We start from the raw sequence: 57,671 nt of genomic DNA, 5'->3' as shown, positions 1-57,671 counted from the left end.
GTCGATCCGTCCTGTCGTTGGATCCTGTGGTCGAAGGCGTAGATCCAGCAGCCGTCAGGCAGCGCCGCCAGGCCGTTGTCCTGGGTGAACGTCTCGCCGTAGATTCCGTATCCGTCAGCGGCTTCGGAAACGATGCCGGGGTAGAGTTTCCCGGCGGCCGGAAGTTGGGTCTCCGTCCGCGTTCCGGAGGAATCGACGGTGACCGGCCGGGCGTGGTTCACCGAGTCATCACGTTCCGGAACAAGAAGTACGCCGATGGTGCCGTCGGGCTGTAGCGCCATCCCGTTCGGCGCTCCTTCACCGAGTTCGACGACGACCGATTGATCGGTGATTCCCGCTGCGGAGATCTTTCCTCCGTTCAGGTTGTTGTCCCCGTCAATCCAGAAGAACCTGTCGGTTGCGGGGGTCATACACACTGAGGAAGATGCCCGCGATGTCCACGTCATTCACAGCACTGACCGTGTCGAGTTCCGGGTTGAAAACGACGAACCGCTTGTCGGAGAATCCCTTGCGGAACTGCGCGACGGAACCGTCCGACAACTGGATGGTGTCGAGCGGTACATAGGAGGGGAAACCTGTCTCGGCGGTGGAGTACGCCTCGACCGCCAGCGGCGTTCCGGTGATGCCGACAGCGGTACCGGGATAGGTGAATTGCAGAGGGTCTAGATCGGTGGCCGCGCCGAGGAACGCCGATTCCCGGGCTTGAGTGCTCGCTGTCGCGCTGACCGTAGACCCAGGTGGTCTCGGCGTCCGTGCCGTTGAAACGGGCCGCTCCGAAGTCGAGGTCCGCGAGGACAAGACGTTCGGGTCCGAACCAGGTTTCGCCGTCGCGGGTCGAATGGACCGTCGCGGAGACGGTGGCTCCGCCATCCGGGTATATCGTGACCGTCGGTTCGGTGAATGTGACATCCACGGCACAGGTACCGCGGGTCGGGTCATCCGGGACCTCGCAGTCACCGAGCATCGTGACTGAGCCACCGTAGTTGGCGGTACCCGGGGCTTCGTCCCACCCCGTGTCGGGGAAGATGAACTGACCGGAGGCTGCGTCGTAGCGGGCTCCGTCCGCGGCTTCGAAGGCTGTGCCCTTTTCCCGGAAGGTCGCACTGAAGCCCCAGTGGAGAGCGGCTGCGTCGGCCGGATAGACCTGCGGAGTGCCTTCAGTGGCGGATATCCCTTTCGAGTAGGTTGCATCAGCCAGTGCGTTACCAACCGGGCTGATGGGGGAGAGGATCAGGGACAACCCTGCGAGGACGGATATGCCGGCTCTGGAGAGTGTGCGGTGTGACTGTGTCATTCCGAGTTCCTAACTGGCCATGGGCACGGTCACGACAGGTCCCGGAATCCCGTGTGTCATCCCGTGCCCGCGATGTCGGGTCGGGGTTTGCTTACGACGTCCGGCCCGCTTTCCGAGAGTGTCTGAAGGTTGAAGCCGGCTACAGGTCTGTATCGGGACACTGCGGCTCAGCATTTCCGCCATCCGGGCCGCCACCAGCACTCTCGTGGGACGACTCCAGGCTATTCAGGGAGTTCCAATCACTTCGATGCTTATCTAATCTACTGCCTCTGGCGGTGTCTCAGACGGCACGGCACCGGGCATCCGACAGCTAAACTGGTTTTCCCGCTCAATCAACTCAGAACGGTCTGACCAGCATCCACCCCGCGACATCTTCCGGACGGTGGCAATACCGCTCCCATCTGCGATGCTCCTTTTTCCGACCGCCCGATACCGGAGGGATGACGGCCACATCAACCACCGGTACGGCTCTGCTGTACGGCTGGGCGACGGTGAAACGTGAGAAATCACACCGTCATTTCGTCCGGGAGTTTTAGCCGCAGCCAATACACACGCCGACGACCCCGGTCCTGGTGATCGTGCCCGCGGAGTCCGCAGGTGATCTACCCCAGGCCGGGGTCGTCGGGTGGTCAGGTTACGCCGTGGCTACCTGGTGATGGGTCAGAACTTCGGGAAACCGGGCATCTGGACCTTGAGGAAATGGATGATCGCGGCGATGACGCCGAACAGGACACCCACCGACAGCAGGCTCATGATGCCACCGGCAGCTGAGCCGCCGACGGCACTACCGGTGAGCTTGTCGACCAGTGAGGAGGACCCGGAGTTGGAGCCGGACGGCTGCGGGGTCTTGTCCTCGGCTGCCTTCACCGCGAAGGTGACGGTGGCGTCATCCTTGGTTCCGTCCGCGTAGGTCACGGTGATCATGGCCTGGACAGTCGCATCCTCGGCGTCGTCAGCCGCTTCGTAGGTGACCGCACCGGTGGTGGGATCGATGGAGAAGCTGGCATCCGGGGTTCCGGAGAACGCGAAGGTCGTGCCGTCCGGAGCGGAACCGGTTTCGACGGTGTCGGTGTCGGACATGTCGAAGGTCGGGGTGACCGCGGCGGATTCTCCGGCCTCGACTTCGCCGTTGACGTACACCGGGGTGTACATCGCATTGTCTTCGATTTTCTGTTCAGCGGCGGAGACGATGAAGACGACGATCAGGGAGTCGGTTGAACCATCCGCGTAGGTGGCGGTGACCGCGAACGCGACGTTCTCGCTCTCCATGTCGGAGGCCGGTGAGTAGGTGATGACGCCCGTGTCGGAATCGATCACGGCGCCCTCGGGGTTGCCCGCCGAGGCGAGTTCGAAGGTGGTCCCGGCCGGGATCTCGCCTTCCTCGATGTCATCGGTGCCGGCCATGTCGGCGAAGGGCGTGGAGGTGACGCTCTCTCCGGCGGTGACATCCGTGTTCGGGTAGAACAGGTTGTACATGGAGCTGTCGTCCGGATCCGGGGTGGCTGCCTCGTTGACCTTGATCAGGCCGACCGCGGGCCGCGGGGCGGGGGTTCCGTCACCGTAGGTGGCCTGGACGTAGAAGAAGTAGCTCTGTCCGGCCTGGTCCTCGGTGGGGGTGAATGTGACGACACCGGTGTTCTCGTCCAGGGTCATGCCCGCCGGGCGTGCCTCGTCATCCTTGTCGACGAATTTGAAGGTCGTGCCGGCGGGCATGTCGACGACGGTGTAGGTGGGGGTGGGTATCGCAGCTTCGGGAGTAACCACCGCTTCCTGTCCGGCGTCCACGGTGACAATCGTGCCGTAGTAGACGTAGACCTCGCTCTGGGCGGGCTCGTCCTTCTTCACGTTGATGACCGGACCGGTCGGCTGCGTCTTGCCACTCGGGAAGGTGACCTCGACCCGCGGGTAGATGGTCTGCTCTTCGGCGTCGGCGGGAGCCGCGTAGGTGATGGTTCCCGTTGCGCTGTCGATGCTCACGCCGTCGATGTCCCCGATGAGCTTGAAACTGAAGTTCTCGGGGATGTCCTTCTTCTCGCTGCCGGATTCGATTCCACCGAGCTTCGGTGTGGTCGTTGCGGTCTCGCCGGGAGCGACGGTGACGGCATCCGGGTACCAGACCTGCTCGGTGTAGGTCGGCGTGGCCGCTTCAGCCTTGAGTGAGACGCCGGTGAGCTGCGTGCTCGCGTCCTCGAATGTGACCCGGACCTTGACGTTGTCGACCCCGTCGGTCGCCTCGGTCGGAGCGTAGCTCACGACACCGGTGTTCTCGTCGATCGTCGCGCCTTCCGGAACGTCGCCCTCGAAGACGAACGTGCCCGTCGGAACGTCCTCGTCGCTGTCGTCGGTGACGAAGGTCGGTGTGACGGTTCCGGTTTCACCGGCGGTGACGGTCAGGGGCTCTTTGCCGTAGAAGACCTTGCCCGTGTCGGCGGTGGGCTCGGCGGCGGCGGTGACCTTGAACGTGACGGTGTATTCGTCGGTTGTCTGGTCCGCGTAGGTGACCAGGACGGTCACCGGGACATCAGTGTCTGCCTGGGCGTCGACGGCGGTGAGTGTCACGGTACCGTCATCGGCGACGGTCGCCCCCTCAACGGCTTCGGGCAGGGAGAAGGTGGTGTCCGCCGGAGCGGCCATTGTCTCGGTCTCATCGGTGGCGACCATGTCGAAGGTCGGTGCCGGAGCGACAGCGGGGGTGCCGACGGTGGCCTCGACGACAGCGTCGTCGGCCATGGGCTCGTAGCTGGTCTCATCGTCGTACTCACCGACGGTGACGGGCTCGACGCTCGAATCGCCCGTCGTTCCCGACATCGTCTTGGTGATCGTCGCGAGTTTCGTGTGATTGTCGCCCCATCCGTCGCCGTCCTCGGGGACCGTGACAAGCAGCTTTTCTCCGGTGACGATCAGATTGCTGTAGTCGCTGTTGCCGTACTCCAGGACGTCTGTCGCCTCGTCGAGGACAACACTCGCCTGGACCGATCCATCTTCAGCACTCAAGGCGGTGAGGGTCTTGTTCTCGGAGCTGAAGACGTAGAGTGAGTCTCCGGCCGCGGCCACGCCACCGATGACCTGGAACTCACCTGCGGCGGTGTTGCTGTAGATCGGGGTCAGTTTGCCGTCTGAGTACCGGTAGAAACCTACGACCGTGTGCTTGTCGCCGCCTTCCCTCCGGTAGTTGTGGAACGCCACAATGTCACCCTCGGTGTACAGTCCGTTGATCGACTGGTAATCGGCGAAGAGATCACCGGCACCGGTCAGCAGGGATGCCTTGGTATCCGCCTTCGGGGTGATATGGATCGGCGTCGCGCCGTGTCCTTCCGTCACCTCGAAGTCGTTTACGGCGATCCAAGTCCCGTCCGGCAGCGCGGCCAGTGAGTTCCGGGAGCCGAAGGACAGACCGTACGCCTGGTCGCTGTAGTATTCGCCGGTGTCGTCGATCTCGGGATGAAGCTTTTTGGCGGAGGGAAGCTGGGTTACGGTTTTACCGCCGGCGGCGTCAACCTCAACGAGGCGTGCGTAGGTCGGTGTAGAACCGCTGGTGGGGACAATCAGCAGACCGATTGTCCCGTCAACGCCGAGAGCCAGGCCATTCACATGTCCGGCGTCCCCTAGTTCCTCGAGAGTGGACTCACCCGAGAGTTGCCCGTCATCCCCGAGAACCGCCTTCTTGAGGTTGTTGTCGCCGTCCACCCAGTAGAGCGTCTTCGTCGCTGTATCAGCAGCGAGCAGGAATTTGCCTTCGACATCGAGTCCGGTCGTCCCGGAGATGGTCTCGAAACCGGGATTGAACACGGCCATCTCCGCGTCGCCGTAGCCCTTTTCAACTTGGAGCACGGATCCGTCGTCGAACTGGATCGTCCGCAGCGCATCTCCCATACTGAAGTTGGATGCCGCAGCCGAGTAGTTGTCGACCTTGAGCTCGATACTCTGCTTCCCCTCGGTTTTACCGGGGTAGGTGAACTCGACGTTCTCGAGCGCTCCGGTGCCGAGGAAGGCGTTGTCGGCCGCCGCGTCGGTGGCGGTGGCTGCGACATCGACCCAGGTGGTGTCGGTGTCGCTGTTGTTGAACCTGGCGCCGGAGAAGTCGAGGGTTGCCAGTTCGACGGTCTCGGGACCGAACCACTCGGCACCGTCCCTGGTGGAGTGGACGGTGGCGGAGACAGAACTCGTGCCGTCGGGATCAACGGTGACGACCGGGTCGGTGAGGGTCACGTCGATCTTGCAGGTACCCCGGGACGGATCTGCGTCGTCCTCGCACTCACCGAGGATCGTGACGGATCCGGCGTAGCTGACGGTCTTCGCCGCGTCGTCCATGGAGACATAGGGGAAGACGAACTGTTTCGCTTCGGCGTCGTAGCGGGCACCGTCGGCGGCCTCGAAGGAGGTCGCCTTTCCACGGAACATCTCGTTGATACCCCAGTGGAGTGCATCCGTGTCAGCGGCGTAGACCTGCTTGGTCCCGTCGGTGGCTTCCACACCCTTGGTGTAGGTGGCGTCGGCGAGTGCGACGCCGACGGAACTGATGGGGGAGAGGGTGAGCGAGAGGCAGGCGATCGCTGCGACTCCGGCTCGGGACATACGGCGACTTGATTCAGCCATTCAGATTTTCCTTAATGTTTTGCTTCACGTGATCGCGAAAGGGGAGATCGGTCTTTTCGCGGGAGCGGCCCACCGGGAAGTGGACGCTCCTCTTCGAATCACCTGTACCTGCAGACGAAGATCGAATGTTCACCTGCAGATTTCCTGCGCCCGAACGGTTCCGGACGGCTTCCACACTCATCAAAATGAGTTAGGCTCAACTTACAAGCACATAACCTAACACAGATTCTGGTAAGCGTGGCTAACCTTAGACAGGGGTCGAAACCCATGCGCCTCACAGCACACATTAAGTATTCTGGCGCGCAGATTATGTGCAGACTACCGGCCCCAGGGGCCGTGAATCCCCTTCCATCCCGGTGTCCACCGGCCACCTGCCTGCCGCGGACGCGATTCCGACCGCCCGCGGTACGGGAGGCTCCGGTGGTCGCTACAGTTGAACCAGGAACATCTGCAGGTGGTGCTTCCGGTCCCGCCCGGGAACCGCCGACGATCACGCATCAGACAGATGCCGAAAGAAGGGAACACAATGGCAAACAATCCGTCCATTCATGCCGGGGGCGGCCGTGGTCGCGGCGACGACGATCCCGTCGACCACGGGGCTGGACAGTCGCAGATAGACACCCACGGCACCGACGACCTGCTCGATGAGATCGACGGTCTCCTGGAATCCAACGCCGAGGAGTTCGTCCGCTCGTACGTTCAGAAGGGCGGACAGTAGTCACCATGATCGAATCGGCAGCGGGAGCCCTGACCCGGCGGATCATGGGTGTCGAGACCGAGTACGGGATCTCCTGTACCCTGCCCGAGGGCGGTCGGATGATCCCGGATGAACTCGCGCGCCAGATGTTTCGGCCAGTTGTCGAGGAACATGCCAGCTCGAACATCTTCACCTCCTCGGCTGCGCGGCTCTATCTCGATGTCGGCTCGCATCCCGAGTGGGCGACCGCCGAATGCCGCTCGATCACGCAGTTGCTCAACCATGAGCGCGCGGGTGACCGGGCCATCGATGAACTAGCCGTACGGGTGGAGCGCGAGCTCGGCCCGGGTGCACGTGTCTACGTATTCAAGAACAACGTAGATTCCATCGGAAACTCGTACGGGTGCCACGAGAACTATCTCGTGCGGCGTGAACTGTCGCTGAAGAAGCTCGGTCTCGCGTTGGTCCCGTTCCTCATCACGCGCCAGCTGATCGCCGGAGCCGGGAAAATCTACCGCCCCTTCCCCGGTAGCCCCAGCGAGAGGTACGGGACCGGGTTCTGTGTCTCACAGCGCGCGGACCACGTCTGGGAGGGTGTGTCGTCCGCGACCACCCGGTCCCGGCCAATGATCAACACCCGTGATGAACCGCACGCCGATTCGGAGAGGTTCCGGCGCCTGCACGTGATCGTCGGGGACTCTTCGATGGCGGAACCGACATTCGCGCTGAAGATCGGCTCGGTGCTCCTCGTACTGGAGATGATCGAGGCCGGGTTCCCGCTGCCCGAGGTTGAACTGGCCAACGACATCTCGGCCATCCGCGACATCGCCCGGGACACCCGGGGGAGAACCGAGATTCCGCTCACCGACGGGGGAACCATCACGGCGCTCGAACTCCAGGAACGCTACTGTTCAGCCGCCGAAAAGTGGTTGGAGATCAGGGACCCGGCGGAGGGCGGCACACCGCCGGAGGAGCTCACCCGTATCGTGGACCTCTGGCGGAGGATGCTCACGGCGCTGGACTCGGGAGACTTCCGGGCGGTGGACACCGAGATCGACTGGGTGATCAAGCACAAGCTGATCTCCCGCTACCGGGAACGCCTGGGGATCGAACTCGGAGACCCGAAACTCGCCCAGATCGATCTCACCTACCACGACATCCGCCCCGGCCGAGGCCTGTACTCCACGCTGGTAGACCGGGGACTGATCGCCAGGTGGACCACCGATGACGCGATAGCGGCAGCCGTCGGTACCCCTCCGCAGGACACTCGAGCAGCACTGCGGGGGAGGTTCCTCGACCACGCGCGGACGGTCGGGGCACCGGTGACCGTCGACTGGATGAGATTGCGGGTCAACCGACCCGAGCCGCAGGTGGTGCAGCTCGGCGATCCGTTCGCCGCGACCGATCCCAGGGTCGACGAGCTCATCGCCTACATGGACGCCCATGCCACGGACTACCGGCCGACACCATGACCAAGAAGGACGAGGCTCTGGAACGGCTGATCAACCTCACCTTTGCGTTCCTCGACGCCGAACAGAACGGCGGACGTCGGCTGCTCACCGCATCCTGGGTACGGGACAATGTGGCGGGCTACGCCGGACGCAGCGAGGACGCCTCCCGCCGCATGTTCAACCGTGACCTCGGGGTCCTTCGGGCGGCCGGTGTGCCGGTCGAGATCGTCGCCAACCCCGACGATCCCGGGCAGACCGGCTACCGGCTCCAGTCCGAGGAATACTCCCTGCCGGAGGTGAGCTTCACTCCCGCGGAGGCCACCGTACTGGCGCTCGCCGGAGACATGGGACTGGGGCGACGGCTCGCGGCGTTCGCCCAGTCGGGATGGACGAAACTCGCGGCAGCCGGTGCATCCAGGGAACTGGGTGCCGTTCCGGTGGTCAGCATGCTCAACGACACCGCACATCTCGGGCCGCAGACCCTGGACACCATTCTCGGTGCCTGCCGAAACCGACGCAGGATCCGCTTCACGTACTCACGTGGCCCCGTCGGCGGGGCGGTCACCCGCACGATGGATCCGTGGGGTCTGGTGAGCCACCGGGACCGGCTGTACATCGTCGGTCACGACGCGGACAGGGAGGCGGTCCGTAGTTTCCGGATCACCAGAATCACCGACATCAGGGAGTCCGGTCCGGCGACCCACCCGAATCCGGGTGGGGTGGATCTGCAGGATCTCGTGGCCCGCTCCCTGAGACGGGGCCGTGACGTCATCGACGCCCGGTTCCGGACAACCTCCGGGAGCGCGGGAGAGCTGACGAGAACGGCGGAACTCCTCGACGACGGAGTTCACGTACTGAGGAACGTCGAACGGGACTGGTTCATCCGTACCGCGGCCGCCCACGCACCCCAGGTCGTCGTGATCGGGCCGGAGGATGTCCGCCTGGCGGTCATCGAAACACTGTCCCGGGTCGCCGGGATGCACAGCGCAGAGAACGGAGAGTCCGTGTGACCAGTGCCAACAAGGGGCCCGGTGGAGCTGACCGTCTCGGGGACCTCGTGCGTATGTTGAACCTGCTGCCCTACTTCGAGGCCCATCCGGGACGATCGATCATGGAGGCAGCCGGTGACCTCGGCTACGCCCCGCAACAGATAATGGACGACCTCAACCGGTTGTGGTGCTGTGGCCTGCCGGGAATGGGGCCGGGGGATCTGGTCGACCTGGACCATTCCTATCCTTCGGTACGGGTCACCAACAGTCAGGGAATGGACCGCCCACTCCGCCTCACCCAGACTGAAGCCGGTGCCCTCCTCCTCGCGCTGGAGTCCCTCGAGAACGTCGGTGGACTCACGGACCGTGACGCGGTCGTCAGCGCCGCCGGGAAGCTCCGCCGAATCCTGCCTGCCAGCACGGCGACCGTCGTCGACTCGGTGGTGTCGGACAGCTTCCGGTCAGCCGCACCGCCGGTCCTCGAGACCATCCGGGCGGCACTCGACAACCGGACCATCCTCGCCTTCGGGTACTACAGCGCGGCCAGCGACGCCACGACACATCGTCTGGCCGTTCCCGCGCGGGTATTCACGAAGGAGGGAAACACCTACGTCTCCGCCTGGGACACGGCCGCCGGGACACACCGCACCTTCCGGGTGGACAGGATGGACGATGTGGTCGACACAGGGGAGACCGGAGATCCGCACCTCGGGGAGCTGGCCTTCAATTCCGAGGATCCCTTCTCCTTCACCTCCGTCTCCTGTCACGCCGAGGTACGCATCCTCGAGGACGCCGTCTGGCTCGCGGACTATGTTCCCCTCGAGTTGACGGGTACGAACCCCGTCGACGGTTTTTATGCGGCTCGAATGCCGGTCTCATCCCACGACTGGTTCATTCGGTTCATCCTGGGACAGGGGGGCCGTGTGCTCGTGGACGGTCCCGCGGAACTGGTCGCCGAAGTGTCGGAACGCGCCCGGGCCGGTCTCGCGGCGTATCATCGCTAGAAAAGGAGCGCCTCCCGCTCCGGTGCGCCATTATCTGAAAAGCTCGTATGAAAGGCTGTCTCCATGACCCCAGGACCCCTTGAACTAGCCATCATCGCCGTCGTCGTGCTGGTGCTGTTCGGCTGGAAGAAACTCCCGGACGCCGCCCGCTCCGTCGGCCGATCGATGCGTATCTTCAAATCCGAGGTCAAGGAGATGAAGAACGACGATCAGGCGACGGACAACATGCCCTCCGACCAGGGCACCGGGAACGTCGTCCCCGAGCCACGCGAGCTCACCCAGAACCCGCAGTCTCCGCAGTACCCCCAGCAGGGTTACGGCGTCCCGAATCCGCAGGCCAACCTCCAGCAGCCCCCGCGTCCCGCTCCCGGGTACCAGCAGCCGCAGGGCTACCAGACACCACAGGGCTACCAGCAGCCCATGCCCCCCGGGTACCAGCAGCCGAACCCGAATGATCCCCGGCAGCAGTAGCGACCCCGAGTGAACACGCGGGCGTACCCATGCCCGCCTGACTGACCCGGCGCACCGGAATCCCGGTGCGCCGAACACGGAGCGGAACACCAACTTCCATGAGCACACCCACCCCGAAGAAGCGGCTCATTCCCCGACGCGGGCACAACTCGAAGCGTTCGAGTGACGGGACGATGACCCTGGTCGAACACATCAAGGAACTCCGCCGCCGGCTGATCATCTCCCTGATCGCGCTCGCCGTGGGAACCGTGCTGGGCGTGATCTGGTTCGAGCACTCCATCTTCGGCCTGCCCACCCTGGGGTATCTGCTCCGCGAGCCCTACTGCAACCTACCGGACGAGGTTCGTGCCGACTTCTCCGCTGACGGCAGCTGTCGACTGCTCGCAACCGGTCCCTTCGAGATGTTCGGCCTCCGGTTCAAGGTCGGTGGCCTCGCCGGCCTCGTGTTCGCCTCGCCGGTGTGGCTGAGCCAGCTGTGGCTGTTCATCACGCCCGGTCTGCACAAGAACGAGCGTCGTTCAACCGCGATCTTCGTGACGGTTGCGGTCCTCCTCTTCGTGCTCGGGGCAGCCCTCGCATACTGGGTCATCACCTTCGCACTGGAGTTCCTGCTGACCATAGCCAGCGAATCCTCGACGACCGCGCTGAACGGCAAGCTCTACTTCAGTTTCCTCATCGGCCTGCTCCTGATCTTCGGGGTCAGTTTCGAGGTTCCGTTGATCATCGGGATGCTCAACATCATCGGCGTCGTCAGCTACGAGCAGCTGAAGGACAAGCGACGCATCATCATCTTCTTCATTTTCTGCTTCGCAGCCGTCATCACCCCCGGTCAGGATCCGATGAGCATGGTCTCGCTGGCGATCGCCCTGACCCTGCTCGTGGAGATGTCGATCCAGTTCTGCCGCTTCAACGACCGTCGCCGCGACCGGCAACGCCCAGAGTGGGCGGACCTGGACGACGACGAGGCCTCCCCTCTGTACGCCCCAGGTGCCGACCCGCGGAGCAGCGGCCCCGTCCACGGCTCGGGTCCGGTGGCATCCTCCGGGCCCCTCCGTCCCGCCGCCGAACCACCCGCTCCGCGGCAGGGTTTCGACAGCCGCGACGGTAGCGGATTCGACGACGTTCTCTGACCCCTGATCGGGTGCGAGGGCCACGCCCACCACCGCGTGGCCGCCTCGACGGACCCGGGTAGCGTGGTAGCCATGACGGACACCGCCACACATCTCGACGAGTTCACCGCACGACTCGATTTCCCCCTCGACGACTTCCAGATCCGGGGTTGCCGCGCCGTTGAAGCTGATCGGGGTGTGCTCGTCTGCGCCCCCACCGGTGCAGGCAAGACGATCGTGGGGGAGTTCGCGGTGTCCCTCGCGTTGTCCCGGGGCACCAAGTGCTTCTACACCACCCCGATCAAGGCGCTGTCCAACCAGAAGTTCCACGACCTCGTCGAAGTCCACGGCGAGGAGTCCGTCGGACTGCTCACCGGGGATGTCTCGGTGAACGCCACCGCCGAGATCGTCGTCATGACGACGGAGGTGCTCCGCAACATGATCTACGCGGGTTCCCCGGCGCTGGACCGGCTGAGCCACGTCGTGATGGATGAGGTGCACTATCTCGCCGATCGTTCCCGTGGCCCCGTGTGGGAGGAGGTGATCCTGAACCTCGATGAGTCCGTACGGATCATCGGCCTGTCCGCGACGGTGTCGAATTCCGAGGAGTTCGGTGCCTGGTTGCGGACGGTACGGGGGGACGTCGAGGTCATAGTCTCAGAGCACCGGCCCGTGCCGCTGGACCAGTGGATGCTGCTCGGCAGGAGCCTCTACCCGCTCTTCGAACCCGGTACCGGTGGCGAGGTCAATCGCGAGCTGGAGAAGCACGTCCAACGCCTGAACTCGGCCGAGATGGAACGCGGTTCGCAGGCGTATTCGGGGGGAGGCGGTTTCCGCTCCAGAAGCGGAGGACGCGGCGAGGATCGACGGGACCGGAGGCACGGTGGCCACCGTTCCGGTAAGCCACGGGACGGTGGGGCCGGTTCCCCCCGTCCGATGGGACGCCCGGAGGTCCTGCAGGTCCTGCAGGGCAGGAACATGCTGCCGGCTATCACGTTCATCTTCTCCCGGGCCGGGTGCGACGGTGCTCTGCACCAGTGTCTCGGTTCCCGGCTGACCCTCACGACCGAGAATGAGGCGAAAGAGATCGGTCGTATCGTCGATGCCGGGGTCTCCGACATCCCGGAGGTCGACCTGGAGTTGCTCCGGTTCCGCCAGTGGCGGGCCGCGCTGACCCGTGGCTTTGCGGCACACCACGCGGGAATGCTGCCGGCGTTCCGGCACATCGTGGAGGAACTGTTCACCCGGGGGCTGGTCCGGGCGGTCTTCGCCACCGAGACTCTTGCCCTCGGCATCAACATGCCGGCACGTTCAGTGGTCCTGGAGAAACTGGTCAAGTACAACGGTGAGGCTCACGTCGATCTCACCCCGGGCGAGTACACGCAGCTCACGGGCCGCGCGGGGCGGCGTGGCATCGACACGATGGGCAACGCGGTCGTGCAGTACGCGCCCGCCGTCGACCCCCGGGCGGTGGCAGGTCTGGCCTCGACCCGTACATATCCACTGATCTCCACGTTCCAACCCGGCTACAACATGAGCGTGAACCTCATCCGCACCATCGGCTACGGCCCGGCCCACCGCCTCCTGGAGAAGTCCTTCGCCCAGTTCCAGGCGGACGGCTCCGTCGTCGACGAGGTCCGGGAGATCGAACGCGCCGAACGGAAGGTGGCGGACCTCCGCGACCAACTCCAGCGGGCGGTGACCGCGGCGAATCCTCCGTCGACGGACGGGGATCCGGTCGGCGAGTTCCTCGACTACATCCGGATCAGGACCGAGCTGTCGAAGAAGGAGAAGAAGGCGCGCCGCCGCCACCTCGAGGACCTGCACACCGAGACCGTCGTCGCACTGCGGAAGCTCCAGATCGGGGATGTGATCGCGCTGCCCACCAAGAAGCGCCCGATGCTCGCGGTCGTCGTCACACCGGCGCCGGACTCGAGGAATCCGCGCCCCTGGATCATCACAGAGACCGGGTGGTCGGGCCGGGTGAATGCGGAGTCCTTCGCCGTCGCACCGCAGATCGTCGGACACATGTCGCTGGGCAAGGACGTGCAGCGCAAGCCCCGGAGGAATGCGCGGGTCGTTGTACAGCAGTTCCGGCGGGGCGACTATCCCCGGCCGAAACGTCTGAAGCACGAGACCAGGATCCGGGACACCGACGAGGTCAGGGAACTGCGGACCGCGCTGCGGGCCCATCCGGCACACGACTGGGCGGACCGGGAGCTGCTCGCCAGGACAGCGGAGAAACTGGTCCGCAGGCAACGCGATCTGGACCGCCTCACCTCCCGCGTGTCGGCGGCGACCGACACCCTCGGCCGCACCTTCGACCGGATCGTCGATCTACTCGCGGAGATGGACTATCTCGAGTTCGTCACCGGCGACGATGACCCGGACCCCACCCCCGTGATCACCGACGAGGGAGAGCGACTCGCGCAGATCCACAATGAATCCGATCTGCTCGTCGCCCAGTGCCTGCGTCGGGGAATCTGGAACGAACTCGATCCCGCCGAACTCGCCGGAGTCGTCAGCATGTGCACGTTCCAGAACCGGCGGGAGGTCCGCGGCGGTTCCCCGGACGGGGCGACCGACCGGATGGCGACCGCGATGAATGCCACTATGCGGATCCACGGCGAGCTGGTCTTCGACGAGCAGCGGCACAACCTTCCGCTCACCCGGGAACCCGAGGCGGGGTTCGCGCTCGCGATCCACCAGTGGACCGCCGGCGCACCGATGGGCTACTGCATGGCCGCCGCCGCCGAGTCCGGCGCGGAACTCACCCCGGGTGACTTCGTCCGGTGGTGCCGCCAGGTGATCGACCTGCTCGAACAGGTGGCGAAGACTGGCTACACCAATGAGGTGAAGCACAATGCGCGGGCCGCAATCGACGCGATCAGACGCGGCGTGGTGGCGCTCGGCTCGTGACCCCGCTGACGGGCTATCGGACCGACATGATATCCATGGCTCGGCTGAGCGCCGTGAGGTGGGGCGGGAGGAGAGCCACGGTGGCGATGTTCAGCAGCTCCCGGTGACGGTATCCGAACAGCAGCGACTGCAGTCCAGTGACCTCGCCGGCGACGAGCACGGGGCCTCCAGAATCTCCGTAGACGACCTGGTCACGTTCGGTGGGAACGCAGATCGCCGCGTGCCGGACCCGCGTCCGCAGATTCAACGACACGGCGAACGGGACCTTCGCGAGAATCCTGCCGTGTCGGGGCGGCACAGACCGCTTCGTCGTTCCGCCGAAACCGTATGTGACCGTCCGCGACAGCACCGGAGACACCGCGGACGCGATGGGAGGCAGGCGTACGAGGGGAGCGGGACGGGCGAGTCTCACGATGCCGATGTCTGTTCCCACTACAACCCGGGCGTCGGCGACTGCCCCGCGAAATCCGGTACCAGATACCCGGATTTCCGAGGGGTGTTCGCATGCCCTGAGGAAGTGGGCGGCGATAAACGCGAACTCCGCGGTGGAAAGATGCTGTTCACCGGTGTAAGGGTCGGCGGTGATCGCCGCGGTGAGAATCTCCGGGGCCGTGAGAAACCCGGAGCAGTAGCGTCGGCCCCGGTTCAGCCGGATGACCGCGGGAGCGGCCGCATCAGAGGTCGATCCGGCGATGCGGGTGAGGGGGCGACTGAAGCTGGAGTCCACGCCGGTGAGTGTAGGTGCATCCCGGCGACGGGGCGCCCGGGGCCGGCCCCCGGCACGTACGCCTGCGCCCCGGGTACCTATGATGGGGCCCATGACTTCGAGTGAGACCGCAACCACCGAAAACATCTACAGCGACCGTTGCGCCGCGATCCTGGAACACATGCGCGAAGATGACATGTCGGCCATGATTCTCGGGACCGGACCCGATCTCGAGTTCTTCACCGGCCTGGACGTCAGCTCACACGAGCGGCTCACCGCGCTCGTCATCCAGGCGGACGGCGACGACTTCCTGATCGCGCCCGCTGTCGACGCCGGCAAGGCCGTGCGTGAACGCACCGCGGAGATCGGTGTCAAGCTGATCCCGTGGCAGGACGGGCAGTCACCCTATGAGTTGATCATCCGAAACCTCGTCGTGCCCGACATCGCGGACGGCGGGTTCTCGGGCCGGGGAGTAGGCCTCGGCGCCTCGCTCACCGCCGACCACGTCCTCGAGATCCAGAACGGACTCGCGGGGCTCAACCACGGCTGTGTGTTGGCCGGTCCGGTCATCGATCAGCTGCGGATGGTGAAGACCGATCACGAGATCGAGGAACTCGCCGCAGCGGGAGCCGCCATCGACCGTGTCCACGCCCGGGTCCCGGAGCTTCTCCAACCCGGCCGGACGGAGGCGGAGATCGCCGAGGAGATCACCGCCATGATCCTCGAGGAGGGGCACGTCTCCGTCGACTTCGTGATCGTGGGCTCCGGTCCGAACGGCGCCGACCCGCACCACAGCTTCTCCGACCGGAAGCTGCGGACCGGCGAGCTCGTCGTCGTCGACATCGGAGGGGCACTGCCGAGTGGGTACCGCTCCGACTGCACCCGCACCTACCTCGTCGCCGATTCGGATCCCCAGGTGATCACCGAGCGGGTCCTCGACATGTACCGGGTCCTCGAGAAGGCCCAGGCCGCCTCGGTGAAGGCGGTCCGCCCCGGCGTCACCGCCGGGGAGATCGACCGGGTCGCCCGGGACGCGATCGCCGCCGCCGGATACGGGGAGCAGTTCATCCACCGCACCGGTCACGGCATCGGGCTCACCACCCACGAGGCCCCGTCGATCTCGTCCGGCTCCGATACGGTTCTCCAGCCGGGCATGGCGTTCTCCGTCGAGCCGGGCATCTACTTCACCGGAGACGTCGGTGCCCGGATCGAGGACATCGTCGTGGTCACGGAGGACGGCGTGCGCCTTCTCAACAACCGGCCGCGGAGCCTCTTCTGGTGAGTTCCGGATCCGTGCTCCTGCTGGGTGGTCGCAGTGACATCGGCGTTCACCTGGCCGAACGTCTCGTCGCCGGACGCGAGGTGGTGCTCGCCGCACGCAACGTCTCGGACCTTGACGACGCGGCACTACGGATGCGTGCCGCCGGTGCAACGTCCGTCCACCGGATCGAGTTCGACGCCACCGACCTCGGCCGTCACCGGACGGTCGTAGAGCAGGCACTCGCCCTCGCCGGCTCACCGGTCTACACGATCGTCGCGTTCGGTGTTCTCGGCGAACAGCGCCGCGCGGAGCACGACGAGGCGCACGCCGCTCAGATCGCGACAGTGGACTACACCGCCCAGGTGTCGGTTTTGACCGTGCTCGCGGATCTGCTCACGAGGACGGCGACCGTCGGGCAACCGGCGACCATCGTCGCCTTTTCCTCGGTGGCGGGTTGGCGCGCCCGCCGCGCCAACTACGTGTACGGATCGACGAAGGCCGGTCTCGACGCCTTCTGCCAGGGTCTTGCCGACCGGCTCCACGGCGGTCCGGTCCGGCTGATCACCGCCCGCCCCGGCTTCGTCATCGGACGGATGACCGAGGGCATGGATCCCGCACCGATGTCGGTCACCTCGGCGGAGGTCGCCGACGCGATCGCCCGGGAGATCCGGTCTCAGGAGAGGGGTGGGAGAGTCCGCTCCATCACCCTGTGGATCCCGCGCCGACTGGAGGTTCTCGCCCGGGTGATGCGGCTCGTTCCCCGCCCGGTGTGGCGCCGGATGCCCCGGTGATCGACCCGGTAGGATGACGCCACATGACCAACTCCGCCACCGGTGACCGCGCCGCGACCGACAGCGGTGTCTCGCACCCGGAAGCGTTCCTCGCGAGCGTGGTCGGGATCAGTGCCGCGGGTATGGGAGATCTGCCAGCGACCTCCCTCGATCGGTTGCGTGCGGCCGATGTGGTGATCGGTTCCTGGCGGCAGCTCAACCTCATCGACGGGGAGATCACCGCGGAACGCCGACCGTGGCCGTCCCCGCTGCTGCCGTCGATCGAGCCTCTGTTCGAGGAGTTCTCGGGCCGTCGCATCGTGGTACTCGGCTCGGGTGACCCGATGTTCCACGGGATCGGCACGACACTGACCAGGATCTTCGGTCCCGGAAACATCGAGGTGCTCCCCCTCGCATCGTCGGTGTCGCTGGCCTGCGCCCACCTGGGCTGGCCGTTGAACGACACCCCTGTGGTCAGTCTGGTGAACCGCCCGGTATCGGCCATCCTTCCGCTGCTCGATCAGGGCAGGCGGTTCCTCATCCTCGGCCGCGACGAGACCACCCCGGGCGAGGTGTCCTCACTGCTCACCGCCCGGGGGCACGGCGGGGCGCGTATCCACGTCCTGAGCGACCTGGGGGGACCGGACGCCCACACCCAGACCTACCGCGCAGCCGCAGCGGAACCTCCACGGAGCGCACTGAATGTGATCGCCGTCGTTCCGGCCGGACCACCCGGAAGGAGCCTGCTCCCGGGTCTGCCAGACGACTCCTACGACACCGATGAGGGGCAGCTCACGAAGGCGGATGTCCGCGCCTGGACCGTCTGCGCACTCGCGCCGCGCCCTGGGGAGCGACTCTGGGACATCGGCGGTGGCGCCGGATCCGTCGCCATCGAATGGTTGCGCAGCACCCCCGGCACCAGCGCCGTCGCCTTCGAAAGGGCCGAACACCGCAGGCGGACCATGACGGACAACGCCCGTAACCTCGGCGTGGAGCACCTTGAGGTGCTCGGTGCCGCGCCGGATTCCTTCAGTGCCGCCACCACCGACCCCGACGTCATCTTCATCGGCGGAGGGCTCACCACCGCCGGACTCGTCGAAGCCGCATGGGAACGGCTGCGCCCCGGTGGGCGCCTCGTGGCCAACGCCGTGACCGTCGAATCGGAGCAGATGCTCTGGCGGCTCCGCGACCGCCTCGGTGGTCGGATCACCCGCGTCCAGGTCGACTCGGAGACGTCGATCGGGGGGTTCACCGCCCTGCGTCCCGCGTTGCCGGTGACGCAGTGGCGCGTCGTCAAGCAGATACCCGCATCGACCGAACAAGGGGAAAGCGTCTCACCATGACCGTCTACTTCATCGGCGCCGGCCCCGGCGCCGCCGATCTCCTCACCCTCCGGGCGGACCGCCTCATCCGATCGTGCGGGGTCTGCCTCTATGCCGGCAGCATCGTCCCCGGGGAGGTTCTCGAGCACTGCCCCGAAAGCACCGAGGTGATAAACACCGCCCGGATGCCGCTGGACGAGATCATGGCGGTGATCCGGCGGGCCGACGGAAACGGTCTCGACGTAGCCCGACTCCACTCCGGGGATCCGTCGGTGTACTCGGCCCTCGCCGAACAGGCCCGCCGCCTCACCGCCGCCGGAATCGACTACGAGATCGTCCCGGGCGTGCCCTCTTTCGCGGCGGCCGCCGCCGCCCTCGGACACGAACTCACGGTTCCCACCGTCGGCCAGACCGTTATCCTCACCCGGGTCAGCGGTCGTGCCTCCGCGATGCCCGAGGGCGAGGATCTCGCCACCCTGGGTGCGTCCCGCGCCACGCTGTGCATCCATCTCGCGGCACACGACATCGACCGCGTCGTCGGGGAGCTCACCCCGAACTACGGGGCGGACTGCCCCGTCGCGGTCGTCGCCTACGCCAGCCGCCCGGAGGAGCGGATCGTTCGTGGACGGCTGGGTGACATCGCCGGGGCGGTGCAGGAGGCCGGGATCAGCCGGACCGCCGTGATCATCGTCGGTGAGGTACTCGGGGCGGAGGGCTTCCCCGACAGCTACCTCTACTCCGATGACCGGCCACGTGACGCGGAAGGACGGACGATACCGTGCGTGCACTGATTCTCGGCGGAACCTCGGAGGGGAGGGAACTCGCCGCCCTGATGTCCGCCCGCGGATGGCTCGTGACCAGTTCACTCGCGGGCCGGGTGGCCAGCCCACGACTGCCGGTGGGGGAGGTCCGCATCGGTGGGTTCGGCGGGCCCGCCGGGCTCGCCCGCTGGCTGATCGACCAGGAAGTGGAGGTCGTCGTCGATGCCACCCATCCCTTCGCCGAACGGATATCGATCTCCGCGGCGGAGGCAACCCGGGCCACCGGGGTGCCCCTGATCGCGCTGCACCGACCGGCATGGGAGCCGGTCGCACGAGACAAGTGGCGGATGGTCGACACGATGGAGGAGGCCGCGCGGATCACGGAGCGCGACTACCACCACATCCTGCTCACCATCGGCCGGCAGCAGCTCGCCCCCTTCGCCCACGACGATCTCAACCTCTACGTCATCCGCTGCGTGGACAGACCCGATGCCCCGCTTCCCGCCCGGCACCGGGTGATCCTCGACCGCGGACCCTTCACGGTGGCGGCGGAGAAGAAGCTCATGCGGGACAACCAGATCGACTGTGTCGTCACGAAGAACTCCGGTGGCGAGCACACGCGGCCGAAGCTCGACGCCGCACGCGAACTGGGTATCGACGTCGTGATGGTGCGCCGCCCGGAGTTGCCCGGAGGTGGCCGGATCACCGTGGTGCACACCGCGGAGGCGGCCTTCAACGCCGCGATGGAGCTCTAGGGTGCGGTGAGCTGTCCGTAGCCGCCCACGATCGCCGCGAACTCGGTGAACCGGCTGCGGGACTCCGCCAGCTGCTCGGCACCGGCGGGGGAGAGGTGGTAGACCTTCCTGCCGGGGCCACTCTCGCCGGGCTCCCACGTTGACGTGGCCAGGCCGTCGTCCTCGAGCCGGTTGAGCACCGGATAGAGAGCCGCTCCCTTGACCGGGTTCAGTCCCCGTTGCACGAGTCGTTCGGCGAGCCCGTAGCCGTGGCCGGGGGCGATCTCCATCTCACCGAGCAGCAGCAGGGGCAGTGTCACACGCTGCCAGGCGGCGAACTCCCGGTCGGAACGGTCACCCATCGTCGCTTCCCCGGAGCGTGGGCAGACCCGCGTCCACCCAGAGTTTCGGGACCGTCAGGGCGAGGCCGGCGAAGAGAATCACTCCCATCACGATAGGGAACGTCTCTCCGCTCCGCATCACGCTGACGGCCACCAGGGTGACGAGCGCGTACTGGAGCAGCCTCCACCGGCTGCGGCTCCGCAGTGATCTGGCTTCTCCTCCGGTACGGGCCGCGGCAATGGCGGGTGAGCCGAACTCCTCCTGGGGTGTTTTTCCCCGGGACAGTGAGTGGTCGGCGAGCTGGCGGGCTTCCTGCCGGGCACGGGAGGGGCTGTAGCCGTAGTTGCTGTGCAGCAGCGCACCGTAGCGGGACACCCACTGCACGGGATCGTCGCAGGTGTCCCTCTCGTGGTCGGGGAGAACGCCGTCGTCCGGGGTGATCCACCAGCTAAGGGCGACCAGGCCGAGGCCGACAGCAGGGAATACGGCGGACGGGACATCGATAACCGGTACCGAATCCGTCGAGGCCGTCATCACGCCGGTACCGATGACCCCGGCGACCGCACCGAGGGCTCCGGTCCAGAAGCCGATGGTCCGGCCGCTGCCGTGGCTGAGGATGGCGAGATGGAGTGCAGTGAGACTGACGACGAACCCGGTCGACAACACGATCGTCTTGGTGCTCAGGGTGAAGGTCCATCCCACGGTGAATAGCCAGAGTGAGGCGAACAGGACGAGGAGACCTGCCTGCATGGCCACGCCCGACAACAGGTTCCGCCACGTCAGTGCCGCGGTTTCGGGCGCGTAGGGGTAGGTGGCGACCGTTTCCCGCGCGGCCTCGCGTGGTGTCGACCACGCCTCGTCATCGGGATCGACGGCGGCGCTGATCAGGGCGTTCCGCATGGTGTCGGTCTCCCGGGCGAGGGCATCCCGGTCGAGTCTGCCGCTCACGACGAGATGGAAACGGTACCCGGCGATCCAGTCGGACTGCTCCGCGGTCAGATCGTCACGCATCGGTGGTTCTCCTTCGCTTTTTGAGCATATGGAAGGTCACCGATCATGCTAGATCGTTTTTCTATCTAGTCAAGCACCCTTCCACCACAACCCGTCTCCTCCGACAAAGAAAACACCGGCCGATCCCGGGGCGGGACGCCGGGGCCGGCCGGAGTGGGTTACCGGACACTACCGGGGAAGAAGGTTGAACAGCATCGAGCGGACCGGACCAATGAGAACGCCGAGAACGTCGAGCGCGAGTGCGATCGCCACGACGGAGATCAGCGCACGGGCCCATCCGGGAGATCCATTGTACCAGGTCTGCAGTCCATCGGCCCCAACTTGGGATGAGAAGCTGTTGTTGGTGAGTGAACCGAGATCAGAGGAGCCCGCACCGGATTTCTTCTTGGCGACCTCGACGGCGTTTGCCGTGTCAGCCGGATCAGGGAGGTTTTCCGCGACCGCGGGTGCGACGGCACCGGTGGTGAGGGCGACCGCTACTGCGCCCGAGAGCGCCGCACGGCGAAGTCGATGGGTGGCGTTCCGCATGAGGGTGAATCTCCTTGGGTTAAGGGAAAACAGATCCGGAGTGGCCCCAATCTTTGACCGGGGGCGACACAACATCGTGACCTGAGGTTTATGACATCTTAACCATATCGACGTGAGGTGAACACCCGTGGGCCCTCCGGGCCCTGGTAGATCCTCGTGGTCGATGCGCCGATGATGAGCATCGTCCGCATGTCGACCACGCCCGGATCGAACTCGGCGAGGGTGGTCACCGTGACGCACTCACCGTCGGAACCGACCGCCCGGGCGACGATCACCGGGGTACCCGGATCCTGGTGCTCCAGCACGATGTCCCGCAGCTCCGCCACCTGACGCCGCCTGGTCCTCGATGCCGGGTTGTACACGGCGAAGGCCATGTCCGCGCCGGCGAGGGCATGCACCCGACGGGCGATGACCTCCCACGGCTTCAACCTGTCGGACAGGGAGATCATGCCGAAGTCGTGGCCGAGGGGCGCCCCCACCCGGGAGGCGACGGCCTGCGCCGCGGTCATTCCGGGAACCACTCTGACGGTGACACCCCGCCAGGCGTCGTCGTCGGCGGTCTCGAGCACGGCTGCCGCCATGGCGAACACACCGGGGTCGCCGGAACTGACGACGGCGACCCGTCTGCCCCTCGCCGCGAGATCGAGGGCCATCGCGGCCCGTTCCGCCTCGACCTTGTTGTCGGAAAGGTGCCGGCGCTGCCCGACCCGTTCCGGGACCCGGTTGATGTAGGTGGAGTAGCCGACGAGGTCCTCCGCGAGCTCCAGCTCCCGCGAGACCTCGGGAGTGGTCCAGACCGGATCACCGGGCCCGAGTCCGACCACGACCACCTCCCCGTTGCCTGACGGTTCGGCCGCTGCCATCGGGTCCGTCGAAGCCGCGCTGACCCCCTCCCGGTGGGAGGGAACGACGGCGACCGCGAAGTACGGCACCTCCGCCACCTCGGTGGCGGGAAGGGACTCCTGTCCCATCATGCCGATCCGGGCGACGACGTAGGCCCGCTCCAGTACACCGGCGCGGTCGAGAGCCCGACGGACCTTCGGCCAGGTCCTGCCGAGCTTCATCACGACGGCGGTGTCGGTGTCCCGCAGCCGCCTCGACAGTTCATCCTCATCGAGGGTTCCGGGAAGAACGGTGAGAACCTCGTCATCCTCGGCGAGAGGTCGGGCGAGGACGTCCGCGGCCGCGGTGATCGAGGTGACGCCGGGGATGATCCGGGCAGCCCTGGTACCGGGACGATCGGCGAGCAGCCGGTGCAGATGCTGGTAGGAGCTGTAGAGCATCGGATCACCCAGCGCGAGTACGACCACGTCACGGCCCGCGTCCAGGTGTCGCGAGAGCCGTTGCGCGGCCTCAACATAGAACTCCGCCAGTGCTCCCGCATACCCGCCCGGATGGGTGGTGTCCCCGGTGGTGACGGGGTAGGAGAGCAGCTCGTGGATCTGTCCGTCGTGCAGGTACGGCTCAGCGGCCGCACGGGCTGCGGACGCACCACCCGGTTTCGCGTGGTAAGCCACAACGTCCGCGGACGCGATCGCCCGGGCCGCGGCCACGGTGACCAGCTCCGGGTCCCCGGGGCCGACTCCTACGCCGGTGAGAACACCTCCGTCGGCGGTCATCTACATGATCTCCCGGGAATCGGCGAGTGCGTTGACCGCAGCGCAAGTGATGGCGGATCCACCCCGTCGTCCGTGCACCGTGAGGTACTCCGTCCCAAGGGAAACGGCGTCATCCGCGAGTGCCTTCTTGGATTCGGCGGCGCCGATGAACCCGACGGGGATGCCGAGGACGGCTGCCGGGCGGGGGAGTTCCGGCTCGGCGGCGAGGAGGTTGAGCAGGTGAAACAGTGCTGTGGGAGCATTTCCGATCGCCACGACGGCTCCGTCGAGGACGGGCCGCCACAGTTCCACGGCAGCTGCGGTCCGTGTTGTACCGAGGTCCCGGGCGAGATCGCCGACCCGTGGGTCCCCGAGCAGACAGATCACCTCGTTGTCCGACGGGAGTCGACGCCTCGTCACCCCCGAGGCGACCATCTGGACATCGGTGAGGATGGGTGCGCCGGACTGCAGCGCGTGGCGTGCTGCGGGGACGAGGCCGGGGGACAGGGCGATGTCCCCGGCGAGATCTACCTCACCGGCGGCGTGGATCATCCGGACCGCCACCGTTGCCTGCTCGTGGTCGAGGGCTGAGAGGTCGGCCTCGTTGCGGATGGTGGCGAATGAACGGCGGTATATCTCCGCGCCGTCGGTGATGTACTCATGCATGGTGCCTCATTCTACGTCCCGGGGGTATCAGCTCTTTCCCTCCCTGCGGGCGACCTCGTACTCACCGTCACCGACGGCGAGATAGTCCGTGTACGGCCCCTCCACTGGGTGACCGCAACGGCGTTCGCACCCGGAGAAGTGGACGTGCTCCTCCGGTGTGGCAGGGACCCGGTGTTCCTGCACGGCGGCCACTGCATCCGCCCGGGTGTCGGACGCGGCCTTGTCGCATCCGGTGGATCCGGTGCAGGCGGATACCTCGAGCCACGGGGAGGCCGAGTCGAAGATGAGACCCATCGGTGCGAGCACCTTGACCACGACCTCCGCGGAGGCGACGTCCAGCCCCTCTATGACCACCGAGCGCCAGCAGGTGACCTGGGTGGGCCGGCCGGTGGTCGCGATCATCCGTGCGAGGTGCGTGTCCAACGCGCCGAATCTCAGCCCGGCCGCCAGGCTGATCGTACCGTCCGGACGGTCGATCCAGCCGATCGGTGGTTCGGGTGCATCGACGGGGGAGACGGGCGCGGGAACAGCTCCGGCGTGTCCGGAACCGATCAACTCCGCGGCGATGTCCGCCGCGGCACCGGGTTGTTCCTCGATACGCCAGGCTTTCCCCCGGCGCGCCGCCCACAGTGCGGCCGCCCGGGCCAGTGCCCGGGCGGTGTCCCCGGGTGTGGTGGCGGCATCGACGGGGGAACCACCGAGAATCAGGTGGTGGACCCCGCTCGCGGGGAGCACACCGATGTCAGGACGGCGTGCGGCGATCATGCCGCTACCGTCGTCGATGCCGAACAACGTCCGTCCGGACAACCGTGCCGTGGTCGGATCGTCCAGCAGTAGCCGGTCGAGCTCCCTGACGAGCGGCAGGAGCTCGGGGGAGAGGGGCGCGGCGATGATGTTGCGGATCCGGTCGTGCACGACGCTCGGCAGCAGCCCCGCGGTTTCGACGGCCGCGGTGAATGCGGCGGCATTCGTATCGGATATCCCCCGGATCTGGAGGTTGCCGCGGGTGGTCAGGTGGATCGCACCGTCCCCGTAGCTGTCGGAGAGATCCGCGAGCGTCTCCCACGTATCGGGTTCCATGTATCCCCCGGGCACCCGGATCCGGCCGATCCGACCGTCCGCCGCCCGATGCATGTGCACCGCGCCCGGGCAGGCGTCGGGGCGGTCGCGGTCGCCGAGACCGCGGGAGTTCTCCACCGTGTGCTCGGCGGCTGATGATGCCCTGGATTCCACGCTCATGATCACCAGTCTAGGACCCGGGAGTCCGGGGGCGGGCTCCGGTGCGGCACTGTTCCGCCGCCACATGCGGGAGCTGAGGGGATGAGGAACAACCGGAGCCGTGCGCGTCGTTAAGGTGGGGGGCATGGTTCCCCGATTTCGGCCCCCCAGCCCGCTCACCGTGGCATCTGTGCTGCTCCGCACCGTTGTTCCGGTGACGGTCGATGTGCTGAGGATCCAGATCGCCCGGTGGCTGAGCGGTGAACGGGCGGCCATCCGCTACCCGGAACGCGGACGGTTCCGGGGGCCGGTGGCTGACGCCGAACCCGGCGCGGTCCTGTCCGCGGAACCGGTGCAGGTGCTCGGGACCGGTAGTCGCCTCAATCCCGCGACGGCGACCGCATTCTGCTACACCACCCGGGACTCTTCCGGTCGGTTGATCCCCGCCACCGGGGTTCTGCTGCGCTCCCGTCGGCTCACCGCCGACCATGCCGGGCCCCGACCGCTGATCGCCTTCGCCCCGTCGACCCAGGGCGTGGCGCGGCACTGTGACCCCTCCGTGAGCTGCACGGTCGGCCTCAACCTGTTCCTGCGACCGCCCGTGGACTGCATCATCGCCTATGAACTGCCGGTCATTCTCGCGCTGGTGGCCTCGGGTTTCCACGTCGTGTTCATCGACTATCCCCGGGACGAGGCGACCGGGGTCCAGTACTACGGCGACAACATCGCCGGCGGTCAGGCACTCGCCGACGCGGTGCGGGCCGCGGTCGAGCTCGGGGTGTCACCACGGGCGCCTGTGGGGCTGTGGGGTTTCTCCCAGGGGGGTGGTGCGGCCGGGTGGCTGGCGGAGAATCCCGACTACGCCCCCGACGTCGTTCCGCGGGCCGCGGTCATCGGTTCACCACCGTCGGATCTCGGCGCGGTACTCGGCCATGTCGACGGTGGACTGATCACCGGGGCCCTCGCCTACGCGGTTGCAGGCCTGATGGTCAGCTCGGATGACCTGCGCAGGACGTTGTGGTCGCTGTTCAACGAACACGGCCGCGCCCAGATCCGCGCGAACACGGCGACGTGTGCCGGGGGGAGCATCGTCACCTCCGCGTGGGCATCGACGCGGAGGTGGACGGTATCGGGGCAGTCGCTCGCGGAGCTGGCGGAGTCTCTGCCTGTGGTCCGACGGGCACTGCGCCGCCAGCAGCTCGGAAAACGGCGCCCCTCCTGCCCGGTGCTGCTGTGGGGATCGGCGAACGACGACGTCATACCGGTCGGGCAGGTTCGGGAGGTCGCCCGCCGGTGGGACGCGGTTGGCGGAGACGTCTCCTACCGGGAATCGATGATGCCCCGGATCGCGGGGCGCACGACCCTGAATCACTTCCTCCCCTACTACCTCCGGTTACCCCGCAACATCGCGTGGTTGCTGTCCGGTCTGCGGTAGGCTGACCGGAGACACAGCCCGATTTTACGTACCCCCGAACGCGTTGCACCGCAGGCGGCGCAGGCAAGGACCTCTCCACCGTGATTCTGCTTCTCTCCACCTCCGACACCGATCTTTTGTCCGCGAAGTCCGCGAATGAGCGCAGCGAGGTGGAGTACCGCTTCGCCAACCCGAACGGACTGTCCGGCGAGATGCTCGATGAGCACCTCGCCGGTGCGGATCTGGTGATCGTGCGGCTGCTGGGCGGTAAGCGGGCGTGGGAGGACGGCCTCGACCACATCCTGCGCAGCGGCGTCCCCGCGGTCGTGGTGTCCGGTGAACTCGCCGTCGACGCCGAACTCACCGAGCTTTCCACCGTGCCTGCGGGAGTGGTCACGCAGGCGCACACCTATCTCGCAGAGGGGGGAGCGGACAACCTGCACCAGCTGCACAACTTCCTCTCCGACACGGTACTTCTCACGGGCCTCGGCTTCGAGGAGCCGGTCAGGATGCCGTTCTGGGGACATCTGGACCGCCCGGAGTCCTCCGGACCCGCCGACGCGCCACGGGTGGCGATCCTCTATTACCGGGCTCAGCACCTTGCGGGAAACGTGGACTACATCCACGGTCTGGCCGACGCGATCGAGAGCCTCGGTGTGCGCGCGGTGCCGATCTACTCCGCCTCCCTGCGTACCGCGCCGGATGACCTCCTCACCGAGCTGGGGGACATGGACGTGCTCATCACCACGGTGCTCGCGGCCGGTGGCACGAAACCCGCGACCGCACAGGCGGGGGAGCAGGACGAGGCATGGGATGTGGCGGCGCTCGCCGCACTCGATGTCCCCATCATCCAGGGGCTCGCGCTGACCAATCCGCGCGCCCGGTGGGAGGAGTCCGACGACGGACTCTCACCTCTGGACGTCGCCACCCAAGTCGCGGTGCCGGAGTTCGACGGCCGGATAATCGCCGTGCCCTTCTCCTTCAAGGAGTACGACGCGGACGGCCTGATCTCGTACGTCCCCGACCACGAGCGCTGCGCCCGGCTCGCCGGGATCGCCTGCCGCTTCGCCCGGCTGCGGCATCTCGACAACGCGGAGAAGAAGATCGTCGTCATGCTGTCGGCGTACCCGACGAAGCACGCCCGGATCGGCAACGCGGTCGGCCTCGACACCCCTGTGTCCACCCTCAGGGTGCTGCACGCCATGACCGAGGCCGGCTACGACCTGGGCGACACCTCGGAGATCCCGGGCTACGACGATCTCGACGGCGACGCCTTCATGCACGCCATCATCGCCGCCGGCGGCCACGACCCCGAGTGGCTCACCGACGAGGTGCTCGCCAACAATCCGCTCAAGCTGTCGCGGCGGGACTACCTCGACTACTTCGCGACCCTCCCGGAGGGCATGCGCGAGGAGATGACCGAACACTGGGGCGAGGCACCCGGAACGCACTACGTCAACCCCGCCACCGGTGAGCTGTACGTCGCGGGACTCGTCTTCGGCAACGTCGTCGTCATGGTGCAGCCGCCCCGTGGCTTCGGTGACAACCCGGTCGGCATCTACCACGACCCGGACCTGCCGGCGAACCACCACTACCTGGGGACCTACCACTGGCTCCGTCACGTCTTCGGCGCGGACGCCATCGTGCACATGGGCAAGCACGGCAACATGGAGTGGCTGCCCGGCAAGACCGTCGGCATGTCCGCGGACTGCTACACCGACCAGGCGATCGCCGACATGCCGCTGATCTACCCGTTCCTCGTGAACGACCCGGGCGAGGGGAGCCAGGCGAAACGCCGGGCCCACGCCACCCTCATCGACCACATGATCCCGCCGATGGCCCGCGCGGAGTCCTACGGCGACATCACCCGGCTCGAGCAGCTGCTCGACGAACACCAGAACATCTCCGCGATGGACCCGGCGAAGCTGCCCGCCATCCGGCAGGAGATCTGGACCCTGCTCACCGCCGCGAAGATGGACCAGGACCTCGGCTGGGAGCAGCGCCCGGACGAGGAGGTCTTCGATGACATGCTCATGCACATCGACGGCTGGCTCTGCGAGATCAAGGACGTCGCGATCCGCGGTGGCCTGCACATCCTCGGCGGAGACATCTCCGGTGAGATGCGCATCGAACTCGTCCTGGCGATGCTGCGCGCCCGCCAGCTCTGGGGTGGCGAGCGCAGCGTCCCCGGTCTGCGGGAGGCGCTCGGTCTGTCCGAAGCCGGCGATGAGACCCGGACCCGGGTGGACACGGTCGAGGAGGTCGCACACGGGATCCTCACCCGCCTCGACGAACTCGACTGGGACGTCGAACAGGTCGACTCCGTGCTCGACGGGGCTCCCATGCCCGACACCGCGGACCGGGACACGGTCGCCGCGATCATGCGCTTCGCGTGCACCGAGATCGTGCCCCGGCTGGCCCAGACCCCGCGCGAGATCACCCAGATCCTGCACGCCCTCGACGGCGGCTTCATCGACGCCGGTCCGTCGGGCTCCCCGATGCGGGGCCTGATCAACGTTCTGCCCACCGGCCGGAACTTCTACTCCGTCGACCCGAAGTCACTGCCCAGCCGCCTCGCCTGGGAGACCGGCCAGCTGCTCGCCGACTCGCTGATCGACCGCTACCGGGATGACCACGACGGCGCCTACCCGACGTCCGTCGGGCTGTCGGTGTGGGGCACCTCCGCGATGCGCACCTCCGGCGACGACATCGCCGAGGTGTTCGCTCTGCTCGGTGTCCGGCCGGTCTGGGACGAGGCCTCCCGCCGGGTCACGGACCTCGAGGTCATTGATCTGGAGGAGCTGGGCCGCCCGCGCATCGACACCACCGTCCGTATCTCCGGGTTCTTCCGCGACGCGTTCCCGCACGTCCTGGCGCTGCTGGATGACGCGGTGCAGATGGTCAAGAACCTCGACGAGCCGGACGAGAGCAACTACGTCCGTGCCCACGCCCGTGCCGACGGCACCCTCGACGAGCACACCCGCCGGATCTTCGGATCCAAGCCCGGGACCTACGGTGCCGGGCTGCTGCAGCTCATCGAATCCGGGGCATGGCGCGACGACGCCGATCTCGCGGAGGTCTACACCTCCTGGGGCGGCTACGCCTACGGGCGCGGAATCGAGGGCGTCGAGGCGGCCGAGGACATGCGCACCGCCTACCGGCGGATCCAGGTGGCGGCGAAGAACGTCGACTCAGCGGAGCACGACATCGCCGACTCCGACGATTACTTCCAGTACCACGGCGGCATGGTCGCCACGGTCCGCGCCCTCACCGGAAACGGTCCTGAGGCCTACATCGGCGACTCCCGCCGCCAGGAGACCGTCCGCACCCGGACGCTCCACGAGGAGTCGCGCCGCGTGTTCCGTGCCCGCGTGGTCAACCCGCGCTGGATCGAGGCCATGCGGAAGCACGGCTACAAGGGGGCCTTCGAGATGTCGGCCACCGTGGACTACCTCTTCGGGTATGACGCGACGACCAACCTGATGGACGACTGGATGTACGAGACACTCACGGACACCTACGTCCGCGACGAGGTCAACCGCGAGTTCTTCCGCCAGTCGAATCCCTGGGCGCTCCGGGACATCTCCGAACGGCTCATCGAGGCCGCCGACCGCGGCCTGTGGGAGGGCCCCTCCGAGGAGGCCATGGAACTGCTGCGGGAGACATTCATTGAAACGGAGGGTGAACTGGAGGATCGGCGGTAGCCCGCACCGAAGGGGGTGAGCCGGTACACTCGGACGGGTGCCTATCTTCTTCGCCATCCCGTACATCCTGACCGAGGCCCTCGCCTTCTTGCTGGTCGCCAGTTGGCTGGGGGTCGGCTGGGCGCTGCTTCTGTTCCTGCTGTTCTTCTTCGGCGGGCTGCTGCTCGCCGCCGTCGAGATGCGCCGGATCGCGCTGAAACTGTCCCAGGGACGCGTGAACGCGGGACGTGGGGCCGGTGACTACGGTCTCGTCGCCGCCGGCGCCCTCGGCGTGGCGATGCCGGGGTTCATCACCACGGTCATCGGCCTGCTGCTGATCATCTCCCCGACGAGGTCCGTCGTCCGTGGGATACTCGCCCGCAAGATGCGTCGGAAGATCGAGGATCTCGGTGTCCGCGGATTCGAGGCGGCCAACCGGTACCGGCAGACCACCAGCTACGGAACATTCGTCGTCGACCACGACCCGTCGCAGGATTCGACCACCTCCGCACCGGGCGATCAGGAGATCCAGCGCTGGAGCAGCGAAGTGACCCCGGAGGATTTCGTGGACGACCGCGGGGATGAAGGGGACGGAGCGACCGGCGACTCCCGCCCACGCGCCTGATACGGCGATCGATGAGCTTTCTCGTCCGCCTGCTGCTCGCACTGGGTAGCGGGGTCCTGGTCTACTCCTCCTACGAGCCCCTCGGCTGGTGGCCCGCGGGCATCGTCGGGATGGCGTTGCTCTACGTCGCTCTGGCCCCCTGGCGGGCGCGTGCGCTGAAATCATCGCCCCGGCTACGCACCGGTGTCTTTCTCGCCTTCAGCCATTCGATCGCCCTCTACCTGCTGCTCCTGCCGTGGATCGGTGAACTCGTCGGGACGTTCCCCTATGTGGCCCTCTCCATCACCGAGTCCCTGTACGCAATAGTCCTCGGAGCCGGTGTCACGGCTGCCGCGCGCCTCCGCTACGGCCCCGTCGTCTACGCGTTCATCGCCGTCGCCGTGGAGTGGTTGCGTAGTTCCTGGCCGTTCGGTGGATTCGCCTGGGTACGTCTCGCCTGGGGCCAGATCGATGGCCCGCTCCGTTTCCTGGCCCAGTTGGGGGGCCCGGCCCTGGTCACGTTCGCCACCGTCATGACGGCGGCCGGGGTCGCCGTGCTCGTGCTCCGGGGCGGGCGGTTCAGGGCACTCGTACTCATCGCCGTCCCCGCCATCGCCGCAGCAGGATCCTGGGCGTCCATGCCCGGCGACGCCGCGGACACCGGAAAGATCACCGTCGCGGCGGTCCAGGGCAACGTGCCCCGGCTCGGTCTCGATTTCAATGCGCAGCGCCGGGCAGTCCTGGCGAACCACACCCGGGTGACGGAGACCATCGGCGAACCCGTCGATCTCGTCGTCTGGCCCGAGAACTCGGCCGACGTCAACCCCTTCGCCGACGCTCAGGCACGTCAGCTCGTCGACGAAGCGGTGAGCTCCGCCGGCGCGCCCGTCCTCGTCGGCACTCTCACCAGGGACGATGTCGGTGACCGCAATACCGTCGTCGTGTTCGACCCGGTCACCGGCCCGGGGGAGTGGCACCACAAGAAGTATCTCCAGCCGTTCGGGGAGTGGATGCCTTACCGGGATCTGCTCCGACCCCTGTCCCCGTACGTCGACCGGGCGGGTGACTACAAGCCCGGCGACGGTGACGGCGTCGTGCACATCCGTGTCCCCGCCACCGGCGAGATGGTCGGCGTCGGGGTGGCAACGTGCTACGAGGTCGCCTTCGACGCGGCCGGCCGGGATGCGGTCAGGGCCGGAGCCCGGATCCTGACCACCCCCACCAACAATGCCACGTTCGGCTTCTCCGACATGACCTACCAGCAGCTGGCGATGTCCCGGATGCGGGCGCTCGAACTGGACCGGGCGGTGGTGGTCGCCGCCACGTCCGGTGTGTCCGCGATCATCCTCCCCGACGGACACGTCACCGCGAGCACGAAGATCTTCACACCCGCGGTACTCACCGAAACTCTTCCACTCCGCGATCGACTCACGTTCGCGGCCCGTCACGGTTCCTGGATCGAGCTGACGCTGGGTATGATTGGATGGATATGCCTGTTCGTCGTGCTCGTCGCCGGAAGAGACGGACGCGCGATCAGGGACCGACGCAGGCACCAGCCACACCGAGGAGAATGACTCAACCATGTCGAAACCCAGCGACGCCACCCTGGTCATCATCCCGACCTACAACGAGCGGGAGAATCTTCCCCTGATCACCGGACGGGTCCGTACCGCAACACCGGAGGTGGACATCCTCGTCGTCGACGACGCCAGCCCGGACGGAACCGGAGAGCTCGCCGACGAGATCGCCGCCGCGGATCCCCGGATCCACGTCCTGCACCGCAACGGCAAAGGCGGTCTCTGCGGCGCGTATGTCGAGGGATTCCGCTGGGGTCTGGAACGCGACTACCGCGTGCTGTGCGAGATGGACGCCGACGGCTCCCACGCACCGGAGCAGCTGCACCTTCTGCTGGACCAGATCGACGATGGCGCGGAACTGGTCATCGGCTCCCGATACATCAACGGCGGCAAGGTGATCAACTGGCCGAAGCAGCGGTGGCTGCTGTCCAAGGGCGGTAACATCTACATCTCGCTGGCACTCGGAGCGGGCCTCAGCGACATGACCGCCGGATACCGCGCCTACCGTCGCGAACTGATCGAGGCACTCGATCTCGATGAGCTGTCGAACGCGGGTTACATCTTCCAGGTGGACCTGGCGTGGCGTGCCGTGCGTGAGGGCTTCGATGTCCGGGAGGTCCCGATCACCTTCACCGAACGGGAGATCGGTGAGTCCAAACTGGACGGCAGCTTCGTCAAGGATTCCCTCGCACAGGTCACCGCGTGGGGCGTCGCGCACCGCCGGGAGCAACTCTCGGCGGTCCTGGAGGAAGTGAAGAAGGAGATCGAGTTCCGCCGTCGTCAGCGGCGCCGCAACAGCTGAGACACAGAGCACCGGCCACCCCGCCCGGATCCCCGGTAGCGGGGTGGCTTCTTCGGTGTCCGGGTGGAAGCGCAGCAACAAACCGTAGGGACGAGCGGTACCGCGTCCGCCGGGCGGAGACGGCCAATGGAACAACGTTTCCCACCGATGGCGGGGACCGAACGCGGTTGACACACCGGTGCCGGAAACTCCCGGCAGCGGAAAACGGACTGTGACAACCGATCGATGATGATCGTTCGTCACGGTCCGTACGGAGTAACCTCCGAGCCCGGAATACCCGGGGAAGAAAACCTAGGCCCCGTTCTTCTTCGCTTCCTCCTGCTGCTGCTTCAGCAGACGAGCGGCGTTGCGCCGACGCTTGCGGAGCAGTTCGATGCGCTCCTCGAGAAGCTCGTCGAGCTCCTCGATGGAGCGGCGCTCACGGAGCATGTCCCAGTGGGTACGCGGAGGTTTGGTGGGCTTGGCCTCCACACCCTCACCCTCCATCAGGGTGCCCATCTGACCGTTCTTGCACATCCAGGTGCCGGGAATTTCCGCGTCGTGGGCGAAGGGGACCTCGAAGACATCCCCGTCGTCGGTGCGGTACTTCACCAGTTGGCGCGGCGCGAGGTCGTGGTCGCGGTCGGTCTCGTAGCTCACGGCGCCCATGCGGCTACCGCGGAGAACACGATCTGCCATAGAAGTATCAGTCCTTTACTGTGCGGAATACTGGTTAACAGTCCAGTTCAGTCGGTTGATCGATTGGACCACGCGGTGGGTCTGCGTGCACCTATCGGTACTAAACCCGAGGGAACCGATCTAATCCGGTTCCTGCCGGATGGTTCACCGCCTTCTCTGCCATCGCGTTTCTCCGGGCCGACCGACGGAAAGGGCTGTTTATCCACACCACTATAGCCCTTGATCGCCCCGCACGACCACCACTACCGGCCGGCGGTTCTTCCCTGTCCGCCGCGGACCGGGCACCCGAGTCCGGGGTGGTTGTTGATGATGCGGACGGGGAGGCCCTAAGGTTGGGGGAGTGAGTGAGGAAGCGATCGCCAGGCGCCAGGCGACATGCCAATGGTGCCAAGGGCCTGTTCCCGAACAAGGCCGGGGGCGACCGCGGAAATACTGCAGCCATTCGTGTAGGCAGCGCGCCTACGAACAGCGTTCACGGGTGTCCGGAACCTCGATACCCGCGGATGCGGTCATCATGCGTCCGGAGAAGGCCGAGCGCCTCGCCGACCTGCTCTTTGAGCTTCGGTGTGCCGCGGAGGACATCGCCACAGCCGTGGACGAGGATTCGCCCGTGGAGGAGATCCGCGGACTCTGCGCGGAACTCGTCACGTTGGCGCGCCGCGCTGAACACCTACGCTAACTCCGCACGTCGAGAACACCGGAAGAGGACACATGGAAACCCTCAAGAAGCCGTTCGTGGCTCTCACCGTCATCGCCATCATCGTGATCTCGCTGGCGAGCGTCGGCCCGCTGGTGTACAAACTCATCACGAATCCCGGTATCCGAACCGGCGGCATCAACGCGGAGAACGCCATCCCGGCCTCGACAGGTGTGGACGGTCACTGGAATCTCGTTCCGGGTTCCGGGGCCAACACGACCGGAGTCGGCTTCACATTCAACGAGGTCCTGCCCGGTGAGCGGAAGACCACCTCAGGCAGCACCTACGATGTGACGGGCTTCCTGGACGTGGACAACGGTCAGCTCACCGCCGGCGAGGTTGTCGCTGACGCCACGACCATCAGGACGGACATCGAGAAGCGAGACATCAACGTGCGGCAGAGCATCCTGCACACCGATGAGTTTCCGACGGCGACGTTCCAGATCCGGGGTCCGATCGATCTCACGGATATTCCCGAGGACGGCACGGTGTCCACCGCCGAGGTTCCCGGTGTGCTGACGCTCCACGGAACCTCCCGGGACGTGACACCCACGCTGGATGTTCTCCGGACCGGCGAGCGGGTCATCGTCGCCGGTGTCCTCACCGTCGACCGAACCGACTACAACATCTATCCGCCGGAGTTCGTGGCGGCGACCATCGCCGAAGAAGGCGAAATCAACATTCGTCTCGTTTTCGAGAAGTGAGGGGAAAGCCACATGGCACACCGCATGATCCCGATGCTCTGGTTCCGCATCTTCATCCTGATCGGTTTTCTGGGGTACACCGCCTACGCGCAGATGTGGCTGCTCGCGGGAATCGGGGTCGTCCTACTCGTGCTGACCGGGTTCCAGTTGCGGACCGCGCAGGCCACCCGGGACCGCGTCCGGTCCGACGCAGCAGAGTCGGAGAAGAAGAACACGAAAGGCAGCGCCACGAAGAAAAACCGTGGCTGAGCGGGTACAGCACAAGATTGACCCTGGCCCCGATATCGATATAGACCCCCTTTTTGTCACAAGTGACAAAAAGGGGTGACTTCTCACCCTCGAATCGGTGGGGTACCGGGGCGCCCGACAATCATCGCGACAAATCCGGGCGATCGCAGGTCCTCACGGCGATCCGCACGGAGGTGGATGACACCCCGAAGAAGCCACAACATCCCGACGGTCGCCGCGGGACCGTGGGCGGCCTGGACCCGTTTGACGGGCACCGGGCCGGGAGTCGACCGCACACGGATGGCCGCGGAGGGATTACGGCGTCGAACGGGCGGAGATTCCCGGAATGCCCAGAGTGCGAACCGAGGATGATGACCCTCAACGTCAGCAGATGGCCCGGAAGATCATCCCGCACAGCCATTGGCCGATAATGTACATTATGTCATTTAGTACCGGGACGTCGCCTCCATCCTCTCCGCTCGCCACCAGGCCCGCCCCCCCCTCTCCGCCAGATAACCCTGAATCGACCTCTGACCGGAGAGTCCGTGAGCGCCCAGACTCCCGACCGCGCCCCATCCCGCGGCGATCTCGACAGCCACCCGCCAGGCACCCGTTCGAGGACGGATCGAGCGTGCCGCCCATCGAGCGGCCCCGTCAACACACGCGCACCGACCCCTCCACCGAGATCCATCACCTCCGGGGCGAGGCACTCGACCCGGACACCGTCCTCCGCCCTTTGGCGCATCCGGAGGTTCCACGTCGCTGCACGCCCCGGCCTGAGCATCGGAGTGCTTAATCCACCGCTACATTCGCAACTCAAATGCAGTGGCGGACAATTCGGCCAACACATCCAATTGCGCCACCTCATCCAATTGTCCCAATAACAGAATCAACCGGGCCTTTCCCGGAGAACGACAGCGAGCGGAGGCCGGATCCACGATCGAAACAAGGCACGCACCAGTTATTTCATCGATCACCCCGGAATCACCCAGCGGACACGGTCGCGTTTTGCAAATACGCCCGCCTACCTCACCGGCTGTTCATTCAAACCTAGATACCTTCCAGCACTATTCAGCGACCGATATTTTTGTACAATCAGCATCCCCTGGAGGTCCGGAGTTGACTCCTCGACCATTTCCGGCCTGACATTGACCACACTAGAGCTTTCGGCACTTCTTGGTGGGCGGTCAAGCACGAGCACGGAACCTTCCGGGAAATGAGGATCGGCCGCTCGCAGATGAAACGAAGAGTTCGTTCCCGTTTTCACAGCGGTTGGTGGCTGTGAACCCAAGCAGCGGGTTGCCCGTCCGGTCACACATTTCTTCAGGGATCGGTTTTATCGACCTTCTCCCTTACTGGCCAGGCCCGGAGTAACTTTTTTTCACGCTCAACGTTGCAGATATCAGCACTGTCAGATAAGGATTGATCGACACATCAGACAGAATTGAACAGAGAAGCGAAATTTTACACAGGTATTTTCCGTAGAAAAGGCAGCACCGCTTAGCCTGATTTACCGCTACCCGACGATTCCTTTGAGGACCTTTTTACCTGGCCGGGAGTTCACGCATTGCACCCGCCCCTCGCTCACCAGATAGGGCAAATCAACGGGTAGCGTCAAGGCTCGGGAAATATGACGGAAATACCCCACTTCCCCACGCCCGCCCCTGCTCCGTCGGTTACCCAACGCCAGGTGGATTGCCGTCTCTGCCGGTGATCAGGCAATTCGAACACGGAAGCTCAGCAGCGATGGGACGCGAAGTGCGTCAGAGACTCAGGCTGCATGTCATGGTCGCGGCGGGCGATGATCGCTTCGCGGAGGATGCGGCGGTGATGAGGGCCGCTTTCGCGGCATGCCCGCATCACGGAGGTGTGCTGGTTCATCACCTTCACGCGCGTTCGCATTCCACGCGGGCGCCACAACTGTCGAAACAACAAGACCAAGAGTTAACAACGGGAGTAGCCCGCCGCGCTTCACAATAATTTCCACCTTCCAGACGGCACTAGGTATACAAAGTACCCACTTGTAGTTATTTCTAAGACGCGACAGCACGACTGCGATACAGTAAACTCAAGCACCATGACAGAGAAATTTCACTATACCCGAAATGCTCTCCATGCCCGTCACCTCACCAAGCCAGCAACCCTGCCCTCAGCACCATCCTAGCCACTAGATAGATAATCCATACAGGACACCACTCCACTTCCCAACGGCCCCACTCCAGACGATATCGGGTGCTACAACATCTGCGAAGGTGGTGTGATCTACTGGCCACCACAGTGCGGAGTACACTTCATATTCAGAGCATTAAGACAAGTTGCAGGGAATAGCACTGTCTTGCAGAAAGTGGACCTGGTCACAGGCCAACAGGGATCAAAAGCTACGCGATTAGACTCTCTTACCTACTACAAGGAGTAAAGTGCGCATTCTAAAAGGTAAGTCAGTGATCGCTGCAGGCGCAGCCTGCCTGATCACATTCCTCCCAACTACTGCCGCAGCCCAATCGTCTAGCGCTGCATTGCTTCCCGCCTCCCCGAAAAGCTCTGTCGCCCAGCCCGTCGACCAGAACGAGACATGCTCGCAGAACAGTTCAGAAACCAAAAGTGAGAAACAGAAAATTTTAGACTCTGCGCAGGAAGAGTACGAAACTTTCGATCTACAAGAAGAGATTGCGAAAGATCTCGTTCAATATCAGGAAAACATTTCTATCATTGAAAATTCTTCAGCGTTAGTCGAATATTTTGATAAGTACTCTGATTTTCCAATGGAGGACAGGCAGCGTCTCGCAGCTAGCACTCCTAGGGTCGTCGTACAAGAAATAGCGACGAATCTAGAGGGAAAAGCGCTCCTACTCCATCCATCTACAGGTTCACCGGAAGTTGTGCCGCAGGACGAGGCCGATAAGTACGATATCTTTCCGTCACTTCAAAAAGACCCCTGCTGGAAGAGCTATGTAGGGGCATGCACCGCAGCGGTAGTCACTGGATTCTATTGCGGTCTTGGCGGACCAATTACCATGACGGCATGTACTATCGGAGTTGCTGCAGGCGGTACTCATGTTGACTGGAATAGATACTGTTAGGGTCAGAGCACAATGAAAAGGTTCCTAATATTCACAGCAATACCTGTAATACCAGCCTTAGTACTTTACCTCTTGTTTGATTTTTTCAACATAGGGCATGGGGACTCCCGGATTGTTGTGAGTCTAAGCTTCGGCCTTGTTCAATCGGCATACTTCTTGCTTAGATTCCCTATTAACAAACGCAACAGAGCGCGGACGGAAGAAGCCAAAAAATAGCCCCCTCCCTTCCATTCCTGACAATCGCATGATAGCAATGTCGCAGAGGTACGTATTGATGGGTACGTATTGATGCGACCTGTGTCGGGGGAATCGGTTGGGCAGCACACGCGCGTGCTGGTGCGCGTGTCCTGTCAGATGACGGTAAACTCATGGCCGTGCTTTCCCAGGGTTGCAGCTGGGTGATAAGCGAAGTCCGTCAGGTGGCAGCCTGGCGGGCTTCATTCATTTATGGGGTCTATTGACCGAGAATAACACCGCTGTTACTGGATCGTCGCCGGTGTCACAGACCCGCACATGCTGGTCCGGGGCGCCGATGGCCTCGCCGGGCAGATGGTTCCGGTCCCCGACCCGAGAGACCAACCCGACAATGGTGCTCTGTTTGTTCCGGCCTCCAATCGTCGGTGCCTTTTGGTCTATTTGACTGTAAGCTAAGTCGACAACCACTAAAGGTCACCAAGACCATAAGGTTGATGAAAGGAGGAACGGTGTCCCCGCCCGAAACCCGTCTGGCTGTATCCACCGTGATCTTCGCCCTCCGCCCGGAGCCCGAGGCCACGCCATCCCTGTGGACCCCTTTCGTCAGACGGACCCGCGACCCGCACCTCGATCAGTGGGCACTACCGGGAGGTTGGCTCCCTGCCGACGAAGGACTGGAGGAAGCCGCGTCCCGCACGCTCGCGGAGACCACCGGCCTACGACCCAGCTATCTCGAACAGCTCTACACCTTCGGCAACGTCGACCGCTCCCCCACCGGCAGGGTCGTCTCCGTCGTCTACTGGGCACTGCTCCGGACCGACGAGGCACAGCACGCGGGAGAACGGGAGAACGTCCGCTGGTTTCCGGCTGAGGATCTCCCCGATCTCGCGTTCGACCATCTGGAGATCGTCGACTACGCACTCGACCGTCTGCGCACCAAGGTCGAGTACTCGGCCATCGCCAGGTCCTTCCTCGGAGACACGTTCACTCTCGCCGAACTGCGGCACGTCCACGAAGCCGTTCTCGGCCATCCCCTGGACCCCGCGAACTTCCGACGCTCGATGATCTCCTCCCCCGACCTCGTCGACACCGGCCGGGTGCTCACTGGAACGCCCCACCGACCGCCCAAGCTCTACAGCTACCGTGCTCCGGGTCCAGCCCGCCCTTAGCACGGTTTTCGACCACCCCTGAACCGCATAACCGGAGGACCAGTACATCATGCCCACCCGAGAACCGACCGACCCACGCGAACACGCCTCCGTGGATCGGGCGCTACAGCTGATCACAGCCGGCGCCCGCGCCGGATCGTCCTGCAGCAGCTCGCTCACCGAGGACCCCTGGACGTTCGACGCCATCCCCGGATACGGACCCGGCGCATCAATGTCGGATCCGATCCCCGACGACGCTCCCCGACAGGGCAGCCTGCCGCCCGAATACCGGAAGGCCACCGACGAGGAACTCCACGGACGGATCCTCGCGGCGAAGGCCGCACTCGGCGAGAGGGTCGTCGTCCTCGGGCACTTCTACCAACGGGACGAGATCGTCCAGCACGCCGATTTCGTCGGCGACTCCTTTCAGCTCGCGAACGCGGCGCGGACCCGACCCGCCGCCGAAGCCATCGTGTTCTGCGGCGTCCACTTCATGGCGGAGACCGCGGACATCGTCTCGGCGCCCCACCAGAAGGTCATCCTCCCGAACCTCGCCGCCGGCTGTTCGATGGCGGACATGGCCGAACTTGATGCGGTCACCGACTGCTGGGAGCAGTTGGAGGAGATCTTCGGCTCGGCCACCCACCGTGACGGTTGCGCCCCGGTCATCCCCGTCACCTACATGAACTCCTCGGCGGCGTTGAAGGCGTTCGTCGGTGAACACGGCGGCATCGTGTGCACGTCCTCCAATGCCGACGCGGTGTTGGAGTGGGCTTTCGAGCGCGGTCAGCGCGTCCTGTTCTTCCCCGACCAGCATCTCGGCCGCAACACCGGCCGCGCACGGGGAATCCCACTGACGCAGATGCCCCTGTGGAACCCTCACCTGCCGCTCGGTGGAAACACAAGGGAGCAGCTCCTCGAAGCCAGGATCCTGCTCTGGCACGGTTTCTGCTCCGTGCACCGGCGATTCACCGTCGACCAGATCGACCGGGCCCGCGCCGAATATCCGGGCGCCCACGTCATCGTGCACCCGGAGTGCCCGATGGAGGTCGTCGACGCCGCGGATTCCGCCGGCTCCACCGACTTCATCGTCAAGGCGATCAGCGCCGCTCCCCCGGGGTCCGTGTTCGCGATCGGCACCGAGATCAATCTCGTCCAGCGGCTGGCCGCCGAGCACCCCGAGCACACCATCTTCTGTCTGGATCCGGTGATCTGCCCGTGTTCCACCATGTACCGGATCCACCCGGGGTATCTCGCGTGGGTGCTGGAGTCCCTCGTAGAGGGTGACACCGTCAACCGCATCACCGTCGACCCGGACACCGCCGAAAAGGCGGGTGTCGCCCTGGAACGCATGCTGTCCGTCGCACCCCGCCCGATTGCCGGATCGACCAGCGGAAAGGGGAACTGACCGTGTACCCGACGGCAGCACAGATCAACGGAATCATCGACGACGCCCTCGCAGAGGATGCCCCGTGGGGCGACCTGACCTCCGAGACACTGATCCCGGCCGACGCCCACGCCACCGCGACCCTCACCGCCCGTGAGGACGGCGTCTTTTCCGGAGGATCCGTGTTCACCGCTGCCTTCCTGCGCGTCGATCCCGGTACACAGGTCGATATCCGGTTGGCGGATGGCGCCACCTTCTCGTCCGGTGACGTTCTCGCGGAGGTGTCCGGCTCCGCCAGATCGGTGCTGCGCGCGGAACGGATCGGCCTGAACCTCGTCCAACGCATGTCGGGGATCGCCACCCTCACCTCCCGGTACGTGGCCGCCGTGGCCGGCACCGGTGTCCGCATCGTCGACACCCGGAAAACGACTCCGGGGTTGCGCATGCTGGAAAAGAAGGCCGTCCGGGACGGTGGCGGTCACAACCACCGGGCCACGTTGTCCGATGCGGTCATGGTCAAGGACAATCATCTGGCGGTACTGCTCGCCGAGGGGGTCTCGGTGACCGAAGCTCTCCGGTCAGCGCGTTCCCGGCTCCCCCACACGACCCACATCGAGGTGGAGGTCGACCGTGTCGACCAGATCCCCGATGTCCTCGCGGCAGGCGTCGACTCCATCATGCTGGACAACTTCAGCCTGGAGCAGCTGCGGGAGTCCGTGGCCCTCATCGGCGGTGCGGCGATCGTCGAGGCCTCGGGGCGGGTCAGCCTGGACACGGTCACCGACATCGCCGGAACCGGGGTGGACGTGATCTCCGTCGGTGCGCTCACCCACGGCGTCCGGTCCCTGGACCTCGGACTCGACGTGACCGTGCGGCCCTCCGCGGACGCCCGGTGAGCGGTCCGGACCTGATCTACCTCGATCACGCCGCCACCACGCCACCACGTCCCGAGGTACTGCGCGCGATGTGGCCGTTCCTCACGACGGATTTCGGCAATCCGTCCAGCCACCACGGGGTCGGCGAAGCCGCTCGGGCCGGGATCACCGCTGCCAGGCGCGCGATCGCGGACACGCTGGGAGTGCGACCGGACGAGCTGGTGTTCACCTCCGGGGGCACGGAGGCGGACAATCTCGCGGTCAAGGGGATCACGCTCGGACACAGACGTCGAACGGGACGGGCACACCTTCTCACCGGTCCCCTCGAGCACAGCGCGGTGCGTGAGAGTGCCGCGTACCTCCGCAGGTTCCACGATGTGCCGACCACGGAGCTGACCTGCGACGGGTCGGGACTCGTTGATCCCGACGAGGTGGAGGCTCTCATCCGACCGGACACGGTCCTTGTGTCGGTGCAGGCGGCCAACAACGAGATAGGTACGGTGCAGGATCTCCGGGCGCTGTCCGCGGTGTGCCGGAGGTACGGCGTCGCCCTGCACACCGATGCGGTGCAGGCCGCCGGGCAACTGGAGATCCGTCCGTCGGCGCTCGGAGTGGACGCGCTGTCACTGTCGGGGCACAAGCTCGGAGCGCCGAGGGGAATCGGATTGTTGTGGCTCCGCTCGTCCATTCCCGTGGAGCCCGTGATCCACGGCGGTGGGCAGCAACGGGGCCGCCGTTCCGGTTCGGAGGATGTGGCCGGCGCCGTCGCCCTGGCCACGGCCCTGGTCTCCGCGGAGTCGGAACGCGCATCGACGGCCGAACGGATGACGCGCCTGCGGGACGGGTTCATCGGGCGGGTGCTGGCGACGGTTCCCGGTGCTCGGCTGACAGGTCACCCGACCCGCCGCCTACCCGGCAACGCGTCCTTCGTGATCGACGGCGTGAACGGCGAGACCGTGCTGATCGAGCTGGAGCGACGGGGCATCATCTGTTCCTCCGGCTCGGCGTGTGCCGCGGGGTCCCAGGACCCCTCCCCCGTCCTGCTCGCGATGGGAATCGGGGAAGACCTCGCCCGCACGGCACTCCGATTCGGTCTGGGGCGGGCGACCACCGAAGCTGATCTCACGGCCGCCGCCGGGGAGCTGGCGGCGGTGGTCGCCGCTCTCCGACACGGGTCCTGAACCGGGGTCCCGCGGGGTCGGTCAGTCCCTGATGGGCATGCGGCGCACGATGGCGGCGTAGAGCGCCCCGGAGACGTTGGCCCAGATGGCGGCGATGGCGCCCGGGATCGCGGCCTCGGGGCTGAAGAACTGGGTGGCCAGCGCGGAGGCGAGCCCGGAGTTCTGAGTCGACACCTCGATGGCGGTCGTCCGGCAGGCCGCGGTCTTCTGGCCCAGCAGCTTCGGGGCGTAGTAGCCGACGAGGTAGCCGAGGAGATTCTGGATGATCACCCCGAGCAGGACAACTAGCCCGACCACAGCGAGCTTGTCTGCCGACAGCGCGACGACGACCATGAGGACCATTCCGATGGTGCCGATGGACAACCACGGGAGAACCGGGAGAATCATGTTGACGAAGCGGTCGAAGAACACCCTGAGGATGAGACCGAGACCGACCGGGATGAGCACCGTCTTGACCAGGGACCAGGTCATACCGCCTGCATCGACGTCAGCCTGGGCGTCGGCCAGGTAGAGCATCAGCATCGGTGTGACGATCGGAGAGAGCAGCGTGGAGACGCTGGTCATCGCCACGGACAACGCGACGTCTCCCTTGGCGAGGTAGGCGATGACGTTCGACGCCGTGCCGCCGGGAACGGACCCGAGCATGAGCAGGCCGACCGCCACCTCCGGTCCGAAGTTGAGTGCCTTGGCGACAACGACGGCGGACAGCGGCATGACGATGTACTGGGCGACGACGCCGAGGAAGATCGGCCAGGGTCGTTTCACCACTGTCCCGATGTCGGGCAGGGTCAGTGTGAGTCCCATGCAGAACATGATCACCATGAGTCCCGGCGAGATCCAGGACTTCAGCGGGATGAACGTGTCCGGCATAAGGTAGGCGATGAATGCGCCGATGATGACGACCGCCGGGAACGCGAGAACGGCGAGCGTCGCCGAGCGTTCCTCCATGTCGGCCGTCTCGGGCGGGTGCGGCGCACTGTGACTGTCGAGCAGGGACACGGGGCATTTCCTTCCACTGGTTTTCTTCGCTGTGCCCGGCCTCGACGGCGCGGGCGGCTGCGGGCTCGGCGGTTGTCGGGTCGGCCGCAGTTCCGGGGCCAGGGTGGTGCCGCATCCGGTGAATGCCGACGCCCGGCGCGGGGGTGTTGCACCGGCTCGTCAACTCCGGCTAACCGTAGTGCAACCATCACCGTCAGCTAAACGGGACAGCCCCCACAGCACCCCTTTTAAATCACCCCCGGAAACACCGATCCGTCTCGGGACGATTTCCGTAGTTGGAGATATCTCCACGCAAAGAGCAAGGTCAGCCTAATTTATATAGAGTCGAAAGAACTCCAGAGTGTGACGCCCGATGTCGTTTCATGCGCGTTAGACTGCATTCATGAAGAAGCTGCTGACTCCGGATCCCAGTCGTATCGGACGCCCCGAGGGCGCCTCCCCACAGCCGGACGCCGTCCCCGCCGAACGCGTGAACGGTGCCCCTGCTCCCCTACTCAAGGCACTGCGGACGCTCCTCGGCGAGGAGAACGTCTCCGGCCGAGTCAGCGATCTCATCCGCTACGCCTCGGACGCCAGCCCGTACCGCACCGTCCCGCAGATCGTGGTTCGGCCACGCAACGCCCACGACCTCGCGAGACTCATGCGTTTCGCGGCCCGGAACGACCGGAAGATCACGTTCCGGGCCGCCGGAACCTCCCTCAACGGGCAGGCCATGAGCGAGGACATTCTCGTCGACGTCAAGACCCACTTCACCGGTATGGAGGTACGCGACGGCGGTAAGCGCATCTGGTCGCGACCGGGTGTCGTCCTCGGGGACGCTCAGGCGGTCCTCGCACGGCACGGCCACATGATCGGCCCCGATCCGGGTTCGACGTCCGTGTGCACCATCGGAGGGGTCCTCGCGGACAACGCCGGGGGAATGCGCTGCTCCCTCGAACGGGACAGCTACCACACGTTGGAGGAGGCCACCTTCGTCCTCCCCTCGGGCACCATCGTGGACACCACGGACCCCGGCGCGGAGGAGAAACTGGCGGCCGCCGAACCCGAACTCGTCGCCGGTCTACTCGCGCTGCGTGACGAGATCCGCCGGGACGAGGAGCTGGTCGGGTTCCTGCGCAGGAAGTTCTCCATCCGGAACACCAACGGACTGCGCCTCGACGCCTTCCTCGATGAGGACACCCCCGTCCGCATCCTCATGCGCCTGATGGTGGGGTCCGAGGGGATCTTCGGCGCGATCACCGAATCCGTGATCCGCACCATCGAGCTGCCGCGGTACAAGGCGGTCGCCTGGGTGATGCTCCCCGACCTGCGGCAGGCCGCCTCCTATGTCGCGCCACTGATGGACACCGGTGCGCAGGCCTGTGAGCTGCTCGTCGCTCCGGTGTTGAAGCGCTCCGTCGACAACTTCCGCGAGGCGCCCGCCGAGTGGGCGGACATCGACGACAACACCGCGGCACTCCTCCTGGAGGTCGGCGGGACCTCCGAGGAGGAGCTCGACCGGGCGATCGCCGCGGCCCAGGACGTCCTCGCCGATGCGGCGCTACTCTCCCCGTTGTCCTTCGACCGCACACCGGAGGGCCAGCGCGGTGCGTGGAAGATCCGGAACGGCCTCTTCGGGCTGATCGGCGGGGATCGCCCGCAGGGCACTGCCCTGATCACCGAGGACGTCTGCTTCCCGCCCGCCGAGGTCGGACAGGGGGCCGCGGATCTTCTGGACCTGCTCTCCAGCTACGGATACCCGGAGATGGTCATGGGCCACGCCGCGTTCGGCAACCTGCACTTCTTCCTGCTCCCCCGCCTGGACGACGACGGGGAGCGCGCGCACTACGCGAATTTCCTCGATGATCTCGCCCGACTCGTCATCGACGAGTACCAGGGGTCGCTGAAGGCCGAGCACGGCACCGGCGTCAACATGGCCCCGTTCCTTCTGCGCGAGTGGGGTGAGTGCGCCTGGGAGCTGATGTGGCGGGTGAAGGAACTCATCGATCCCCGCGGCATTCTCGCCCCGAACGTCAAGCTCACCCGGAGCCAGGACATCCACCTCCAGCGATTCAAGTCCTTCCCCAGGGTCGAGGACGAGATCAACGCCTGTGTGGAATGCGGCTTCTGCGAACCGATCTGCCCCTCACGGCACGTCACGGTCACCCCTCGGCAGCGCATCGTCCTGCGACGGGAGATGGCCCGCCAGCCCGAGGGCAGCGAGCTGCTGGCCAAACTCCAGCAGGAGTACGAGTACGATGCCGTCGAGATGTGCGCCGCCGACGGGACGTGTGCCGTGGCGTGTCCGATCAGCATCGACACCGGCAAGGTCATGAAGATGTTCCGCGCCGCCGAACACGACGGCACCGCCGAGCACATCGCCCTCGGGACGGCACGCAACTTCCGGCACTTCGAGCGTGCGGCCCGGGGCGGGGTGAAGGCCGCGGAGCTTCTCGACGGTGTCGCGGGAACCGGCGCGCTGCGCGGTGTCGCGAACGCGGGCCGCGCGGTGATTTCCTCCGACATCCTGCCAACCATTCCGGGAAAGCTGCCGCACGCCGCCTCCCGGACGATGCCGGCCACGCAGCGGGAGGGTGCCAGCGCTGTCTACTTCCCCGCCTGCATCAACCGGATCTTCGGCCGCCCCCACGGCGCGCCGTCGGACCAGCTGGAACTCCCGCGCGCCATCGTGGAACTCGGCCGCAGGTCGGGTCGACCGGTGTGGATCCCCGGCGACGTGGAGGGCAACTGCTGCGGCACGCCATGGTCGTCGAAGGGCTACACCAGGGGGTTCGAGGACCGTGCCCGGGCCATAGCCACCGATCTGTGGCGATGGACCGACGGCGGTGCGCTGCCGGTGGTCGTCGACGCAGCGAGCTGCACGCACGGGCTCCTGGAGCAGGTTCCCGGGGCCCTCGACGGTGAGCTCGCGGAGAACTTCTCCCGGATCCGGATCCTGGATGTCGTCGACTGGTTGCGGGATGAGGTCGTGGACGGACTCACATTCACCGATTCGATGGGGAGGGTCGCGGTTCACCCCACCTGCTCGACCACCCACATGGGGCTCAACGACGATCTCGTCGCCCTCGTCCGGAGGGCCGCCGATGAGGTTGTCGTACCGGACAAGGCGACCTGCTGCGGTACCGCCGGTGACCGTGGCCTGCTGCACCCCGAACTGGTCGAGTCCGCGACCCGGGAGGAACGCGCGGGGCTCACCGGACACTTCGATGCGTTCGTCTCCGACAACCGTACCTGCGAGATGGGGCTCGAGATGATCGCGGGAAAGCCCTATCAGAGCGTGGCTTGCCTCCTGGAAAAGGCGTCCCGTCCCGTGATGACCCCCTGACACCGGGATCTCCGTGAGGAACAGGTGCCCCGAACACCTCGGACCGGTCGCGGGTGGTCCGGCCCCCGGTCGTCATCACGGGCTCCACGGAGAAGACCGGTGGACACCCCCTCGGGAATGGAGACGCACCACCGGCTGTTTCCCATGGAGTGGAATTCGGGTTCTGTACGGTAAAAAGAAAGGTGTATGATACTACCTGCTTTGGTGCGGTGACATATCACCACACCGGTCCCCACCGCATCACTATCCCCTCAGGTCAGGGACACCAACTACCGATACGCCTCTCCGCACGAAGGAAGATCCACTCCCATGACCGGAACCACCACCCCGGCATCCACCACCCGACCGCGCTTCGACCGACGTACGCGACGCCGGATCGTCATCGCCTCACTGGTGGGGACAACCGTCGAATTCTACGATTTCTACGCCTACGCGAGCGCAGCCGTCGCGGTCTTCCCCTATCTGTTCTTTCCCGCGAACGAAGACCACACCGTGGCTCTCCTCGCCTCTTTCGCGACCTTCGGGCTCGCATTCCTCGGCCGTCCACTCGGTTCGGTCGTGTTCGGACACTTCGGTGACAGAATCGGCAGAAAAGCCACTCTCGTGGCGTCATTGCTCACCATGGGCATCGCGACCTTCCTCATCGGTGTGCTACCTACCTACGCGATGGCCGGGGTCCTCGCGCCCGCACTGCTGGCGCTCATGCGCTTCTGCCAGGGGCTCGGTCTGGGCGGCGAGTGGTCCGGCGCGGCACTGCTCGCCACGGAGACAGCCGAAAAAGGCAAGCGCGCCTGGGCCGCGATGTGGCCGCAGCTCGGCGCACCGTTCGGATTCCTCGCCGCCAACGGACTCTTCCTGATCCTCGTGAGCACCCTCGGGCACACCAACGGCGAGACCACCGGCGCCTTCATGACATGGGGCTGGCGTATCCCGTTCCTGCTTTCGGCGGTCATGGTCGTCATCGGTCTCTACGTCCGCTTCAGGCTGGAGGAAACCCCGGTCTTCACCAGTGCGGTCCAGAGCGGCAAGAAGGTGAACGCCCCGGTCGCCGAGGTGTTCCGCACATCCTTCCGTCCGTTGGTGCTCGGAACATTCATCATGGTCAGCTGCTACACGTTGTTCTATCTCGTCACCACCTGGGTCCTCTCCTACGGGATCGGCTCACGGGAGAAAGGACTCGGATTGGGCATCAGCTACACCGATTTCCTGAAGATCCAGCTGATCTCCATCTTCGCGTTCATCCTCGGTATCCTCCTCTCCGGACGGCTCGCTGATTCCCGGGGTCGCCGCCGGACGCTCAGCACCGTGTCACTGCTGATGATCGGATTCGGCCTGGCATTTCCGTTGTTCCTCAGCCCCGACACAGCCACCACCGGAAGCACTCTCGCGTTCCTGACCATCGGCATGTTCATCATGGGTCTGATCTTCGGTCCCATGTCCGCGGTACTACCGGAGCTCTTCCCCACCAACGTCCGGTACACCGGCTCCGGAATCGCCTACAACCTGGCCTCGATCCTCGGCGCGGCGATCGCACCCTTCGTCGCCACCGCACTCGTCGCCGCCTTCGGTGTGGCATCCGTGGGTGTCTATCTGGCCGTGGTGTCGGTAATATCCCTCATCGCGATCCGCTGCATGCACGAGACCCGCTACGTGGACATGACGGAGATCTAGTTCGCGGCTCCGGCACACATCGCGGGAACCCGGGAAGTGTGGACCCCGGCCACGACGTTTCGGTCATACCGGACCACCGGGCGGTAACCGTCGCCCCGGGGTCAGCGGACTCCACAGGTAACCGCCCGATGCCCTGTGTCGTATCATCGGGAAGAAAGCCACCCGAGAGGTGGATCGATTCCGTAGCGACCCGCGAACGGAACACTCACACAGAGAGCAGGTGGCCGCCGTTGTTTGACGTGGACACACTGGTCAACTCCTTCGGTCTGCTCGGGATACTCGTCGTCATCTTCATGGAGACGGGGCTGCTCATCGGTTTCATCTTCCCCGGGGACACGCTGTTGTTCACGGCGGGCATCATGGCCCACGCCGAAAGCCCCTTCGCCCCCCTCTGGGCCCTGCTCATCGGTATCCCGGTCGCCGCGATCCTCGGTGATCAACTCGGGTTCCTCATCGGTCGCCGATACGGACCCCGGGCACTGGACTCGCGGGCGATGCAGTGGATCGGCCCCGAAGCCGTCGAACGCACGAACCACTTCTTCGACCGCTTCGGCCCCGCGACGGTGACGCTGGCCAGATTCGTGGCGGTCGTCCGCACCGTGACCCCGGTGGTCGCCGGGTTCTCATCGATGCCGCACCGGACATTCACCTTCTATTCGGTCATCGGCAGTGTGCTGTGGGGCGCAGGAATAACCTCCGCGGGGTATCTTCTCGGGGAGGTTCCGGTCGTACAAGAATACATGCACTGGGTCATCGTCATCGGTGTCTCCCTCGTCCTGTTTCCGATGCTCATCAAGGTCACCACGCTGATCCGGCGCTCGCGGCGGGCCGCCGAGGCGGAATCCCGTGACACCGAGGCACTAAGCACCCGTACAGCGGGACGATGACCCACACACGACACCCGAGGAGGAGACGATGACCGGACGCCTGATCCTGGTCCGACACGGCGAGACGACCGCGAACATCCGGCACTCACTGGATACCCGTCCACCGGGAGCGCCGCTGACGGAGCGCGGCCGGAACCAGGCCATCGAGGTCGGCCGGCGGCTCGCCGAACTGGTCGGGGCAGCTGACGGTCACCCCGGACGACTCACGGGAGTGCACACCTCCGAAGCCGTTCGTGCCCGGACGACCGGCGCTCTGCTCGTCGAATCCCTCGAGAAGCACGCCGGGCTCGCCGCCGGTACCGTACCGGTGACCACCCGCCCGGGGCTGCACGAGTTCTCCGCCGGTGACCTGGAGGACCTCACAGACATCACCTCGATCGAGACCTTCCGTGCCGCGCACCTGGCGGCACTCGCCGGCGACCCCTCCGGGATGACCCCGGGAGGCGAGAACATCACGACGTTCCTCGGCCGCTACCGGCCCGTGATCGAAGGCGTCGTGCTCCGGGAGATGGCCCTACGCGCGGACGGCGATGCGATCGTGGTGGCCCATGCTTCGGCGATGCGACTGTTCGCACGCCACGCCACCGGAATCGCCGTCGAAGATGCCCATCCGCTCCCGAACACGGGGCTGATCGTCATGGAACCCGGGGACGCCCCGTTCGGTCGGTGGCGGCTCGTCTCCTGGGACCACCGTCCGGAATCAGTGGCGTAGCGGTCGCCGGGAGGTCGCGGTCACCTGGACGGCGTCCAGCCACCCCAACCGGAACATCGCCTCCATCAGTGCGAGCTGGTAGTCCCACAGTCGCCGGAACACGATGTCGAAGCCGTCCGCGGCGGCGCTGCGCTCGTTCGCGGCGAAGATCTCCCGCTGCAACCGCAGGGTGGTCTCGTAGTGGGACGCAAAGTGCGCCTCCGCGACAATCCGCAGCTCCGTCGAACTGTCCACCGCCCGGTGCAGATCCTCGGTGCTGATGTGTTCGAGTGCGGGCCAGATGTAGGCGCGGGAGACCGTCAGTGCATCCCGCCCCACCCGACGCATGTCATCGGTGGCCACGACGCTCTGTAGCGCCGCGTATCCTCCGGGGGCGAGCATCTGTTCCACGGCTCGGAGATAGTCCGCGCGGCCTGCGGCGCCCAGCACCTCCAGCTTCTCCACGCTCACTAGAGCGTCGTACGTTCCGGCCCAGTCAAGACGCGTCGGGAGCGGGTTCTCCGTCACCGCCACATGCACGCGACCACCGTCAGAGCCACGGTCGAGTAGTTCCCTGACCGATCCCGCCAGTTCCGGGTCGGCCGTCAGGCAATCGACGGTGGCACCCCGTCGGGCCGCGGCGAGTGCGACCGTCCCACCGCCACAGGGAAACTCGACGAGATCCGTCCCCGTACGGACCCGTGCGGCATCGAGCAGGGCTTCGGCGGCACGTCGCTGTGCCGGGCCGAGATCCACGCGCTCCACCGCGACCGGCGGCGCGAGGGTCGTGATGTCGACGAAGTGGCTGGAGGGTTCGCTGCCGCGGCCCGCGCCGCGGACGAAACTCGGCACCGACGTCCGGACCGTGGTCGGTACCCCGGATGCGAACCGCGCGCCGAACGCCGACATCCCGTCGCCGGAGTACAGGCGGACGAGATCCCCAGGCAGCTCCCCTCCGGCGTATCCGCCGGCGGCCGCCGTCCCCGGTGAACCCGGTCGGAATCTCCCTCGCGGAGCGAAGCCGCACTCCAGCAGGCCTGCGAGACTCGTCACCAGGTCCCGGCTCCGCCATTCACCGGCCATGTATCCCTCCGCCAGCCCCAACCAACCGCTGTCGGCCAACCGGAGGAACAGCTCCTCATTCTCGACGGTCAGGTCGGCACCCCCCGGCACCTCCGGATCCAGACCTATGCCCGCGGTGGCGCATGCCGCCGCGAAACGCGATTCCGCCGCGGCCGCCCGGTGGCGCAGGATCCGGTTGTCCGGAACGATCGCGACACCGGGCCACCTGGAGGCGTCGATGTGGGCGAGATGAGCGGGGGTGTACCCCCCGGATGCGGGGCCGGGCATGGGTCTGACTACTTCCGTTTCCGTTGCGTTGGGCGGTTGGGTGCTCGACGCCGGGTGGAGCGCCGAATCAGCGTGGGCCGATAGTATCCCGCCTCTGCCTGCGGTCCCCGCAGACATCGCCCTGTGAGCCGGGGTGATGTGATTTATCCGACAACGTACTACGATGAAGCACCGTACTGCCGCAGCCCGCTCCTGCGGCCCCCAGATCCTCATCCAGGAGACAACACCTATATGACTGACAAGCCTTTCCGTCCCGAGGGCGGCCGTCACCACGTCGTCGTCATCGGCTCGGGCTTCGGTGGCCTGTTCGCCGTCCAGAAACTCGCGGACGCCGACGTCGACGTCACCCTGATCGACCGCACCAACCACCACCTCTTCCAGCCGCTGCTCTACCAGGTGGCGACCGGTATCCTCTCCTCCGGTGAGATCGCACCCTCAACCCGCCAGATCCTCAAGGACCAGGACAACGTGCACGTCGTCAAGGGCGAGGTAACGGACATCGACGTCGACGGGAAGCTGGTCACCGCACGACTGGGCGACTTCGAACGCGCGTACGCCTATGATTCCCTGATCGTCGCCGCCGGATCGAGCCAGTCCTACTTCGGCAACGACCATTTCGCCGAGTACGCCCCCGGCATGAAGTCCATCGACGACGCCCTCGAGCTCCGCGCCCGGATCATCGGCGCCTTCGAGCGCGCGGAGATCTGCACCGATCCCGCCGAGCGCGAGCGCCTGCTCACCTTCGTCATCGTCGGCGCCGGACCGACGGGCGTCGAGCTCGCCGGACAGTTGGCGGAGATGGCGCACCGCACGCTCAGCGGCGAGTACTCGAACATCACCACGGAAAGCGCGAAGATCGTGCTCCTCGACGGTGCACCCCAGGTGCTTCCTCCCTTCGGTAAGCGTCTCGGCCGGAATGCGCAGCGCCAGCTGGAGAAGCTCGGTGTCACCGTGAAGCTGAACGCCATGGTCACGGATGTCGATGAGAATGCGGTCACCTACAAGTCGATGGTCGACGATTCCGTCGAGACGATCCCCGCCTTCTGCAAGATCTGGTCCGCCGGAGTGCAGGCCTCTCCGCTGGGTAAGCTCATCGCGGACCAGTGCGGTGTCGAGGCCGACCGTGCCGGTCGGGTCCCCGTGAATCCCGACTGCACCGTCGGTGAGCACAGCGACGTATTCATCGTGGGCGACATGATGTCACTCAACAAGCTCCCCGGCGTCGCTCAGGTCGCGATTCAGGCGGGCGAGTACTCGGCTGAACAGATCATCCGCACCGCCGAGGGCACCCCGGCGTCCGAGCGGGAACCCTTCGAGTACCACGACAAGGGCTCCATGGCGACGGTCTCCCGCTTCTCCGCCGTGGTGAAGATCGGCAAGGTGGAGTTGACCGGGTTCTTCGCGTGGATCCTGTGGCTCGCCGTGCACCTGATGTTCCTCGTGGGCTTCCGGAACCGCTTCGTCGCCGCCGTGGCCTGGGGCCTGAACGTACTGTCGCGCAACCGCTGGCAGCTGGCCACGACCCGTCAGCAGATGCATGCCCGTACCGCCCTCGCGAAGCTGCGCGACCTGGCGGGCGAAGGCGATGACCTGATCGAGGTCAAGGACACCGTCCGCTTCAACGGCAAGGGCGAGAAGGCCTGATCCAGGCCATCCGCAGATCCTGCAAAAGCGGAGCTGCGACGGCCCGGGGCCGGCGGCATCGGTGTGTTCACCGGTGCCGCCGGCCCCTCGCGTATCTCCGCGGCCGAGCCCATAACCGGCCCCTAGCTGTCCCGGTGCACCAGGACCGTGACCATGAAGTCGGAATCCGCGGTGAACGGATCGATCTCCCATGTCCCCCACCGGTGCTGGGTCTCCAGGCCGGCCTCAGCTGCATCCGCGATGAACTCGTCGAAACCGTAGCCGCGACCGGAACCGAACCCGATCGCCATCCGGCCGTCGGGGGCAAGTACCCCGGCCAGTGTCCGGAGGGCCGTGATGCGGCCGTCCGCGGGCAGAAAGGTCATGACGTTTCCGGCGGAGACGATCAGGTCGTACTCCCCGTCGGGAACTTCACCGGCGGTGAGATCCCCGACCTCCCACCGGCTGCCGGGAAAGTCCCGCTCGGCGTATCCGATGAGCACGGGGTCCAGGTCCACACCCGTCACCTCGTGCCCGCGCGCGGCGAGCACACCCCCCACCCTGCCGGTACCGCACCCCGCGTCCAGGATCCGCGCACCGCGTTTCCGCGCGAGGGCGTCCATCAGACGGGCTTCACCGTCGAGATCGCGGCCCTGTGCGGCGAATGTACGCCACCTGGCCGCGTACTGCTCGGAGTGGTCGGGATTGGCTGCGAGAACTTCTTTCCATGTGGGCATGGAATCCACGCTACCGACCCGGAGCCGCGGCAACCGAACTTCCGTGGAAATGGGATGAAAAGGGTGCCCTAACCCACAACTGCGGCGCCGTGTTATCCTCTGCGAAACAGTCCCCACCCGGGAGAGCGGTCAGTGCCCGGGCCGCCCCCTGATCACGAGGAGTTGCAGTGGCCGGTCGCGCCGACACCCCCTGGGACCTCTGTCTCACCGCCGACATCTCGGCTCCGCTCTCCGCCGATCAAACCGCCGGAATGGTCATCGAATCCGTTCGGGGTGGGGTCGGTGCGATCCGGGTGCGGGACGGGAGGGCCAGCGACGCGGTCTTCGCTGAACGGGCGCTACGGATCCGGGGGGCCGTGTCCCGGGCGATCTCCGAACCCGGTCCTTACACTCCTTTCCACGTCCCGGTGTTCGTTCACGATCGTTTCCGCGTCGCACTCCGACACAGCTTCCATCTGCATCTCGATGAGGCGGAAATCGACTATCCGGAGGCCCGGCGCCGGATGCCCGGTGAACTCATGATCGGCGTATCCGTCGATGATCCGGACGATGTCCGGGAGCTCGTCACAGAATGCCGGCAGCTCGGAGTCCGGGGGCCAGACGTGATCTGGATCGGTCCGGTGTGGTCTACCGGCGAACGTCGTCGACAGACACCGCCCCTGGGACCGGAGGCCGTCGACGCCGTCGCCCGGGCCGCCGCGGCAGCGGGTGTAACGAGCTTCGCCCAGGGCGGCATCACCTTCGACAACGTGGATAAGCTTGGCGGCACCGCCGTCGACGGAGTCTGCGTCTCGACAACGCTGATGACCGACCACGACCCATTCACATCCGCGCGCACGCTACTGACCCGCTTCCGTCCCGCAGAAGTCCGCCACACCTGATCAACGAGGAGAAACGACGTGTCCCCAGCAGTACCCAGAGTTCTGTCGATCGCAGGCACCGATCCCAGCGGTGGCGCCGGCATCCAGGCGGACCTGAAGTCCATAGCCGCCGCCGGCGGCTACGGCATGGCGGTCACGACGGCACTCGTCGCGCAGAACACCCGCGGAGTACGGGAGGTACACACTCCACCGTCGGAGTTCCTCACGGCCCAGTTGGACGCCGTATTCGATGACGTGGATGTCGACGCGGTGAAGATCGGAATGCTCGGCGACGCCGCGACAGTCGATCTGGTGCGCCACTATCTCCTAGACCACCGGCCGAAGTGGATCGTTCTCGATCCGGTGATGGTCGCCACCTCCGGGAACAGGCTCCTTGATGAGGCTGCGGAAGGCGCTCTCCGCGAGTTCGTCCGGGACGTCGACGTGGTGACCCCGAATATCCCGGAACTCGCCGTTCTCTGCGGGATGCCCGCAGCAACGGACTTCGATGGCGCGATCGCGCAGGCACGGACGCTCGCCGCGGAGACGGGTACCTCGGTCGTGGTCAAGGCCGGACACCTGACCTCCGGTGATGCGGGTAACGCCCTCGTGACACCCGACGGACACATGCACACGGTCTCCGCGCCGCGGCACGACACCTCCTGCACCCACGGGACCGGATGCTCGCTATCGTCCGCACTGGCGACGCGACTGGCTGCCACCGGGGTACCGGAGCAATCACTGGGCTGGGTGACCGCCTGGCTCAACGAGGCCATCGAACACGGGCACCGCCTTGAGGTCGGTGGCGGCCACGGTCCGGTGGACCACGGTCACCGGGTACGCCGGCTCGCCAGAGCAGCGGACACCACCCCCTGGCGTCATCTGACCGCACCGCGGGCGTCCGGCGAAACCCCGGATAACCTGGTGATCGCGGCCGAACGGTCCGCTCCCACCCCCGGGGTCTCCCCTGCAGGGCCCTGGACGGCCGCTCTGTGGGAGGCGACCGGCGACATCTGGGCGGAGATCATGGATCTCCCCCTGATCAACGGACTACGGTCCGGAACCCTCGGCGAGGAGGCCTTCACGTTCTATCTGGACCAGGACGCCCACTACCTCGAGGAGTACGCCCGGGCCCTGGCCGCGCTGGCCGTCCGGGCGCCCGCCACCGGGGACCGTATCGCCTGGGCACAGAACGCGGCCGGGTGCATCCTGGGTGAAGCCGAACTCCACCGGGCCTGGCTCGCGGACCGCGAACGGATCGGCGGCCCCTCCCCTGTAACGAACGCCTACACCGACTTTCTCCGCGCAAACACACTCGGCGAGGACTACGTGGTGGGAGCAGCGGCGATACTCCCCTGTTTCTGGCTGTACGTCGAGATCGGCCTCGCGCTGGCGGAACACAACCACGCGGAGCATCCGTACCACGCCTGGTTGACCGAGTACGCGGCCGAGGAATTCGTCGCGGAGACACGCGCTGCCGTGGAACGGGTGGAGCGTGCGCTCGCCGCAGCCTCGCCGGACCAGCGCGCCCGGGCAGCCCGCGCGTACCTCAGTGCCTGCGTCCACGAGCGGGAATTTTTCGACCAGAGTGCAAGGTATCACGCCGGCTAACACGCTCGATAGCCAGAGTTAACTAAAGAGGGAATTCTAAATCCCCAAATCTACTCAGAAAACAAAACACCCATCATGATAACGGGGTCCGGCTCACTTTGTAGATCCGGATGCCCAAGTATTGTCAACATCAAGGTCGAAAACACCGGACGAAGCTCCCTCCTCCATTCGAAAAAAATCAATGACGAGCCGGAATGAACGCGCCCAATCCTAAAAA

At 65.8% G+C, this 57,671-nt stretch carries 47 protein-coding genes (1 of these 47 only partly in view); 33 read left to right on the top strand and 14 right to left on the bottom strand.

Going from position 1 to position 57,671, the window contains the following annotated elements; all coding sequences use genetic code 11:
* The 3 genes from JDV75_RS03750 to JDV75_RS03740 form a co-directional block, all read right to left on the bottom strand.
* Positions 1-410 carry the start of an SMP-30/gluconolactonase/LRE family protein gene (locus JDV75_RS03750; protein ID WP_198737915.1) on the bottom strand. It extends 688 nt beyond the left edge of the window, so the window shows 410 of its 1,098 coding nt (coding positions 1-410); the start codon lies at positions 408-410; its stop codon lies beyond the left edge, outside the window.
* A 32-nt stretch (positions 411-442) separates the two neighbouring features.
* Positions 443-1,294 (bottom strand): HtaA domain-containing protein, encoded by an 852-nt coding sequence (locus tag JDV75_RS12300; RefSeq protein ID WP_198737914.1) that lies wholly within the window; start codon positions 1,292-1,294, stop codon positions 443-445.
* A 660-nt stretch (positions 1,295-1,954) separates the two neighbouring features.
* A complete protein-coding gene (locus JDV75_RS03740; RefSeq protein ID WP_198737913.1) occupies positions 1,955-5,890 on the bottom strand; it encodes a Rib/alpha-like domain-containing protein in 3,936 nt (1,311 codons plus the stop codon).
* A 526-nt stretch (positions 5,891-6,416) separates the two neighbouring features.
* Here JDV75_RS03740 and JDV75_RS03735 point away from each other — a divergent pair.
* The 7 genes from JDV75_RS03735 to JDV75_RS03705 all read left to right on the top strand — a co-directional run bounded on the left by JDV75_RS03735 (position 6,417) and on the right by JDV75_RS03705 (position 14,530).
* Entirely contained in the window at positions 6,417-6,608 is a 192-nt protein-coding gene (locus JDV75_RS03735) for a ubiquitin-like protein Pup (RefSeq protein ID WP_198737912.1), read from the top strand.
* 5 nt (positions 6,609-6,613) lie between these two features.
* On the top strand, positions 6,614-8,059 hold the full coding sequence (gene pafA / locus JDV75_RS03730) for a Pup--protein ligase (protein ID WP_198737911.1): 1,446 nt from the start codon (positions 6,614-6,616) through the stop codon (positions 8,057-8,059).
* Positions 8,056-9,048, top strand: a complete 993-nt coding sequence (locus JDV75_RS03725) for a helix-turn-helix transcriptional regulator (RefSeq protein WP_198737910.1) — start codon at positions 8,056-8,058, stop codon at positions 9,046-9,048. The genes pafA and JDV75_RS03725 overlap by 4 nt, the downstream gene beginning before the upstream one ends.
* The gene (locus tag JDV75_RS03720) at positions 9,045-10,031 is read left to right on the top strand and encodes a helix-turn-helix transcriptional regulator (RefSeq protein ID WP_336244288.1); all 987 of its coding nucleotides are present in this window, start codon (positions 9,045-9,047) and stop codon (positions 10,029-10,031) included. The genes JDV75_RS03725 and JDV75_RS03720 overlap by 4 nt, the downstream gene beginning before the upstream one ends.
* Positions 10,032-10,094: 63 nt before the next feature.
* Complete coding sequence (gene tatA, locus JDV75_RS03715; protein WP_198737909.1) at positions 10,095-10,502, top strand: Sec-independent protein translocase subunit TatA; 408 nt, start codon at positions 10,095-10,097, stop codon at positions 10,500-10,502.
* Positions 10,503-10,600: 98 nt separating this feature from the next.
* Positions 10,601-11,632, top strand: coding sequence for a twin-arginine translocase subunit TatC (gene tatC / locus JDV75_RS03710; protein ID WP_232958159.1), 1,032 nt, complete (start codon positions 10,601-10,603; stop codon positions 11,630-11,632).
* Between the two features lie 72 nt (positions 11,633-11,704).
* On the top strand, positions 11,705-14,530 hold the full coding sequence (locus tag JDV75_RS03705) for a DEAD/DEAH box helicase (RefSeq protein ID WP_198737908.1): 2,826 nt from the start codon (positions 11,705-11,707) through the stop codon (positions 14,528-14,530).
* Positions 14,531-14,543: 13 nt separating this feature from the next.
* Here the strand turns inward: JDV75_RS03705 and JDV75_RS03700 are convergent, their stop codons facing one another.
* A complete protein-coding gene (locus JDV75_RS03700) occupies positions 14,544-15,257 on the bottom strand; it encodes a trypsin-like serine protease (RefSeq protein WP_198737907.1) in 714 nt (237 codons plus the stop codon).
* A 91-nt stretch (positions 15,258-15,348) separates the two neighbouring features.
* On the opposite strand from JDV75_RS03700, the gene JDV75_RS03695 reads away from it, so the two are divergent.
* From JDV75_RS03695 to JDV75_RS03675, 5 genes are read left to right on the top strand one after another with little or no spacing between them, the layout of a single operon-like run.
* Complete coding sequence (locus tag JDV75_RS03695) at positions 15,349-16,518, top strand: M24 family metallopeptidase (protein WP_198737906.1); 1,170 nt, start codon at positions 15,349-15,351, stop codon at positions 16,516-16,518.
* Positions 16,515-17,288 carry an SDR family oxidoreductase gene (locus tag JDV75_RS03690; RefSeq protein ID WP_198737905.1) on the top strand — a complete coding sequence of 258 codons (774 nt, stop codon included), beginning with the start codon at positions 16,515-16,517 and terminating at the stop codon, positions 17,286-17,288. The genes JDV75_RS03695 and JDV75_RS03690 overlap by 4 nt, the downstream gene beginning before the upstream one ends.
* 23 nt (positions 17,289-17,311) lie before the next feature.
* Positions 17,312-18,610 carry a precorrin-6y C5,15-methyltransferase (decarboxylating) subunit CbiE gene (cbiE, locus tag JDV75_RS03685; protein ID WP_198737904.1) on the top strand — a complete coding sequence of 433 codons (1,299 nt, stop codon included), beginning with the start codon at positions 17,312-17,314 and terminating at the stop codon, positions 18,608-18,610.
* Positions 18,607-19,380, top strand: a complete 774-nt coding sequence (gene cobM / locus JDV75_RS03680) for a precorrin-4 C(11)-methyltransferase (RefSeq protein WP_198737903.1) — start codon at positions 18,607-18,609, stop codon at positions 19,378-19,380. The genes cbiE and cobM overlap by 4 nt, the downstream gene beginning before the upstream one ends.
* Positions 19,368-20,105, top strand: a complete 738-nt coding sequence (locus JDV75_RS03675) for a cobalt-precorrin-6A reductase (protein ID WP_198737902.1) — start codon at positions 19,368-19,370, stop codon at positions 20,103-20,105. Before cobM ends, JDV75_RS03675 begins: the two co-directional genes overlap by 13 nt.
* Here JDV75_RS03675 and JDV75_RS03670 read toward each other — a convergent pair.
* From JDV75_RS03670 to JDV75_RS03645, 6 genes are all read right to left on the bottom strand, one after another.
* Complete coding sequence (locus JDV75_RS03670) at positions 20,102-20,446, bottom strand: PadR family transcriptional regulator (RefSeq protein ID WP_198737901.1); 345 nt, start codon at positions 20,444-20,446, stop codon at positions 20,102-20,104. The genes JDV75_RS03675 and JDV75_RS03670 overlap by 4 nt on opposite strands.
* Positions 20,439-21,437, bottom strand: a complete 999-nt coding sequence (locus JDV75_RS03665) for a hypothetical protein (RefSeq protein ID WP_198737900.1) — start codon at positions 21,435-21,437, stop codon at positions 20,439-20,441. Before JDV75_RS03665 ends, JDV75_RS03670 begins: the two co-directional genes overlap by 8 nt.
* Positions 21,438-21,605: 168 nt before the next feature.
* Positions 21,606-21,965: a hypothetical protein gene (locus JDV75_RS03660; protein ID WP_198737899.1), complete on the bottom strand. Its 360-nt coding sequence runs from the start codon at positions 21,963-21,965 to the stop codon at positions 21,606-21,608.
* A gap of 98 nt (positions 21,966-22,063) precedes the next feature.
* Positions 22,064-23,584, bottom strand: coding sequence for a precorrin-3B C(17)-methyltransferase (gene cobJ, locus JDV75_RS03655; protein WP_198737898.1), 1,521 nt, complete (start codon positions 23,582-23,584; stop codon positions 22,064-22,066).
* On the bottom strand, positions 23,585-24,229 hold the full coding sequence (locus tag JDV75_RS03650) for a precorrin-8X methylmutase (RefSeq protein WP_198737897.1): 645 nt from the start codon (positions 24,227-24,229) through the stop codon (positions 23,585-23,587).
* Positions 24,230-24,256: 27 nt separating this feature from the next.
* Positions 24,257-25,468: a precorrin-3B synthase gene (locus JDV75_RS03645; RefSeq protein ID WP_198737896.1), complete on the bottom strand. Its 1,212-nt coding sequence runs from the start codon at positions 25,466-25,468 to the stop codon at positions 24,257-24,259.
* A 169-nt stretch (positions 25,469-25,637) separates the two neighbouring features.
* On the opposite strand from JDV75_RS03645, the gene JDV75_RS03640 reads away from it, so the two are divergent.
* The 5 genes from JDV75_RS03640 to JDV75_RS03620 all read left to right on the top strand — a co-directional run bounded on the left by JDV75_RS03640 (position 25,638) and on the right by JDV75_RS03620 (position 33,527).
* Positions 25,638-26,882, top strand: a complete 1,245-nt coding sequence (locus tag JDV75_RS03640; protein WP_336244287.1) for a lipase family protein — start codon at positions 25,638-25,640, stop codon at positions 26,880-26,882.
* A gap of 80 nt (positions 26,883-26,962) precedes the next feature.
* A complete protein-coding gene (gene cobN, locus JDV75_RS03635) occupies positions 26,963-30,565 on the top strand; it encodes a cobaltochelatase subunit CobN (RefSeq protein ID WP_198737895.1) in 3,603 nt (1,200 codons plus the stop codon).
* A 37-nt stretch (positions 30,566-30,602) separates the two neighbouring features.
* The gene (locus JDV75_RS03630) at positions 30,603-31,169 is read left to right on the top strand and encodes an FxsA family protein (protein WP_198737894.1); all 567 of its coding nucleotides are present in this window, start codon (positions 30,603-30,605) and stop codon (positions 31,167-31,169) included.
* An 11-nt stretch (positions 31,170-31,180) separates the two neighbouring features.
* Complete coding sequence (gene lnt, locus JDV75_RS03625; RefSeq protein ID WP_198737893.1) at positions 31,181-32,722, top strand: apolipoprotein N-acyltransferase; 1,542 nt, start codon at positions 31,181-31,183, stop codon at positions 32,720-32,722.
* Positions 32,723-32,729: 7 nt separating this feature from the next.
* Positions 32,730-33,527, top strand: a complete 798-nt coding sequence (locus tag JDV75_RS03620; protein ID WP_198737892.1) for a polyprenol monophosphomannose synthase — start codon at positions 32,730-32,732, stop codon at positions 33,525-33,527.
* Between the two features lie 291 nt (positions 33,528-33,818).
* Here JDV75_RS03620 and JDV75_RS03615 read toward each other — a convergent pair whose 3' ends face one another.
* Entirely contained in the window at positions 33,819-34,205 is a 387-nt protein-coding gene (locus tag JDV75_RS03615; protein ID WP_198737891.1) for an RNA polymerase-binding protein RbpA, read from the bottom strand.
* Positions 34,206-34,545: 340 nt separating this feature from the next.
* On the opposite strand from JDV75_RS03615, the gene JDV75_RS03610 reads away from it, so the two are divergent.
* The 9 genes from JDV75_RS03610 (at position 34,546) to JDV75_RS03570 (ending at position 43,700) form a co-directional block, all read left to right on the top strand.
* Positions 34,546-34,884 carry a hypothetical protein gene (locus JDV75_RS03610; RefSeq protein WP_198737890.1) on the top strand — a complete coding sequence of 113 codons (339 nt, stop codon included), beginning with the start codon at positions 34,546-34,548 and terminating at the stop codon, positions 34,882-34,884.
* Positions 34,885-34,916: 32 nt separating this feature from the next.
* Positions 34,917-35,606 (top strand): YceI family protein, encoded by a 690-nt coding sequence (locus JDV75_RS03605; protein WP_198737889.1) that lies wholly within the window; start codon positions 34,917-34,919, stop codon positions 35,604-35,606.
* A gap of 12 nt (positions 35,607-35,618) precedes the next feature.
* Complete coding sequence (locus JDV75_RS03600; protein WP_198738489.1) at positions 35,619-35,855, top strand: hypothetical protein; 237 nt, start codon at positions 35,619-35,621, stop codon at positions 35,853-35,855.
* Positions 35,856-38,016: 2,161 nt separating this feature from the next.
* The gene (locus tag JDV75_RS12295) at positions 38,017-38,250 is read left to right on the top strand and encodes a hypothetical protein (protein ID WP_198738432.1); all 234 of its coding nucleotides are present in this window, start codon (positions 38,017-38,019) and stop codon (positions 38,248-38,250) included.
* Position 38,251: 1 nt separating this feature from the next.
* A complete protein-coding gene (locus JDV75_RS03590) occupies positions 38,252-38,914 on the top strand; it encodes a hypothetical protein (RefSeq protein ID WP_198737888.1) in 663 nt (220 codons plus the stop codon).
* Positions 38,915-39,618: 704 nt separating this feature from the next.
* Positions 39,619-40,278, top strand: a complete 660-nt coding sequence (locus JDV75_RS03585) for an NUDIX hydrolase (RefSeq protein WP_248094846.1) — start codon at positions 39,619-39,621, stop codon at positions 40,276-40,278.
* 49 nt (positions 40,279-40,327) lie between these two features.
* Positions 40,328-41,665: a quinolinate synthase NadA gene (gene nadA / locus JDV75_RS03580; protein WP_198737886.1), complete on the top strand. Its 1,338-nt coding sequence runs from the start codon at positions 40,328-40,330 to the stop codon at positions 41,663-41,665.
* A gap of 2 nt (positions 41,666-41,667) precedes the next feature.
* Complete coding sequence (nadC, locus tag JDV75_RS03575; protein ID WP_336244286.1) at positions 41,668-42,540, top strand: carboxylating nicotinate-nucleotide diphosphorylase; 873 nt, start codon at positions 41,668-41,670, stop codon at positions 42,538-42,540.
* Positions 42,537-43,700 carry a cysteine desulfurase family protein gene (locus JDV75_RS03570; protein ID WP_248094837.1) on the top strand — a complete coding sequence of 388 codons (1,164 nt, stop codon included), beginning with the start codon at positions 42,537-42,539 and terminating at the stop codon, positions 43,698-43,700. The genes nadC and JDV75_RS03570 overlap by 4 nt, the downstream gene beginning before the upstream one ends.
* Positions 43,701-43,721: 21 nt before the next feature.
* Here JDV75_RS03570 and JDV75_RS03565 read toward each other — a convergent pair whose 3' ends face one another.
* A complete protein-coding gene (locus JDV75_RS03565) occupies positions 43,722-44,699 on the bottom strand; it encodes a bile acid:sodium symporter family protein (protein ID WP_248094834.1) in 978 nt (325 codons plus the stop codon).
* 382 nt (positions 44,700-45,081) lie between these two features.
* On the opposite strand from JDV75_RS03565, the gene JDV75_RS03560 reads away from it, so the two are divergent.
* The 4 genes from JDV75_RS03560 to JDV75_RS03545 all read left to right on the top strand — a co-directional run bounded on the left by JDV75_RS03560 (position 45,082) and on the right by JDV75_RS03545 (position 51,294).
* Complete coding sequence (locus tag JDV75_RS03560; RefSeq protein WP_198737885.1) at positions 45,082-48,024, top strand: FAD-binding and (Fe-S)-binding domain-containing protein; 2,943 nt, start codon at positions 45,082-45,084, stop codon at positions 48,022-48,024.
* Between the two features lie 309 nt (positions 48,025-48,333).
* The gene (locus JDV75_RS03555; RefSeq protein WP_198737884.1) at positions 48,334-49,695 is read left to right on the top strand and encodes an MFS transporter; all 1,362 of its coding nucleotides are present in this window, start codon (positions 48,334-48,336) and stop codon (positions 49,693-49,695) included.
* A gap of 239 nt (positions 49,696-49,934) precedes the next feature.
* Positions 49,935-50,582, top strand: a complete 648-nt coding sequence (locus JDV75_RS03550; protein WP_336244305.1) for a DedA family protein — start codon at positions 49,935-49,937, stop codon at positions 50,580-50,582.
* A 28-nt stretch (positions 50,583-50,610) separates the two neighbouring features.
* Positions 50,611-51,294, top strand: a complete 684-nt coding sequence (locus JDV75_RS03545) for a histidine phosphatase family protein (protein ID WP_198737882.1) — start codon at positions 50,611-50,613, stop codon at positions 51,292-51,294.
* On the opposite strand, the gene JDV75_RS03540 is transcribed toward JDV75_RS03545, so the two are convergent.
* Positions 51,283-52,623, bottom strand: a complete 1,341-nt coding sequence (locus tag JDV75_RS03540) for a class I SAM-dependent methyltransferase (RefSeq protein ID WP_198737881.1) — start codon at positions 52,621-52,623, stop codon at positions 51,283-51,285. The genes JDV75_RS03545 and JDV75_RS03540 overlap by 12 nt on opposite strands.
* 231 nt (positions 52,624-52,854) lie before the next feature.
* Between JDV75_RS03540 and JDV75_RS03535 the strand changes: the two genes are divergently transcribed.
* Positions 52,855-54,267, top strand: coding sequence for an NAD(P)/FAD-dependent oxidoreductase (locus JDV75_RS03535; protein ID WP_198737880.1), 1,413 nt, complete (start codon positions 52,855-52,857; stop codon positions 54,265-54,267).
* 122 nt (positions 54,268-54,389) lie between these two features.
* Here JDV75_RS03535 and JDV75_RS03530 read toward each other — a convergent pair whose 3' ends face one another.
* The gene (locus JDV75_RS03530) at positions 54,390-54,983 is read right to left on the bottom strand and encodes a class I SAM-dependent DNA methyltransferase (RefSeq protein WP_198737879.1); all 594 of its coding nucleotides are present in this window, start codon (positions 54,981-54,983) and stop codon (positions 54,390-54,392) included.
* 167 nt (positions 54,984-55,150) lie between these two features.
* Here JDV75_RS03530 and JDV75_RS12290 point away from each other — a divergent pair, with 167 nt between their 5' ends.
* Positions 55,151-55,864 (top strand): thiamine phosphate synthase, encoded by a 714-nt coding sequence (locus JDV75_RS12290; protein WP_418884374.1) that lies wholly within the window; start codon positions 55,151-55,153, stop codon positions 55,862-55,864.
* 18 nt (positions 55,865-55,882) lie between these two features.
* Complete coding sequence (locus JDV75_RS03525) at positions 55,883-57,454, top strand: bifunctional hydroxymethylpyrimidine kinase/phosphomethylpyrimidine kinase (RefSeq protein WP_418884373.1); 1,572 nt, start codon at positions 55,883-55,885, stop codon at positions 57,452-57,454.
* Positions 57,455-57,671 lie beyond the last annotated feature (217 nt).

It is taken from the genome of Corynebacterium meridianum, from assembly GCF_016342265.1.
GTDB lineage: Bacteria > Actinomycetota > Actinomycetes > Mycobacteriales > Mycobacteriaceae > Corynebacterium > Corynebacterium meridianum.
This window is presented reverse-complemented; position numbering and strand designations above follow the sequence as displayed.

Bases quoted from the DNA above. Each gene is read 5' to 3' on its own strand.
- JDV75_RS03555 (WP_198737884.1), top strand. From the start codon at position 48,334: ATGACCGGAACCACCACCCCGGCATCCACCACCCGACCGCGCTTCGAC.
- JDV75_RS03670 (WP_198737901.1), bottom strand. From the start codon at position 20,446: ATGGGTGACCGTTCCGACCGGGAGTTCGCCGCCTGGCAGCGTGTGACA.
- JDV75_RS03560 (WP_198737885.1), top strand. From the start codon at position 45,082: ATGAAGAAGCTGCTGACTCCGGATCCCAGTCGTATCGGACGCCCCGAG.
- cobJ (WP_198737898.1), bottom strand. From the start codon at position 23,584: ATGACCGCCGACGGAGGTGTTCTCACCGGCGTAGGAGTCGGCCCCGGG.
- JDV75_RS03605 (WP_198737889.1), top strand. From the start codon at position 34,917: ATGGAAACCCTCAAGAAGCCGTTCGTGGCTCTCACCGTCATCGCCATC.
- tatA (WP_198737909.1), top strand. From the start codon at position 10,095: ATGACCCCAGGACCCCTTGAACTAGCCATCATCGCCGTCGTCGTGCTG.
- JDV75_RS03535 (WP_198737880.1), top strand. From the start codon at position 52,855: ATGACTGACAAGCCTTTCCGTCCCGAGGGCGGCCGTCACCACGTCGTC.
- cbiE (WP_198737904.1), top strand. From the start codon at position 17,312: ATGACCAACTCCGCCACCGGTGACCGCGCCGCGACCGACAGCGGTGTC.
- JDV75_RS03695 (WP_198737906.1), top strand. From the start codon at position 15,349: ATGACTTCGAGTGAGACCGCAACCACCGAAAACATCTACAGCGACCGT.
- cobM (WP_198737903.1), top strand. From the start codon at position 18,607: ATGACCGTCTACTTCATCGGCGCCGGCCCCGGCGCCGCCGATCTCCTC.
- JDV75_RS03735 (WP_198737912.1), top strand. From the start codon at position 6,417: ATGGCAAACAATCCGTCCATTCATGCCGGGGGCGGCCGTGGTCGCGGC.
- nadA (WP_198737886.1), top strand. From the start codon at position 40,328: ATGCCCACCCGAGAACCGACCGACCCACGCGAACACGCCTCCGTGGAT.
- tatC (WP_232958159.1), top strand. From the start codon at position 10,601: ATGAGCACACCCACCCCGAAGAAGCGGCTCATTCCCCGACGCGGGCAC.
- JDV75_RS12300 (WP_198737914.1), bottom strand. From the start codon at position 1,294: ATGACACAGTCACACCGCACACTCTCCAGAGCCGGCATATCCGTCCTC.
- JDV75_RS03665 (WP_198737900.1), bottom strand. From the start codon at position 21,437: ATGCGTGACGATCTGACCGCGGAGCAGTCCGACTGGATCGCCGGGTAC.
- lnt (WP_198737893.1), top strand. From the start codon at position 31,181: ATGAGCTTTCTCGTCCGCCTGCTGCTCGCACTGGGTAGCGGGGTCCTG.
- JDV75_RS03660 (WP_198737899.1), bottom strand. From the start codon at position 21,965: ATGCGGAACGCCACCCATCGACTTCGCCGTGCGGCGCTCTCGGGCGCA.
- JDV75_RS03545 (WP_198737882.1), top strand. From the start codon at position 50,611: ATGACCGGACGCCTGATCCTGGTCCGACACGGCGAGACGACCGCGAAC.
- JDV75_RS03620 (WP_198737892.1), top strand. From the start codon at position 32,730: ATGTCGAAACCCAGCGACGCCACCCTGGTCATCATCCCGACCTACAAC.
- JDV75_RS03600 (WP_198738489.1), top strand. From the start codon at position 35,619: ATGGCACACCGCATGATCCCGATGCTCTGGTTCCGCATCTTCATCCTG.
- JDV75_RS03725 (WP_198737910.1), top strand. From the start codon at position 8,056: ATGACCAAGAAGGACGAGGCTCTGGAACGGCTGATCAACCTCACCTTT.
- JDV75_RS03650 (WP_198737897.1), bottom strand. From the start codon at position 24,229: ATGCATGAGTACATCACCGACGGCGCGGAGATATACCGCCGTTCATTC.
- pafA (WP_198737911.1), top strand. From the start codon at position 6,614: ATGATCGAATCGGCAGCGGGAGCCCTGACCCGGCGGATCATGGGTGTC.
- JDV75_RS03530 (WP_198737879.1), bottom strand. From the start codon at position 54,983: ATGCCCACATGGAAAGAAGTTCTCGCAGCCAATCCCGACCACTCCGAG.
- JDV75_RS03645 (WP_198737896.1), bottom strand. From the start codon at position 25,468: ATGAGCGTGGAATCCAGGGCATCATCAGCCGCCGAGCACACGGTGGAG.
- JDV75_RS03740 (WP_198737913.1), bottom strand. From the start codon at position 5,890: ATGGCTGAATCAAGTCGCCGTATGTCCCGAGCCGGAGTCGCAGCGATC.
- JDV75_RS03705 (WP_198737908.1), top strand. From the start codon at position 11,705: ATGACGGACACCGCCACACATCTCGACGAGTTCACCGCACGACTCGAT.
- JDV75_RS03615 (WP_198737891.1), bottom strand. From the start codon at position 34,205: ATGGCAGATCGTGTTCTCCGCGGTAGCCGCATGGGCGCCGTGAGCTAC.
- JDV75_RS03540 (WP_198737881.1), bottom strand. From the start codon at position 52,623: ATGCCCGGCCCCGCATCCGGGGGGTACACCCCCGCTCATCTCGCCCAC.